This window comes from Aromatoleum diolicum, assembly GCF_012910955.1.
GTDB lineage: Bacteria > Pseudomonadota > Gammaproteobacteria > Burkholderiales > Rhodocyclaceae > Aromatoleum > Aromatoleum diolicum.
Map to the genome: position 1 here is coordinate 114,565 of NZ_WTVQ01000005.1, position 56,494 is coordinate 171,058.

At 63.2% G+C, this 56,494-nt stretch carries 51 protein-coding genes, 2 tRNA genes and 2 pseudogenes (2 of these 55 running past the window's edge); 17 read left to right on the top strand and 38 right to left on the bottom strand.

Annotated features, from left to right (window positions below; translation table 11 throughout):
* The 4 genes from GPA25_RS04685 to GPA25_RS04700 all read right to left on the bottom strand — a co-directional run.
* Positions 1-666: the 5' portion of a beta-ketoacyl-ACP synthase III gene (locus GPA25_RS04685; RefSeq protein ID WP_169259200.1), read on the bottom strand. It extends 300 nt beyond the left edge of the window; only the first 666 of its 966 coding nucleotides appear in the window; it begins with the start codon at positions 664-666; its stop codon lies off the left edge, out of view.
* On the bottom strand, positions 663-1,676 hold the full coding sequence (gene plsX, locus GPA25_RS04690; RefSeq protein ID WP_169259201.1) for a phosphate acyltransferase PlsX: 1,014 nt from the start codon (positions 1,674-1,676) through the stop codon (positions 663-665). Before plsX ends, GPA25_RS04685 begins: the two co-directional genes overlap by 4 nt.
* 85 nt (positions 1,677-1,761) lie before the next feature.
* Complete coding sequence (gene rpmF, locus GPA25_RS04695) at positions 1,762-1,941, bottom strand: 50S ribosomal protein L32 (RefSeq protein ID WP_018992335.1); 180 nt, start codon at positions 1,939-1,941, stop codon at positions 1,762-1,764.
* A gap of 27 nt (positions 1,942-1,968) precedes the next feature.
* The gene (locus tag GPA25_RS04700) at positions 1,969-2,472 is read right to left on the bottom strand and encodes a YceD family protein (RefSeq protein WP_169259202.1); all 504 of its coding nucleotides are present in this window, start codon (positions 2,470-2,472) and stop codon (positions 1,969-1,971) included.
* A 148-nt stretch (positions 2,473-2,620) separates the two neighbouring features.
* Here GPA25_RS04700 and GPA25_RS04705 point away from each other — a divergent pair, with 148 nt between their 5' ends.
* Positions 2,621-3,196 carry a Maf family protein gene (locus GPA25_RS04705; protein WP_169259203.1) on the top strand — a complete coding sequence of 192 codons (576 nt, stop codon included), beginning with the start codon at positions 2,621-2,623 and terminating at the stop codon, positions 3,194-3,196.
* Complete coding sequence (locus GPA25_RS04710) at positions 3,193-3,912, top strand: SAM-dependent methyltransferase (RefSeq protein WP_169259204.1); 720 nt, start codon at positions 3,193-3,195, stop codon at positions 3,910-3,912. Before GPA25_RS04705 ends, GPA25_RS04710 begins: the two co-directional genes overlap by 4 nt.
* Before the next feature lie 20 nt (positions 3,913-3,932).
* Here the strand turns inward: GPA25_RS04710 and GPA25_RS04715 are convergent, their stop codons facing one another.
* From GPA25_RS04715 to GPA25_RS04725, 3 genes are read right to left on the bottom strand one after another with little or no spacing between them, the layout of a single operon-like run.
* The gene (locus GPA25_RS04715; RefSeq protein WP_169259205.1) at positions 3,933-4,883 is read right to left on the bottom strand and encodes a S49 family peptidase; all 951 of its coding nucleotides are present in this window, start codon (positions 4,881-4,883) and stop codon (positions 3,933-3,935) included.
* A gap of 18 nt (positions 4,884-4,901) precedes the next feature.
* Entirely contained in the window at positions 4,902-5,558 is a 657-nt protein-coding gene (locus GPA25_RS04720; protein ID WP_169259206.1) for an HAD-IA family hydrolase, read from the bottom strand.
* The gene (locus tag GPA25_RS04725; RefSeq protein WP_169259207.1) at positions 5,551-6,510 is read right to left on the bottom strand and encodes an RluA family pseudouridine synthase; all 960 of its coding nucleotides are present in this window, start codon (positions 6,508-6,510) and stop codon (positions 5,551-5,553) included. The genes GPA25_RS04720 and GPA25_RS04725 overlap by 8 nt, the downstream gene beginning before the upstream one ends.
* 380 nt (positions 6,511-6,890) lie before the next feature.
* On the opposite strand from GPA25_RS04725, the gene GPA25_RS04730 reads away from it, so the two are divergent.
* Complete coding sequence (locus GPA25_RS04730) at positions 6,891-9,809, top strand: Rne/Rng family ribonuclease (protein WP_169259208.1); 2,919 nt, start codon at positions 6,891-6,893, stop codon at positions 9,807-9,809.
* A gap of 91 nt (positions 9,810-9,900) precedes the next feature.
* Here the strand turns inward: GPA25_RS04730 and GPA25_RS04735 are convergent, their stop codons facing one another.
* Entirely contained in the window at positions 9,901-10,368 is a 468-nt protein-coding gene (locus GPA25_RS04735) for an arsenate reductase/protein-tyrosine-phosphatase family protein (RefSeq protein WP_169259209.1), read from the bottom strand.
* 11 nt (positions 10,369-10,379) lie between these two features.
* Positions 10,380-12,437 (bottom strand): excinuclease ABC subunit UvrB, encoded by a 2,058-nt coding sequence (gene uvrB, locus GPA25_RS04740; protein ID WP_281357687.1) that lies wholly within the window; start codon positions 12,435-12,437, stop codon positions 10,380-10,382.
* Between the two features lie 175 nt (positions 12,438-12,612).
* Between uvrB and GPA25_RS04745 the strand changes: the two genes are divergently transcribed.
* The 3 genes from GPA25_RS04745 to GPA25_RS04755 all read left to right on the top strand — a co-directional run bounded on the left by GPA25_RS04745 (position 12,613) and on the right by GPA25_RS04755 (position 14,076).
* The gene (locus GPA25_RS04745) at positions 12,613-13,821 is read left to right on the top strand and encodes an amino acid aminotransferase (RefSeq protein WP_169259210.1); all 1,209 of its coding nucleotides are present in this window, start codon (positions 12,613-12,615) and stop codon (positions 13,819-13,821) included.
* A gap of 60 nt (positions 13,822-13,881) precedes the next feature.
* A tRNA-Asn gene (locus GPA25_RS04750) sits at positions 13,882-13,957 on the top strand.
* A gap of 43 nt (positions 13,958-14,000) precedes the next feature.
* Positions 14,001-14,076: transfer RNA gene (locus GPA25_RS04755), tRNA-Asn, on the top strand.
* Between the two features lie 51 nt (positions 14,077-14,127).
* Here GPA25_RS04755 and GPA25_RS04760 read toward each other — a convergent pair.
* Positions 14,128-16,554, bottom strand: a complete 2,427-nt coding sequence (locus GPA25_RS04760) for a Lon protease family protein (protein WP_169259211.1) — start codon at positions 16,552-16,554, stop codon at positions 14,128-14,130.
* 659 nt (positions 16,555-17,213) lie between these two features.
* Here GPA25_RS04760 and moaA point away from each other — a divergent pair.
* The 3 genes from moaA to GPA25_RS04775 all read left to right on the top strand — a co-directional run bounded on the left by moaA (position 17,214) and on the right by GPA25_RS04775 (position 20,981).
* Positions 17,214-18,290, top strand: coding sequence for a GTP 3',8-cyclase MoaA (gene moaA / locus GPA25_RS04765; RefSeq protein WP_169259212.1), 1,077 nt, complete (start codon positions 17,214-17,216; stop codon positions 18,288-18,290).
* A 427-nt stretch (positions 18,291-18,717) separates the two neighbouring features.
* A complete protein-coding gene (locus GPA25_RS04770) occupies positions 18,718-19,800 on the top strand; it encodes an NHL repeat-containing protein (RefSeq protein ID WP_169259213.1) in 1,083 nt (360 codons plus the stop codon).
* 275 nt (positions 19,801-20,075) lie between these two features.
* Positions 20,076-20,981, top strand: a complete 906-nt coding sequence (locus tag GPA25_RS04775) for a cytochrome c3 family protein (protein ID WP_169259214.1) — start codon at positions 20,076-20,078, stop codon at positions 20,979-20,981.
* A 158-nt stretch (positions 20,982-21,139) separates the two neighbouring features.
* On the opposite strand, the gene GPA25_RS04780 is transcribed toward GPA25_RS04775, so the two are convergent.
* Both GPA25_RS04780 and GPA25_RS04785 read right to left on the bottom strand, forming a co-directional pair.
* Entirely contained in the window at positions 21,140-23,635 is a 2,496-nt protein-coding gene (locus GPA25_RS04780; RefSeq protein ID WP_169259215.1) for an ABC transporter permease, read from the bottom strand.
* A gap of 31 nt (positions 23,636-23,666) precedes the next feature.
* Complete coding sequence (locus tag GPA25_RS04785) at positions 23,667-24,833, bottom strand: M20 aminoacylase family protein (protein WP_169259216.1); 1,167 nt, start codon at positions 24,831-24,833, stop codon at positions 23,667-23,669.
* A 138-nt stretch (positions 24,834-24,971) separates the two neighbouring features.
* Here GPA25_RS04785 and GPA25_RS04790 point away from each other — a divergent pair, with 138 nt between their 5' ends.
* Positions 24,972-25,898: an arginase family protein gene (locus GPA25_RS04790; RefSeq protein ID WP_169259217.1), complete on the top strand. Its 927-nt coding sequence runs from the start codon at positions 24,972-24,974 to the stop codon at positions 25,896-25,898.
* 68 nt (positions 25,899-25,966) lie between these two features.
* Here GPA25_RS04790 and GPA25_RS04795 read toward each other — a convergent pair whose 3' ends face one another.
* Genes GPA25_RS04795 through mltG form a run of 6 tightly spaced genes read right to left on the bottom strand, consistent with a single transcriptional unit; the run spans position 25,967 to position 30,471 of the window.
* Positions 25,967-26,659 carry an ankyrin repeat domain-containing protein gene (locus GPA25_RS04795; protein WP_169259218.1) on the bottom strand — a complete coding sequence of 231 codons (693 nt, stop codon included), beginning with the start codon at positions 26,657-26,659 and terminating at the stop codon, positions 25,967-25,969.
* Positions 26,643-27,416, bottom strand: coding sequence for a TatD family hydrolase (locus GPA25_RS04800; RefSeq protein ID WP_169259219.1), 774 nt, complete (start codon positions 27,414-27,416; stop codon positions 26,643-26,645). Before GPA25_RS04800 ends, GPA25_RS04795 begins: the two co-directional genes overlap by 17 nt.
* A gap of 10 nt (positions 27,417-27,426) precedes the next feature.
* Positions 27,427-27,792, bottom strand: a complete 366-nt coding sequence (locus GPA25_RS04805; RefSeq protein ID WP_169259220.1) for a PilZ domain-containing protein — start codon at positions 27,790-27,792, stop codon at positions 27,427-27,429.
* Entirely contained in the window at positions 27,789-28,844 is a 1,056-nt protein-coding gene (gene holB, locus GPA25_RS04810; protein WP_169259221.1) for a DNA polymerase III subunit delta', read from the bottom strand. The genes GPA25_RS04805 and holB overlap by 4 nt, the downstream gene beginning before the upstream one ends.
* Positions 28,841-29,473 carry a dTMP kinase gene (tmk, locus tag GPA25_RS04815; protein WP_169259222.1) on the bottom strand — a complete coding sequence of 211 codons (633 nt, stop codon included), beginning with the start codon at positions 29,471-29,473 and terminating at the stop codon, positions 28,841-28,843. The genes holB and tmk overlap by 4 nt, the downstream gene beginning before the upstream one ends.
* The gene (mltG, locus tag GPA25_RS04820) at positions 29,470-30,471 is read right to left on the bottom strand and encodes an endolytic transglycosylase MltG (protein WP_169259223.1); all 1,002 of its coding nucleotides are present in this window, start codon (positions 30,469-30,471) and stop codon (positions 29,470-29,472) included. The genes tmk and mltG overlap by 4 nt, the downstream gene beginning before the upstream one ends.
* Before the next feature lie 127 nt (positions 30,472-30,598).
* On the opposite strand from mltG, the gene ygfZ reads away from it, so the two are divergent.
* Genes ygfZ through GPA25_RS04835 form a run of 3 tightly spaced genes read left to right on the top strand, consistent with a single transcriptional unit; the run spans position 30,599 to position 32,711 of the window.
* Complete coding sequence (gene ygfZ / locus GPA25_RS04825; protein WP_169259224.1) at positions 30,599-31,636, top strand: CAF17-like 4Fe-4S cluster assembly/insertion protein YgfZ; 1,038 nt, start codon at positions 30,599-30,601, stop codon at positions 31,634-31,636.
* Positions 31,633-31,941 carry a DUF4936 family protein gene (locus tag GPA25_RS04830; RefSeq protein WP_169259225.1) on the top strand — a complete coding sequence of 103 codons (309 nt, stop codon included), beginning with the start codon at positions 31,633-31,635 and terminating at the stop codon, positions 31,939-31,941. The genes ygfZ and GPA25_RS04830 overlap by 4 nt, the downstream gene beginning before the upstream one ends.
* Positions 31,932-32,711 carry an NRDE family protein gene (locus tag GPA25_RS04835; protein WP_169259226.1) on the top strand — a complete coding sequence of 260 codons (780 nt, stop codon included), beginning with the start codon at positions 31,932-31,934 and terminating at the stop codon, positions 32,709-32,711. The genes GPA25_RS04830 and GPA25_RS04835 overlap by 10 nt, the downstream gene beginning before the upstream one ends.
* A gap of 6 nt (positions 32,712-32,717) precedes the next feature.
* Here GPA25_RS04835 and GPA25_RS04840 read toward each other — a convergent pair whose 3' ends face one another.
* The 3 genes and pseudogenes from GPA25_RS04840 to tadA form a co-directional block, all read right to left on the bottom strand.
* A complete protein-coding gene (locus GPA25_RS04840) occupies positions 32,718-33,152 on the bottom strand; it encodes a GNAT family N-acetyltransferase (protein WP_169259260.1) in 435 nt (144 codons plus the stop codon).
* Positions 33,153-33,182: 30 nt separating this feature from the next.
* A pseudogene (locus GPA25_RS04845) lies at positions 33,183-33,659 on the bottom strand (L,D-transpeptidase family protein); the annotation flags it as partial.
* Between the two features lie 5 nt (positions 33,660-33,664).
* On the bottom strand, positions 33,665-34,129 hold the full coding sequence (gene tadA, locus GPA25_RS04850; RefSeq protein WP_211162945.1) for a tRNA adenosine(34) deaminase TadA: 465 nt from the start codon (positions 34,127-34,129) through the stop codon (positions 33,665-33,667).
* Positions 34,130-34,432: 303 nt separating this feature from the next.
* Between tadA and trhA the strand changes: the two genes are divergently transcribed.
* Positions 34,433-35,050 (top strand): PAQR family membrane homeostasis protein TrhA, encoded by a 618-nt coding sequence (trhA, locus tag GPA25_RS04855; protein ID WP_169259227.1) that lies wholly within the window; start codon positions 34,433-34,435, stop codon positions 35,048-35,050.
* A gap of 91 nt (positions 35,051-35,141) precedes the next feature.
* On the opposite strand, the gene GPA25_RS04860 is transcribed toward trhA, so the two are convergent.
* The 12 genes from GPA25_RS04860 to fdhD all read right to left on the bottom strand — a co-directional run bounded on the left by GPA25_RS04860 (position 35,142) and on the right by fdhD (position 49,089).
* The gene (locus GPA25_RS04860) at positions 35,142-35,549 is read right to left on the bottom strand and encodes a thioesterase family protein (protein WP_169259228.1); all 408 of its coding nucleotides are present in this window, start codon (positions 35,547-35,549) and stop codon (positions 35,142-35,144) included.
* A gap of 61 nt (positions 35,550-35,610) precedes the next feature.
* Entirely contained in the window at positions 35,611-37,695 is a 2,085-nt protein-coding gene (locus GPA25_RS04865) for a CoA-binding protein (RefSeq protein WP_169259229.1), read from the bottom strand.
* A gap of 67 nt (positions 37,696-37,762) precedes the next feature.
* Positions 37,763-39,118 carry a phenylacetate--CoA ligase PaaK gene (gene paaK, locus GPA25_RS04870; protein WP_211162947.1) on the bottom strand — a complete coding sequence of 452 codons (1,356 nt, stop codon included), beginning with the start codon at positions 39,116-39,118 and terminating at the stop codon, positions 37,763-37,765.
* Entirely contained in the window at positions 39,108-40,454 is a 1,347-nt protein-coding gene (gene padI, locus GPA25_RS04875) for an NADH-dependent phenylglyoxylate dehydrogenase subunit beta (protein WP_169259263.1), read from the bottom strand. Before padI ends, paaK begins: the two co-directional genes overlap by 11 nt.
* A gap of 23 nt (positions 40,455-40,477) precedes the next feature.
* Entirely contained in the window at positions 40,478-41,731 is a 1,254-nt protein-coding gene (padH, locus tag GPA25_RS04880) for an NADH-dependent phenylglyoxylate dehydrogenase subunit epsilon (protein WP_169259230.1), read from the bottom strand.
* A 23-nt stretch (positions 41,732-41,754) separates the two neighbouring features.
* A complete protein-coding gene (gene padG / locus GPA25_RS04885; protein WP_169259231.1) occupies positions 41,755-43,005 on the bottom strand; it encodes an NADH-dependent phenylglyoxylate dehydrogenase subunit alpha in 1,251 nt (416 codons plus the stop codon).
* The gene (gene padF, locus GPA25_RS04890; RefSeq protein ID WP_169259232.1) at positions 43,002-43,301 is read right to left on the bottom strand and encodes an NADH-dependent phenylglyoxylate dehydrogenase subunit delta; all 300 of its coding nucleotides are present in this window, start codon (positions 43,299-43,301) and stop codon (positions 43,002-43,004) included. Before padF ends, padG begins: the two co-directional genes overlap by 4 nt.
* Positions 43,298-43,870 (bottom strand): NADH-dependent phenylglyoxylate dehydrogenase subunit gamma, encoded by a 573-nt coding sequence (padE, locus tag GPA25_RS04895; RefSeq protein WP_169259233.1) that lies wholly within the window; start codon positions 43,868-43,870, stop codon positions 43,298-43,300. The genes padF and padE overlap by 4 nt, the downstream gene beginning before the upstream one ends.
* Positions 43,871-43,960: 90 nt before the next feature.
* Positions 43,961-44,872 carry a DmsC/YnfH family molybdoenzyme membrane anchor subunit gene (locus GPA25_RS04900; protein ID WP_169259234.1) on the bottom strand — a complete coding sequence of 304 codons (912 nt, stop codon included), beginning with the start codon at positions 44,870-44,872 and terminating at the stop codon, positions 43,961-43,963.
* Positions 44,873-44,880: 8 nt separating this feature from the next.
* Entirely contained in the window at positions 44,881-45,528 is a 648-nt protein-coding gene (locus tag GPA25_RS04905; RefSeq protein ID WP_169259235.1) for a 4Fe-4S dicluster domain-containing protein, read from the bottom strand.
* Positions 45,525-48,278 (bottom strand): molybdopterin-dependent oxidoreductase, encoded by a 2,754-nt coding sequence (locus GPA25_RS04910; protein ID WP_169259236.1) that lies wholly within the window; start codon positions 48,276-48,278, stop codon positions 45,525-45,527. The genes GPA25_RS04905 and GPA25_RS04910 overlap by 4 nt, the downstream gene beginning before the upstream one ends.
* A gap of 13 nt (positions 48,279-48,291) precedes the next feature.
* Entirely contained in the window at positions 48,292-49,089 is a 798-nt protein-coding gene (gene fdhD, locus GPA25_RS04915; protein ID WP_343034838.1) for a formate dehydrogenase accessory sulfurtransferase FdhD, read from the bottom strand.
* A gap of 310 nt (positions 49,090-49,399) precedes the next feature.
* On the opposite strand from fdhD, the gene paaX reads away from it, so the two are divergent.
* Positions 49,400-50,356 (top strand): phenylacetic acid degradation operon negative regulatory protein PaaX, encoded by a 957-nt coding sequence (gene paaX, locus GPA25_RS04920; RefSeq protein WP_169259238.1) that lies wholly within the window; start codon positions 49,400-49,402, stop codon positions 50,354-50,356.
* Between the two features lie 46 nt (positions 50,357-50,402).
* On the opposite strand, the pseudogene GPA25_RS04925 reads toward paaX, so the two are convergent.
* The 3 genes and pseudogenes from GPA25_RS04925 to GPA25_RS04935 form a co-directional block, all read right to left on the bottom strand.
* Positions 50,403-50,579: pseudogene (locus tag GPA25_RS04925) on the bottom strand (YfhL family 4Fe-4S dicluster ferredoxin); the annotation flags it as partial.
* Positions 50,580-50,667: 88 nt separating this feature from the next.
* Complete coding sequence (locus GPA25_RS04930) at positions 50,668-51,507, bottom strand: 2-oxoacid:ferredoxin oxidoreductase subunit beta (protein WP_169259240.1); 840 nt, start codon at positions 51,505-51,507, stop codon at positions 50,668-50,670.
* A gap of 2 nt (positions 51,508-51,509) precedes the next feature.
* Positions 51,510-53,237: a 2-oxoacid:acceptor oxidoreductase subunit alpha gene (locus GPA25_RS04935; RefSeq protein ID WP_169259241.1), complete on the bottom strand. Its 1,728-nt coding sequence runs from the start codon at positions 53,235-53,237 to the stop codon at positions 51,510-51,512.
* Between the two features lie 170 nt (positions 53,238-53,407).
* On the opposite strand from GPA25_RS04935, the gene GPA25_RS04940 reads away from it, so the two are divergent.
* Together GPA25_RS04940 and GPA25_RS04945 are read left to right on the top strand one after the other, a co-directional pair.
* Complete coding sequence (locus GPA25_RS04940; RefSeq protein WP_169259242.1) at positions 53,408-53,869, top strand: MarR family winged helix-turn-helix transcriptional regulator; 462 nt, start codon at positions 53,408-53,410, stop codon at positions 53,867-53,869.
* Positions 53,870-53,974: 105 nt separating this feature from the next.
* Complete coding sequence (locus GPA25_RS04945; RefSeq protein WP_169259243.1) at positions 53,975-54,427, top strand: OsmC family protein; 453 nt, start codon at positions 53,975-53,977, stop codon at positions 54,425-54,427.
* Between the two features lie 48 nt (positions 54,428-54,475).
* Here the strand turns inward: GPA25_RS04945 and GPA25_RS04950 are convergent, their stop codons facing one another.
* Positions 54,476-55,405, bottom strand: a complete 930-nt coding sequence (locus GPA25_RS04950; RefSeq protein ID WP_169259244.1) for a SphA family protein — start codon at positions 55,403-55,405, stop codon at positions 54,476-54,478.
* Between the two features lie 31 nt (positions 55,406-55,436).
* A protein-coding gene (locus GPA25_RS04955; RefSeq protein WP_169259245.1) for an aldehyde dehydrogenase family protein crosses the window boundary here: on the bottom strand, positions 55,437-56,494 show its 3' portion. It continues 385 nt past the right edge of the window; 1,058 of the gene's 1,443 nt are visible here — the last part of the coding sequence; its start codon lies beyond the right edge, outside the window; the stop codon is at positions 55,437-55,439.

The window sequence follows — 56,494 nt, forward strand, 5'->3', positions numbered from 1 at the left end:
CTTTACCGCAAATTTGAACACGGCCTGCCCATCCATGCGCAGGAACGGATCCCCGACGATCTGTCCGGCGGCGACACCGCCCGGCACACAAAGAATCGGGTGATGACTTCCGTCCGCATGCAGGGCACTCGCGAGCACGCCCGGCGTCTCGGCAGCTTCAAGCACCACGGCGCCGGCGCCATCGCCAAACAGCACGCAAGTGCCGCGATCGGACCAGTCAAGAATGCGAGAAAACACCTCCGCCCCGACCACCAATGCGCGTTTGTGACTGCCGGACCGGATGAATTTTTCGGCGATGGTCAGACCATAGACGAATCCGGAACACACCGCCTGCACGTCGAATGCGGCCGCGCCATTGCGGATACCCAGCTTTGACTGCAGCAGTGCCGCGGTGCTCGGAAAGATGCAATCCGGCGTGGACGTCGCAACAATGATCAGGTCGATATCGTCGGGGGCAACGCCCGCCGCATCGAGCGCGCGGAGACTTGCCGCATGGGCGAGATCGCTTGCCGACATGTCAGCCGACGCGAGATGCCGGCTGCGGATCCCGGTACGCTCGACGATCCATTGGTCCGAGGTATCGATCCCGCGCGCAACGAGATCGTCGTTGCTCACCGGTTCACCCGGCAGGAAACTGCCAGTGCCGGCAATCCGTGCATAAATCATGCTGCGACCCCCATTGCCGTCATGCGTTCAGAAATACGTTCGATGAGGCGATTCGACGCGGCCTCGGCGGCGCGATGAATGGCTTGCTCGAAGGCAAACGCATCGGCAGAACCATGACTCTTCACCACAACGCCGCGCAAGCCAAGCAGGGCGGCACCGTTGTAGCGACGATGATCGACGCGATGCTTGAACCGCTTGAGTGCGGGCATTGCGATCACCGCCATGATCTTCGTAAGCAGGTTGCGACTGAACTCTTCCCGAAGGAACGCTGCAAGCATCTGCGCCAACCCTTCGGAAGATTTCAAGGCGACGTTACCGACGAACCCATCACACACGACAACATCCGTCGTGCCCCTGTAAATGTCGTCGCCTTCCACGTTACCGTAAAAATTCAAACCGCTGGTCTTGAGCAATTCGCCTGCGCGCTTGACCACCTCGTTGCCCTTGATCGCTTCTTCGCCGATATTCAGCAAACCGACCGAGGGGCGCTCGACGTGCTCGACCGCAGACACCAGCATCGCGCCCATGATGCCAAACTGAAGCAAGTGCTCCGGCGAGCAGTCGACATTCGCACCGAGGTCGAGTACATACACTTGGCCTTTACGGGTCGGCAGAATGGTGGCAATCGCCGGCCGGTCAATACCTTCCAGCGTTTTAAGGACAAATCGGGAGATCGCCATCAGCGCCCCGGTATTACCCGCCGACACAGCGGCCTGCGCCTTGCCGGCCTTGACGAGATCGATGGCGACACGCATCGACGAGTCCTTCTTGCTCCGCATCGCAATGGCGGGCGGATCGTCCATCTCCACCACCTCGGACGCGGCCTGCACGGACAAACGATCACCAAAACGGTTTCCGATCGCGGCGACCGCCTGCTCGAGCGCATCCGGCTTACCGACAAGGATGACCTTAGCTTCGGGATGGTTTTTCAAGAAAGCTTGCGCGGCTGGCACCGTCACTGACGGACCATGATCGCCACCCATGCAATCTATCGCAACGGTGACACCCATCGGGCTCTCGCGTAGCTCAGACAAAGTTGGGAAAGAAAAAACGGCGCAGACGCACGAGGCGCCGCGCCGTCTTCAGAGGCAGGACTTACTCGCCCTTGGTCTTGACGACTTTCTTGCCACGATAGACACCGCTCGGGCTGATGTGATGACGCAGATGAACCTCACCAGTGGTCGCCTCGACGGCGAGCGGCGGGTTGGTCAGAAAATCGTGCGCACGATGCATGCCACGCTTGGAGGGGGACTTTTTGTTCTGCTGAACGGCCATGAAAAACTCCTAATACAAATATCGCGGCTAATCCGCGCTGTCAGTCCTGCGTAACTTCACAAGCGCCGCAAAAGGCGATTCCTCTGCGGCCCCGCCTTCGGGGTGCGGCGCATCACAACTGCCATGCCGCGGTGCGATGGGCACCGCAAGCACGATTTCGTCCTCGACCAGCGCCAGCACATCCATATCCGGCGTCGCCTCGATCGCATCGAACGCGTCTTCCTCCAGCTCTTCTTCGGGAATTGGCTGCCCGGGGCGAACCAGCTCGAACAGCGCATCAATCTGCAGCGGCCATTCCATCGACCCGAGACAACGCTGACAGCGCGTTCCGAGCACACCAGAAATAGCAAGCCTCAGGCGCGCCTTGCGATCGATACCCTGCTCACCACGCAGACTGAAGAACACCTCGCCGGATTGTTCCTGCAAGGCGTCCATCAGACGCGGCATGTCAGCCAGGGCAATTTTTCCCGACAAACTGCGGCCTTCGGCAGCGAACTTGAACGGATCTGGAATAACGCTTCGTTGCGGCATAAGGGGCGCATGATATTATTTTCGGCTGACCCTGTCAAAGCACTGAAAGCCCTGTTTTCAAGGATTTGCACTGCGGGGTGCGTCTTGAGCTCTGGCGCCGACAGGTCGAAGCGACTCCCACATACGAAAGACATAACCACTGACACGCATGAAACTTGTTCTCGCCTCCACCTCAAGCTACCGGCGCATGCTGCTCGAACGCTTCCAGCTATCCTTCGAGACAGCCAGCCCGCAGATCGACGAAACCCCGTTGTCGGACGAAGCGCCCCCCGCCACAGCGAATCGGCTTGCAATCGAAAAAGCCCGCGCCGTTGCGGTGAAGTTCCCCGAGGCACTGATCATTGGCAGCGATCAGGTGGCACACATGGGAAACGAAATTTTCGGCAAACCGGGCACAAGCGAACGCGCCATCGCGCAGCTTCGCCGCATGAGCGGACAAACGGTGATATTTCATACGGCACTCGCAGTGCTCAATACGCGCAGCGGAGTCGTACAGAGCGAGAGCGTTCCCACACGCGTAAAATTCCGTGACCTGAGCGACGAGGAAATCGCGCGCTACGTGAACAAGGAGCAGCCGCTGGATTGTGCGGGCAGCGCCAAATCCGAAGGGCTAGGCATCACCCTGCTCGACTCCCTGTCCGGAGACGACCCCACCGCACTGATCGGACTGCCGCTCATCGCGCTGTCCCGCATGCTCCGTGCGGAAGGACTGCAACTACCATGACGCCGACGCCCGGAACGCTGTTCCTGGTACCCGTGAGTCTCGGCGATACGCCTTGGTCGCACTTTCTTCCGCGCGAGGTGCAGCGGATTGCTGCCACCATCCGGCACTTCGTCGTGGAAAACGCAAAGACCGCACGCGCCGAACTCAAGCGACTCGAGCACCCAACCCCGCTGCGCGAAATTGATATCCGCGTTCTGCCAGAGCAAGACAACGCCCCCGCGCTCGACGCGTTACTGGCGCCCGCCCTGGCGGGAGACAATATCGGACTGATGTCGGAAGCCGGCTGCCCGGCGGTCGCAGACCCGGGGGCAAGACTCGTCGCACGCGCCCATGCACTGGGAGTGCCTGTACACCCCTTGGTCGGACCGTCGTCGATTTTGCTGGCGTTGATGGCATCCGGCCTCAACGGACAGAGTTTCGCCTTCAATGGTTATCTGCCCGTAAACGATACCGAGCGCGACGCGCGCATCCGGCAACTGGAAGATGAATCGCGACGCCTGCGGCGAACGCAGATTTTCATCGAAACCCCTTACCGCAACGAGCGCCTCTACGAGGCTCTGCTCGCTGTCTGTCGCCCCGCGACCAGGTTATGCGTCGCACGCGACCTGACAACCGGCGACGAATGGATTCACAGCCGATCCGTCGCCGAGTGGCATAACACATCGAAACCCGAACTTGGCAGGCGGCCCGCGCTGTTCCTGATCCTGGCTACCTGATCCGATAAAAACCGACCGGATCAGCGCAGACTGATGCGCGCTAGCGCACCCATCATGCTTTCCGCAACGTCGGCACCAAAGCGTTGCGCAAATCGCTCCGCGAGGTTACGCCGGTGCGTAAAATCGCGAACCTCCTCCACCTGGAATACGTCGCGCGCCACCGACTCGACGGTGCCATAGTCGTCGGCCAGTCCCAACGCAATGCTGCGCTCCCCGGTCCACACAAGTCCGGAGAACATTTCCGGCACCTCCTTGAGGCGAGCCCCGCGCCCCTTGCGGACGACCTCGATGAACTGCTGGTGGATCTCGCCCAGCAGGCCACGTGCGTGCGCAAGGTGATCGGGACGTTGCGGCGAAAACGGGTCAAGAAATCCCTTGCTTTCCCCCGCAGACAGCAGACGGCGCTCCACACCGAGTTTTTCCATCGTGCCTACAAAGCCGAAGCTGTCCATCAACACGCCGATGGACCCCACCAGACTTGCCTTGTCGACATAGATGTTGTCAGCTGCTACCGCAACGTAGTACCCCCCGGACGCACAGACATCCTCGATCACCGCAACCACCTTCAAGTCCGGGCGCTTGAGGCGCAAGCGGGCAACTTCGTCGTTGATCATGCCGGCCTGCACCGGACTCCCCCCCGGGCTATTCACGCGCAGCACGACACCCCGTGCGGAGCGGTCGGCGAACGCACTCTGCAATGACGCAATCACCTGCTCCGCGCCTGCTTCGCCCCCCGCCTCGATGACCCCGTCGATCGACACCATCGCCGCGTAGCCCTTTCCGTCCGAAAGTTTTTCCGATGGATCGGACCAATCGCCGGCCAGGTAAATCAGGAAGCTCAGATACGCAAACCCGAGCAGTTTGAAAAAAATACCCCAGCGCCGACGGCGCCTTTGCTCAGCCAGCGACTCGAACGCCAGACGCTCCAGCACGCTACGCTCCCAATTTTCTTCACGTTTACCGCTTTCCATGATTCCGTCCCAAGCCCCTCAGGCGTTTTCCCGCAACCAAACGACGAGATCAGCCGGTATCGCGATGACACCGACTGAAGGCTCGCTTTCCAGCACCGCACGCGGATGAGCCCCGAAAGCCACCGCGAGGGCGTCAACACCTGCATTCCGGGCCATCTGCAGATCGTGTGTCGTATCTCCGACCATCAAGGTGCGATCGGGCGCGACACCCAGCTCACACATGATTTCTTCGAGCATCTCCGGATGCGGTTTCGAAAAACACTCGTCCGCACAGCGCGTGCTATGAAAAAATCCGGTGAGCCCACTATGCTCGAGGGCACGATTGAGCCCAAGGCGACTCTTCCCGGTTGCGACGGCCAGCATGCGACCGGCTGCGGCGAGCTCCTCGATCATCTCGTACACACCCGGGAACAGGGTCAGTTCGTGGTCCTTTGACAGGTAATGATGGCGGTAGCGCTCGACCATCTTCGGATAGTCGTGCTCCGGCAGTTCCGGCACCGCATGGCGCAGTGCATCACTCAAGCCGAGACCGATCACGTGCCTAGCGCGGGATTCCGGCGGCGCCGGCAGGTTCAGGTCGCGCGATGCCGCGATGATCGCATTTACGATCGCAGCCGCTGAATCCATCAGCGTGCCATCCCAGTCAAAAACAATCAGGTCGTAGCGATCAGCCATGTTTGCGCGGCTCGGTGGCATCCAGATGGTCAATGAAGGATTGAAGTTCGTCAGGCAATTGCGACTGCAGCACGATTGACTCGCCCGTTAGCGGGTGCACGAAGGACAGGTGCGCCGCATGCAAGAACATCCTTTTCAGCCCCTCCTGCTCCAACGCCTTGTTGTGCGGAAAATTGCCGTACTTGTCGTCGCCACACAACGGGAATCCGAGATGCGCGAGATGAACACGAATCTGATGCGTGCGACCGGTCTTCAGTTCCACCTCCAGCAGACTGAAACGTTGCCAGCGTCGCACCAGGCGTACGACGCTGTGCGCAACCTTGCCGTCGCTGCTTACACGTACACGCCGCTCACCTTCCGGCGTCAGGTACTTGAACAGCGGCTCCTTTACGTGCTGCAGCGGATTGGCCCAGCGTCCGGGCACCAGTGTCAGATAGCGCTTCTCGATCCGCCCCTCGCGCATCATGTCGTGTAGCGCAGTGAGCGCAGACCGCTTTTTCGCGATGATGAGCAATCCCGAGGTTTCGCGGTCGATCCGGTGCGCAAGTTCCAGCAGGCGCGCCTCCGGACGCTGGCTGCGCAACTGCTCGATGACACCGAAGCTCACACCACTCCCACCATGGACCGCCTTACCCGAGGGCTTGTCGATCACGATCAGGGCGTCGTCCTCGTACACCACCGGCAGCGGCTTGCCGGCGGGCGCGGCAGCGGTCGCCGTTGGCGCGGCAACCCGCACCGGCGGAATGCGAATCTCGTCGCCTTCCACGAGCCGGTATGTCGGCCCGACACGCCCGCCATTCACGCGCACCTCACCGCTGCGCAGGATGCGATAGACGTGGCTCTTCGGCACCCCTTTGCACACCCGCATGAGGTAGTTATCAATGCGCTGACCGGCAACAGAATCGTCCGCCCGCTCGCGCCGCACCGCAATCGCTTTGCCTTGCGCCATCATCCTGAAATATACTTGCCGCCGGTTGGACCCGGTTTTCGGTCGGCGCCCCCTCGCGCACTGATGCGGAGGAGGACGGACGACAATGAGCCCAGAAGAGCTCCCGGACAACCAAAACGTGCTGTCGTTGCCAAAAAAGGTACCGATGGTAACGCAATCGACAAACTTCGATCCATTTGATTGAATTTAGACGCGTAACGCACACGCAGGATCAAGCGTTCCGGCCCATGGCGGGAATGCATGAAATTCGACCAGCCGACCCATCAATGCCCATTACCGACCGGAAAAAAGTAGGCCTAACTACCCGCTCCTGATCTCGTAACAAGCGCGATGGTGCGCGCCGTTCGTCCTGCCCGTGGGTTTCGCGCGGGGGAACGACACTAATGAAGCGCATGCTTTTCAATGCGACGCAGGCGGAAGAACTTCGCGTCGCGATCGTGGACGGTCAGAAACTGATCGACCTCGATATCGAATCGGCCGCCAAGGAACAACGCAAGAGCAATATCTACAAAGCCGTGATCACGCGCATCGAGCCGAGCCTCGAAGCGGCGTTCGTCGACTACGGCTCCGAGCGGCACGGTTTCCTGCCATTCAAGGAGATTTCCCGCTCCTACTTCGCCCCTGGCGTCGACGCCGGCAAGGCGCGCATCCAGGACGCACTGAAGGAAGGCCAGGAACTCATCGTCCAGGTTGAAAAGGACGAACGCGGCAACAAGGGTGCGGCGCTCACGACGTATATTTCCCTAGCCGGGCGTTACCTCGTCCTGATGCCGAACAACCCGCGCGGCGGTGGCGTTTCGCGCCGTGTCGAGGGCGACGAACGCAGCGAGTTGCGCGAGGTGATGGATCAGCTCGAAGTCCCCGCCGGCATGAGCCTGATCGCCCGCACCGCCGCAATCGGCCGCAATGCCGAGGAGCTCCAGTGGGATCTCAACTACCTTCTGCAGCTGTGGCGAGCCATTGACGGTGCTGCGCAGTCGCAGTCAGGGGCCTTCCTGATCTACCAGGAAGGCAGCCTGGTAATCCGCGCGATCCGCGATTACTTTCAGCCCGACATCGGCGAGATCCTGATCGACACCGACGACGTGTACGACCAGGCACGCCAGTTCATGGCCCATGTCATGCCGGCCAACGTCAATCGTGTGAAGCGCTACAGCGATGACGTACCGCTTTTCTCCCGTTTCCAGATCGAACATCAAATCGAATCCGCGTACTCGCGCCAGGTCAGCCTGCCAAGCGGCGGTGCGGTCGTGATCGACCATACGGAGGCGCTGGTATCGGTCGACGTCAACTCGGGACGTTCCACCAAGGGTGCGGATATCGAGGAAACCGCGTTCCGCACCAATCTCGAAGCCGCCGAAGAAATCGCCCGTCAGTTGCGCCTGCGCGATCTTGGCGGCCTGATTGTGATCGACTTCATCGACATGGAGTCGCAGAAAAATCAGCGCGAGGTCGAAAACCGGCTGCGCGACGCGCTGCGCCACGACCGCGCACGCGTGCAGACCGGCAAAATCAGCCGTTTTGGCCTGCTCGAACTGTCGCGCCAACGCTTGCGTCCGGCACTCGCGGAAACCAGCTACATTCCCTGCCCGCGCTGCAACGGCACGGGCCATATCCGTAGCACCGAGTCGTCGGCACTGCACATCCTGCGCATCCTCGAAGAGGAAGCGATGAAGGAAAACACTGGCGCGGTGCACCTGCAGGTTCCGGTGGATGTCGCCACCTTCCTGCTCAACGAGAAGCGCGTTGACATCGCGCATATTGAGGTGCGTCACAAGATTCAGATGGTCATCATCCCGAATCGGCACCTCGAAACGCCGCACCACGAAATCATCCGCCTGCGGCACGACCAACTCAACCAGGAAGAATTGGGCCTCGCGAGCTATCAGATGGTTGGCAAGCCCGTTGAAGTCGACCTGCGCCTGCCCTCCAAGGACGACAAGAAGCCGGCGCGTGCCGAAGCGGTGGTCAAGGGCATCGCGCCCGGACAGCCTGCCCCGGTTGTTGAACCCAAGGCTGAGTCCGCGTCAGCAACTTCTGCCCCGAAGGTCGGCCTGATTGAGCGCCTGTTTGCCTGGCTGCGCGGTGAAAAGCCTGTCGCAAGCCCACAACCTGCTGCTGAAACCGCGCAGAAACGCGAAGCTCGCCCGCGCGGCGAACGCGGTGACAACCGCCGCGGAAACAATCGCAATCGCCGCGACGGCCAACGCAGCGACCGACCGGAACGCGAAGAGTCAGCACAGGCGCCTCGCAGCGGCGGCCGCAATGAGCGTGGCGAGCGCCCGGAGCGGACTGAACGGCCGGAGCGCACGGAGCGCACGGAACGGCCGGAAGCTGTCGAACGCGACAAGGCCGAGCGCAGCGAGCGTAGTGAAGGCTCGGGTCGCAATCGTCAGGGACGCGGTCCGCGCAATCCGCAAAAAGCACCGGAAAACCTCGAAATCGCGCCGGAACTGGAAGCAGTTGAAACCGCAGTGGCAACAAATGCTGTCACTATCGACTCCACTGCGGCTCCGGCACCTAACGCAGAAGAGGGAACCCCCGAGAAGCGCCGCCGCCGTAGCCGCGGCCGTCGCGACCGTCGCGGCAGCGAAGAGCAGAGCGGCATCGTCGCAGGCGCCGGGGACGAACTCGTGGTAACCGCAGCGCCTGGCAATACAGAAACTGCCGAGCAAGCTGAACCGATGCAGGTTGCGTCAGTTGTCGATAGCGCCATCGAGTTGCCTGCTGCTGCGGAAACCGCGGCGCCGATGCCAGTGGTCGCAAGCGCCGCGGAAGCGGTGCCGACTGGGATCGAGGAAGCCCCGATGCCGATGCCGGTGCTGGCGCAACCTACTGTCCGCGAACCGGTCGAATCGACAATCGTGAAGCCGGTCGTGACTGAAGGTTTCGTCGTCGAGACCGTCGAGGTACAGGCCGCAGTCAGCGCGGAACCCGAGTCGGCGCCTGCGGAAACCATCACCTCACCGGAGACCGAGTCGCCGCAAATTGTCACGAGCGAACTTGTCCAGCCGCCGACGATCGCAACGGAGGCAGCCGCACCCGCTGAGGAAATTGCCGTTGCGAGCGTAGCCGATATCTCCGAGGTGCCCTCGCGCGCACCATCCGCGCCCATTGATCTGGGGGCGGTGCTGACCGAAAGTGGACTGGTGATGATCGAAACGAGTCACGATAAGGTGCAAGCCTTCACAAGCGGCGCACCTCAAGAGGCCTCAACGAAGCCGCTCGGACGCCGTCCGCGCCCGGCGCCGGCGATCGTTGATGAACCGCTCCAGCAGGTAGAAACCCACAAGTCGAGCTAAGCGGACCGGCAAGAACCCGTCATGCGAAGAAGGGGCGCTCCATGTGGAGCGCCCCTTCTTGTTTTCTCAGCCGCATTTCGCTCCAGCAAGGTCAGCGCTTCGTCACAGCCTCAATCAAACCGCAGACGGCATCCTCACAGTAGTCGAGCACCACTTCGAAACCTTTCTCCCCACCGTAGTATGGGTCGGGAACCTCATCCACGGCGAATTTGTCCGCATACTGCATGAACAGTCCGAGCTTCGGGCGATAAACCTCAGGACAAGCTCGCCACATGATGTCGAAGTGAGCGGCATCCATCGCCAGAAGCAGATCGAACTCCTGAAAATCGCGCGACTCCAGCTTGCGCGCCCGTAATCCCGACAAATCATAACCGCGCTTCCCTGCCGCCTTTAGTGCGCGAGGGTCCGGCGCTTCGCCAATGTGATGACCATGAGTGGCCGCCGAATCGACGTCGATCAGCCCCTGCAACCCCGCTGACTGTATTGCATGCCGGGCAACCCCTTCAGCCGTCGGGGACCGGCAAATATTTCCCGTACATACAAACAGAACTCTCGTCACGCCTGTCCCTCTCACGATGTCCCATGCTGATCTGCGCCGAACGCACGCTGCCGCAGACGGAACAGTTCGTCACGTGCAGCCGCGGCCTTTTCAAACTCAAGGTTGCGGGCGTGCTCCTGCATTTCCTTTTCCAGTTTCTTGATCATCTTCGCAAGCGCCTTCTCGTCAATCGAGAAATATTCGACACGGGCCTCGGTCGCCGTATGCCCCAGGCGTTCGTCGTTACTCGCATAGACACCGTCGATGATGTCCTTGATCCGCTTGGTCACCGTTTTGGGCACAATGCCATGCGCCTGGTTGAAGGCAATCTGTTTGGCGCGGCGACGGTCGGTCTCGCTCATCGCGGCGCGCATCGAACGCGTCATCACGTCAGCGTACAGGATCGCCCGGCCATTGATGTGGCGCGCTGCGCGACCGATAGTCTGGATGAGCGAACGCTCCGATCGCAGGAACCCCTCCTTGTCGGCATCGAGAATCGCCACCAGTGACACTTCCGGAATATCCAGGCCCTCGCGAAGCAGGTTGATCCCCACCAGCACGTCGAACTTCCCCAGGCGCAGGTCGCGAATGATTTCGACACGCTCGACCGTATCGATATCCGAATGCAGGTAGCGCACCCGAATGCCGTTTTCCGCCAGGTAATCAGTCAGATCCTCCGCCATGCGTTTCGTCAGAGTCGTCACAAGCACCCGCTCACCAACGGCTATCCGGCGCTTGGCCTCCGACAGCAGATCATCCACCTGCGTCGTAGCTGGTCGCACCTCAACCGCCGGATCGATCAGCCCCGTAGGGCGCACCACCTGCTCAACCACCTGCCCCTGATGCTCCGCCTCGTAGGTCGAAGGCGTCGCCGAGACGAATATTGTCTGCGGCATCAAGCGCTCAAACTCTTCGAACTTCAACGGCCGGTTATCCAGTGCCGACGGTAGCCGGAAACCGTAGTCAACAAGATTTTCCTTGCGCGAACGATCACCCTTGTACATCCCGCCAACCTGCGGAATCGACACATGCGATTCGTCCACGAACAGCAGCGCGTCGGACGGCAAGTAATCGATCAGCGTCGGCGGTGGCTCACCAGGACCTCGCCCGGACAAGTGGCGCGAATAATTCTCGATTCCCTTGCAGAAGCCCATTTCATTGAGCATTTCCAGATCGAACCGGGTACGTTGCTCGATGCGCTGCGCCTCGACCAGCTTCCCGGTTTCATGAAAGGAGCGCGTGCGCTGCCGCAACTCCTCCTTGATCGCCTCGATCGCCTGCAGCACAGTCGCCCGCGGCGTCACGTAGTGACTCGACGGATACACCGTGAAGCGCATGAGCCTCTGCTTCAAATGGCCAGTCAGCGGATCAAACAACGTTAGATTCTCGATCTCGTCATCGAACATCTCGATGCGCACGGCCAGTTCGGCGTTTTCGGCAGGAAATACGTCAATGACGTCACCACGCACACGGAACGTGCCGCGCCGGAAATCGATGTCCGAGCGCGTGTACTGCATCGCGACGAGACGTTGCACCAGGTCACGGTGGGCAATGCGTTCGCCTTCGCGCAAATGCAGGATCATCGCGTGATAGTCGACCGGGTCGCCAATACCGTAGATGCACGACACCGTCGCCACAATCACGACATCACGTCGCTCCATCAGGCTCTTGGTCGCAGACAGCCTCATCTGTTCGATGTGCTCGTTGATGCTTGAGTCCTTCTCGATGAACAGGTCACGTGACGGGACATAGGCTTCCGGCTGGTAATAGTCGTAATACGAAACGAAATACTCAACCGCGTTCTCCGGAAAGAATTCGCGGAACTCCGCATACAATTGCGCCGCCAAAGTCTTGTTCGGTGCCAGCACGAGTGCCGGTCTGCCGCAACGGGCGATCACGTTGGCCATCGTGTAGGTCTTGCCGGACCCGGTGACACCCAGCAGCGTCTGGAACATCAGCCCGTCGCTGATCCCTTCCATCAACAAACCGATCGCAGTGGGCTGATCACCCGCCGGAGGAAACGGCTGGTGGAGACGAAACGGACTGCCTTCGAAAGTCATCACCGGAACGCTGTCCGTGGAATTCGTCATGCTAAAATTTCCGGCTGTTTCACGCCATTGCCAGATCGTCGCAACAACAGGGACGATCACGGCCAGACGCCCATTATTTCGCAAAATGCGGCCCAAAGCACGGCAGCATGGACCAGAACTGCAATAGCAGCTCCATCCCCCAACCGTGCATCCGCCCAACCCTGGAGTTGTTGACATGTCCGCTTCGATCTTCGCCGCCGTCGAGATGGCGCCCCGTGACCCGATCCTCGGCCTGAACGAGGCCTTCAACGCGGACACCCGCGGCGACAAAGTAAACCTCGGGGTCGGTGTTTATTACGACGACAACGGCAAGATTCCGCTGCTGGCCGCCGTCAAGAACGCCGAAAAGGCGCGCCTCGAAACGATGCCGCCGCGCGGCTACCAGCCGATCGAAGGAGCCGCCGCCTATAACAACGCGGTGCAGAACCTGCTGTTCGGCAAGGATTCCGCTCTCATCGCCAATGGCCAGGTCGTTACCATCCAGGCCCTCGGTGGCACAGGTGCGCTGAAGGTTGGCGCGGACTACCTGAAGCGTCTGATTCCTGGCGCAACCGTTTATATTTCCGACCCGAGCTGGGAAAATCACCGCGCACTGTTCGAGTCCGCGGGCTTCCCGGTCGAGAACTACCCGTACTACGATCCCGCCACCCGCGGGGTGAACTTCACCGGCATGAAGGCCAAGCTCGACCAGCTTGCCCCCGGCTCGGTCATCGTGCTGCACGCCTGCTGCCACAACCCGACCGGTGCCGACCTGACTGAAGCCCAATGGGGCGAAGTGGTCGAGGCGTGCCGCGAACGCAGCCTGGTGCCCTTCCTGGACATGGCCTATCAGGGCTTCGCCGACGGGATCGAACCGGACGCCGTCGCCGTGCGCCTGTTCTGCGCCAGCGGCCTGCAGTTCTTCGTCTCCAGTTCGTTCTCCAAATCCTTCTCGCTTTACGGCGAGCGCGTCGGCGCCCTGTCAATCGTCACGGCGAACAAGGACGAAGCCGGCCGCGTGCTGTCGCAGGTCAAGCGCGTGATCCGCACCAACTACTCGAACCCCCCCATTCATGGCGGTGCAGTCGTCGCTGCAGTGCTCAACTCCGCCGAGCTGCGCCAGATGTGGGAAGACGAACTGGCCGGCATGCGCGACCGCATCCGCGCCATGCGCGTCGGCCTGGTCGAAAACCTCAAGGCAGCTGGCGTTGCCCAGGATTTCTCGTTCGTCATCCAGCAGCGCGGCATGTTCTCCTACACTGGACTGTCGGTCGCGCAGGTTGAACAGCTCAAGAACGAGTTCGGCATCTACGCGGTGTCGACCGGTCGTATCTGCCTGGCAGCATTGAATTCGCGCAATATTGGCTATGTAGCCAAGGCAATTGCGAGCGTCTTGAAGGCCTGAAAAATACCTTAAGCAAATATTGACGCGGGCCGGCGCGGTAACTATACTGCGCGGCTCAATTCCCCGATAGCTCAGTTGGTAGAGCAACGGACTGTTAATCCGTGTGTCCCTGGTTCGAGCCCAGGTCGGGGAGCCAAAATTTCAGCTCCTGCATTTTTTGCATGAGCAGACGATACCGATCCCCGATAGCTCAGTCGGTAGAGCAACGGACTGTTAATCCGTGTGTCCCTGGTTCGAGCCCAGGTCGGGGAGCCAGACTTGAGAGGGGCGCAGGATGCTGCGCCCCTTTTTTTATCGGAGGCGGACTTATCCTCCATCGTGTCGCCGTCGATGCCGGATGTGACGTGCCGGCCCCTGATCGAACGCGTGCTTCGCCGCGGTCATACCGGCAAGCGCCGCAGCGACCTTGTGATTGACGCTCTCCTTGGGCATGACACCCTTCACGTCCGGAACCCCCGCGGGGAATCCCGTCAGCACCTCCATCGCGTCATCGACCGTATTCACCGTAAAGACGTGGAAGCGACCATTACGTGCCGCCTCCACAACATCCTCCCGCAGCATCAGGTGACGCACACTCGCGGCAGGGATCACGACGCCCTGTTCGCCGGTAAGTCCGCGCACTGCGCATAGATCGAAGAACCCCTCGATTTTTTCGTTTACCCCCCCGATCACCTGAACTTCGCCAAACTGGTTTACCGACCCGGTGACCGCAAAAGACTGGCGAATCGGGACTTGCGCCAACGCCGAGAGAAGTGCGCAGATTTCGGCAAGCGAGGCCGAATCCCCTTCGACCGGTGCATATGATTGCTCGAACACCAGACTCGCCGACAGCGACAAGGGTTGATGGCGCGCATAGCGTGCTGCCAGGAAAGCCGAAAGGATCAGCACGCCCTTCGAGTGGATCGCACCACCAAGTTCCGTTTCGCGCTCGATATCGACAACATCGCCCTCCCCAAGCCTGGCTGTCGCGGTAATACGCATCGGATGACCAAAGCGCTCCCCTGCCATTTCGACTACCACCAGACCGTTGATCTGGCCACAACGCTCACCACTGGTCGAAATCAGCGTCGTGCCTTCGACCATCGACTCCAGCACCCGCTCGGAATACCGACCGAAACGGCGCGCTCGCGATGCTATGGCCGCATCGATGTGCGCACCTCCCACCGAGCCCCCCCCTGCTCCCCTCGCGTGGAAATCCGCTTCGCGCAACAAGTCCGCCAGCTGACGCGTCTGCAAACTCAAACGCCCCCCATCTTCGGCAAGGCGCGCCCCTTGCTCCACCAGTCGTGCAACGCCGCTGCGATCGATCGGCAGGAGGCCCGAAGCACGCGCCAGCGTAGCTAATAGCCCCGCGTAGCGCATGATATTTTCGTCGGTACGCGGCATGTCGTCGTCGAAATCGGCCGCGACCTTGAAAAGCTCGGGGAAGTCAGGATCATGCTCTGTCAACAGATAAAACATCTCGCGATCACCAACCAGAACCACCTTCAAGTCGCATGGCACCGCTTCCGGTTCCAGTGTCAGCACATTGCTCCACCCCTGCGCTTCGGCCGGCGGCTCGATGCGAATCTCGCGCGCCCGCAACGCCCGCTTCAGACCTTCCCAGGCGAAGGGTTGTGTCAGCAGCCGTTCGGCATCAAGGACCAGGTAGCCGCCACGTGCGCGATGCAAGGCCCCGGCGCGTATCAGGTTGAAATGGGTCACCAGCGTTCCCATTTGCGCTATGTGCTCGATGCGTCCGATCAGATTTCCAAACACGGGATTGTCTTCACACACCACCGGTGCGCCGCGGGTCGTCGAATGGTCCACCAAAAGCTTTACCTGGTAGCGATGGAAACGCGCCCCCGCATCGGCTTCCGAAACCTCCTCCTCGTCCTCGCCGGGACTTGCCCACTCCTCGCCGCTCTCCAGCACATCGTGGGTAATTGCATCGAAGAAGACCAGCACCTGCGGAAGATCGGCATAGCGTTCGCGCAAGCCCCGCATCAAGTGGGTGATAGCCGGACTCAATGCGTCGCGCACCGCACGCTTGGTCGCCTCTTGAAGCTCCTTGCGCCAGCCTGGGAACTGCTCCAGCAGATCCGCGAGACGATCACTCCACGCGCCCACTTTTGCCTCGATCGTCTCACGCGCCTCCGGCGCCAAAGCGTCGAAGTCCTCGGGTGACATTGTCTGGCCATCCTTGATCGGGGCAAACACGAATCCCTCAGGCGTCCGCATCAGCGACACCCCCTCAGCCGCGCAGGCCTGACTCAGCTCACGCAGCACGCCCTCCTCGCGCGACTTGTGGGTCTCCTGCAAGGATTCAACCCGACTGCTATGGGTATCGCTGTCGAGCGCAGCCTCGATTGCCGGCCCGAGATCGGCAATGAAGGCCTGCATGTCCGCGCGGAGTATCGCTCCGCGGCCAGCCGGGAGGGTCAGCAAACGTGGTCGCGGCGGATCGTCGAAGTTGTGCAGATAACACAGATCGGGCGGCACCTCGCCTCCCTCCGACAGCTCCCGCAACAAGCGGAACACCGCGGCATGCCTACCGGTACCGGGCTCCCCCAGCACGAAAACATGGTACCCGGGCTGCCCCATCGCAAGCCCGAAGCGAAGCGCCTCCTCGGCACGCGCCTGACCGAGGCCACCCGCCAGATCTTCGAGACTTGCCGTAGTTTCAAAATCGAATACGTCGGGCGCACAACGGACACGCAGTTGTTTCGCAGGAAGGGGCTGTAGGTCGGCCATGTTCTTGTTCTCCTGACGCCGATAATGAAACGGGGGCATTCCCGCTTAGCCGGAAGCCCCCATCATCATCACCTTCCCTCTTGCTCACAGGCAAGCGACTCCCTAGCGATGCCCCCTACGCGAGATATCGCCCCAGCGCGTATCGTGATGCGCGACGTCGTTCTCAAACTGGGGAAACCGGCGATCATGCTCCATGAGCAGGGACATGATGGTCCCTGCGTGCTCCTTCGGGAAACCCTGCCGGGTACCGCCCCGAGTATCAGTCATCAGCAGGAAGAGGAATCTCCTACACTCTGCGGTCCCCCACAGCGCGTCGATCCTGCGCAAATGCGGAAAACGCTCATAGAGATTTTCGGTTGAAGTTTCTGTAACTCGCGCAGTCATTGGCAAATCCCTGTCCAGCGTCATCGAGGACCGATACAACTCTATTACTTTGGTGCTATATCGAGCAAACTGGTTCCGCAACACTCGGGAAACTACTGATCATTGTAGCCACAAGCGCCGCGGTCGCGCGCACACTGGCGAGACGGCCCGCACGGCAGAGACCTTGCGCACGTCACCGGCGCTGCCGATAATTGTCCATGGAGCCACCGCACGCATCAGATCCGATGGACCTCCGGCCACTCCAACCGTCACCGGTTAATCCTGTCAAACACTCAATGAAATTCATACCGATCCATCCCGCACCCGTGATTCCTCCCAAGCAAACGCCTGCTGTCCTGGCGCCTGCCGGGGCTCCTCTGCGGGATCTGCGCGGTCGCACGGTCCACGACCTGCGAATCTCGGTCACCGACCGCTGCAATTTCCGTTGCGTGTATTGCATGCCGCGGGCGGTATTCGACGCAGATTACCCCTTCCTGCCGCGCAAGGAACTGCTGTCGTTTGAGGAAATCACCCGTATCGCCAACCTCTTCGCGGCCCGCGGCGTGCGCAAGATCCGGATTACTGGCGGCGAGCCGCTGCTTCGCAAGCATGTCGAGAATCTGATTGCCCAATTGGCGCAGATTCCCGAAATCGAACTGACGCTCACCACCAATGGCGTACTGTTACCGAGGATGGCACAGACCCTGCGCGATGCCGGCCTGCACCGGGTTACTGTCAGCCTTGATGCCATCGACGATGCAACCTTCCGCGCCATGAATGACGCGGACTACCCGGTCTCCGCAGTGCTCAAGGGTATCGACGCAGCGGCGGCAGCCGGCCTCGGACCAATCAAGGTCAATATGGTCGTCAAGCGCGGTGTCAACGATCAGGGCGTGCTTGACATGGCCCGTCACTTCCGCGGCTCGGGCCATATCCTGCGGTTTATCGAATTCATGGATGTGGGCAGTTCCAACGGCTGGGAGATGGGCGCAGTTGTACCCTCGCGCGAGATCATCGAACGCATCGACCGCGTTTTCCCCCTCGAGCAGATTGACCCCAATTACTCAGGTGAAGTCGCCGAACGCTGGCGCTATCGTGACGGCAGCGGCGAGATCGGAGTGATCTCATCGGTCACCCAGGCCTTCTGCTCCACCTGCACACGTATCCGGCTCTCCACCGAAGGCAAGCTGTACACCTGCCTGTTCGCCCAAAGCGGTCACGACCTGCGTGAACTTCTGCGCACGGGGGCAAGCGACGCAGAAGTGGATCACGCCATTGCTGCCGTCTGGCAGGGGCGAGACGACCGCTATTCGGAAATTCGTACCGCCAATACTGGCCTACGCAAGATTGAAATGTCGTATATCGGCGGGTAAGCATTCGACACGCCCTGCACATTCTTGGCCGCGTCAGCCATTTGCCCAGCGTAGCAATCTACGCACATCCCTCCACCGAGAACCACGGCGCGCAGACGCTGCTGCAGGCGACTCGGCGAATCGGTACATCCACAGCCCGCCCCCTGCTCGATTGAAATTATTCCAGTCGAGCGGGTGCGCGAGTGATTCCTTTTGGATTTCACGATCCACATATCTCGCACGCCGGGGCTGACAAGATTACCGACACATTCATCCCGAAAACGAAGTTACAGTCGGCATCAAATTTGCTTACATTCGATGACTCTCGCCGAATGAGTTCTGATTCTCGCTGACTGCAGCACATCTTGGCTTCACCGGTCCCAAAAACGAGAACAACGCATCCGCATACACAATGACATTAGCGGCAATTCTCCGATCGAGCGTACCGATGCTGCGCACGCTCGTCACCAGCATAATGGTCGCGACAACCGTCGCCCTTCTCAGTGGCTGCGCCACCGAGAAGGGCTCTGTATCGGAGAAAGAGCACGTCATCCAGTTGCAGTGGCCCGCGCCTCCAGACCCTGCACGCTACGCATATGAAATCACGCTGCGTGCCGCTGCCGATATTGAGAAAGAAACAGAAGACCAGCGCCTCAAGCGAATGCTGACAGGTGGTTCGTCGTCCGGCGAACCCCTCTACAAAAAGCCATCAGCCATCGCTGCGCGCAAGGGGCGCGTCTACGTAGCCGACCCCCCTACCGCTTCAATCGTCGTTTTTGATGCTGCGCGCAGAAAGACGTTTCGCATCGGGGTACGTGAACCGAACAACAGCCCACGGCCTGTGTCGCTCTCGGTGGACGACAAGAGCAACGTCTACGTGCTTGATTCAAAGCTCAAAAAGGTCATGGTCTATGACTCGCTGGGCCTCTTCCAGTTTTCGGTTGGCGATCCCAAGGCGTTTGCCAAACCAGTGGGGGTCGCTGTTAGCGGCGACGGCCAAAAGATTTTCATCGTAGACCGGGGAAGCATCGAAGAAGACGATCACAAGGTCATCGCGTACGCACCCGATGGATCGGAACTCTACCGCATCGGCCCCCGGGGGCATGGTGAAGGGCAATTAAACGTGCCGCTCGCGGCAACAGTGGCACCGGACGGCTCCTTGCTCGTTCTCGATTCCGGGAATTTTCGGATTCAGTCATTTGATACGGAAGGTCGGTATCGGTTCTCCTTTGGCGAAGCCGGCGCTGGATTGGGCCAGTTCTCAAGACCAAGAAGCATTGCCACCGATAGGGAAGGAAAAATCTTCGTGTCGGACGCGTCCTTCAACAACGTTCAGATTTTTGATCCGACCGGCCGGCTCCTTATGTGGATTGGCAATTCGGGCCTCCGCAACAACCCGGGAGAATTCGGACTCCTCGCCGGAGTCGCCGCAGACGAAACAGGGCGCCTTTACATCGCAGACCACTTTCATAACAAGGTGGAAGTTTACCGGCCAGTTCTCACAGCAGAGCCGGGAAAAACGGGTAAATAGACAAGTGCACCAAAAAACTTCTTTGTCATGCTAGAGTCTGCCGAATAGCATAATTAATGAAAAAGACATGTCGATCTCTCACATACGGTCACATCAATAACAATGAACAATCCACACCTGGACACCAATAAACCGCTGCCCGCGCATGCGTTCGGGGCACACGATCAACTAGTGACGCTGCGCACATCTCGTTCCACCGGCTCATATCAGGCAAAAACCCGCTTCTGCGCAAACGCCGTCCCGACTTTGGACGCTTCATTTGGAGTGACCCAAGCATGAACGCAACAATAAGAAAAGTCGCTATCGGACTGTCCGTCGTCACGTTTGCCGCAGTCGCCTGGGCAGGCTCGGACACTGGAAGAACAAAGTTCTCGAACACCGGCGGCATCACCAACACGCGGCATAACCTGACACAACGGCCGATCGGCACCGGTTCGGCGTTCATGGATGGGTCACGGAACGACTACGGCCAAGTCTGCGTTTACTGCCACACTCCGCACGGCGCAAACACAAAGATCCAAGTTCCGCTGTGGAACCGCACGATTCGCGGAAATGTGACGTTTAACACCTACAACGAACTCAATACTAGTTCGCTCACGCAGGCGGTTACCCGCCCAGGGGCAAATTCCCTGTCCTGTCTATCGTGTCACGATGGACAGACGGCAGTTGACTCAATCATCAACATGCCAGGTTCGGGACTGTACAAGGCCAGCCAGGAAGACGCCGCAACCACCGATAACGGATTCCTCAACCTCTGGACGAAGGGCGGGGATGGCGCCGGATCACCCACTGAGCATACCGGTCTGAATAACAGCGGAGCCGGATGTCTGGCATGTCATGCGCCGGGCGCTTTTGTCAACGCCACGGACTTCCGGGCCTTCGTCATCGGCACCGACTTGCGCAACGATCATCCAGTAGGGATCACATTTCCGACAAACAACACGGACTTCAAGGCAACCACGGGAGCCAAGGGGCCAACCAGATTCTTTGATGTCGAGGGCAACGGCAACCTGGACTCCAAAGACATTCGCCTTTATGACACAGGGGATGGCCCAGAGGTCGAATGCGCCTCCTGCCATGATCCTCATGGAGTCGATAGCGGCGCGGGAACGTTCAATGCGTCGTTCCTGCGCGTCTCAAACGACGGCAGCGCTGTCTGCCTGACCTGCCACACGAAGTAGCACATCTGGCGGGGAAGTGGGGCTCGATTATGTCGAGCCCCATTTTTTTGTTTGCACTTTTATTCAGCCCTTGCTGAAACGATTTTTCCGGCGGATCCGGCATTCGGCTGCAAGCAGAGTGGCAAAGCCAGTGCGCGGAGGCGCCCACAAACAAGCAATCAGGCGAGTGAACGTAACGTCGCCAGTGGCGAGCGTTTCAGCAGCGTGCGCGTTCCCAGCCAGCCGCCGGCGACGACGGCGACACCCCCTGCAAGCATCGCCAGCATGAGTGGCCAGATTTCGGGCATGTAGTCGATCTTGAACGCGTAGCGTGCGAGCAGCCATCCGATCGCACTCGCTCCAGCGGCTGCCAGCACGGACGCAACGCCACCCAGCACCGCGAACTCGGCGATGAGTGCCTGGCGCATCTGACGATTTCGGGCCCCGAGGGTCCGCAACACGGCAAGTTCATAATCACGCTCGTCGTGTGTCGATTGCAGCGCGGCAAATAGCACGACAAACCCTGCCAGCAGGGCAAATCCGAACACGAACTGCACGATCAGAATGAGTTTGTCTGTCATCGACTGGACCTGGGCGAGCACGGCTTCAACATCGATGACCGAAAGATTTGGAAAACGGCTGACGAGTTCCGTCGTCAGCCCCGGATCCCCCGGCGCAAGGCGGAAGCTCGTGATCAGGCTGGCGGGGTCCGCTTCGAGCATCCCTTCTGCGGCAATGAAGAAGAAATTCACCCGCATCGAATCCCAGCTCAGTTTGCGCACGCTGCTGATTGGGGCCTCCACTGTCCGCCCTGCAACATCGAAACGCACCTGATCACCGATCTTCAGGGCGAAGGTTTCGGCCAGCCCTTGTTCCACCGAGAATTGTGGCGCTGATCCGCTACCGTGCCAGCGTCCGTCGACGACCTGGTTCCCATCGGGCAATGCGCTGCCGTAGCTGAGGTTGAATTCCCGTTCGGCGAGACGACGAGTGCGTTGGTCGACGTAATCATCGGGACGCACCTCGCGACCGTTGATCGCAACGAGACGCCCGCGAATCATCGGCCGGATCGCAGGGGCGTCGAGATTGCGCGCCTTAAAGAAGTCAGCGAGTGGTTCTCGCTGGTCGGGCTGGATGTTGATGATGAAACGGTTAGGAGCATCGGGCGGCGACATGCGGCGCCAGTTGTCGAGCAGGTCCGCACGAATCAGGGTGAGCAGCAGCAAGGCGGTCATCCCCAGTCCGAGGGCGCTCACTTGAATCACGCTGGCCCCCATGCGGCGCACCAGCGATGCCAGACCGTAGCGCCATCCGCTCCCTCCCAGGGCCCCCTGCCCCCGCAGACGCGCCAGCAGGCGCAATACCCACCAAGCCGCTCCAGCAAATACGGCAAGCGCAACGGCAAACCCGGCGGCCACGAAAACGCCGAGACGGAAATCGCCGGCGATCCAGAAGACGATTGCAAGTAGTGCAGTGGCCCCCGTGGCCCACGCGATGCCGCTACGCGATTCGACCGTGGTGATCTCGCGACGCAAGACGCGCAAGGTCGATACGCGACCGAGACGCAACAATTGAGGCAACACAAACCCGATGAGCAGGACCAGGCCCACCGCGAGGCCATGTGCAAGCGGGATCAGCGACGGCGCGGGCAACTCCGTCGCCATCACTTGGACGAGAATGACCGCAAGCCCCTGCTGAACACCCCAGCCGAGCCCGGAGCCCATCGCAGCTGCGACCACGCCGAAAAGGATGAATTCGCCGATGACAATGCGCAATACTTGAGTCTGCCTGGCGCCGAGGCAGCGCATCACGGCGCAACCGTCAAGATGGCGGCGCATGAAGCGGTGCGCGGAAAGTCCGACGGCGACGGCAGCAAGAATGACGGCCAACAGTGCGGCGAGGCGGAGGAAACGCTGCGCCTGATCCAGCGCATTGCGGACCTCGGGTCGCGCATTGTCGATGTTTTCGACGGACTCGCCACGTCCCATGCGTTGCCGCGCCCAGCGCTCGAACGCGGCCACCGCATCGGCATCGCCAGCAAGGTGAAGGCGCCAGCTCGCACGACTGCCTTCGATGAGCAGACCGGTGTCGGGCAGATCGACGGCGTTGAAGATGGCACGCGGCAGGAGGCTGAAAAAATTCGCCCCGCGGTCGGACTCGAAAGTGAGCATGCCACCGACGCGGAACTCCAGTCGCCCGAGACCGACGCGATCCCCGACCGACACGCCCAGTGCGACAAACAATCGTTCGTCGAGCCACACTTCGCCGCGATCCGGCATGCCTTTGGCGAGCGCGTCAGGCTGATTGGGGCCGGGCGCGATCCGCACGCTGCCACGCAATGGATAGGCAGGATCGACGACCTTGACACCGGCGAGTTGCGCTGACGCTTCCGTGCTGACCATGCTGGTAAACAGGACGGTATTGGCGCTGCGCAGACCTCGCCGCGCAGCCTCCGCCACGAAGGCGCCATCCCACGGGTGATCGGCACGCAGAAGAAGGTCGCCACCGAGCAGCTGGTTCGCCTCGCGGTCGAGGCCCCGTGCGACACGGTCGGCGAGGAATCCGACGCTGGTAAGGCTGGCGACGGCGATCACGATGGCAAGCCCCAGCAGATGGAGCTCGCCGGCGCGCAGATCGCGCAACATCATGCGCAGGGCGAGGCGAAAGGTATTCATGCGCTGGTGGACGGCGGATACCGCCAGAGGTTCAGGCTTTCGGCAAGAGTCGTCGCACGAGTTCGATCCAATAGTTCACCCCGGCGGGAATGATCTGGTCATTGAAGTCGTAATGCGGATTGTGCAGGGTACAGCCACCCTCCCCCGGACCGTTGCCGATCCAGACATAGCAACCGGGTTTATGCCGCAGGAAGAACGCGAAATCCTCGGCCCCCATGCTCGGCCGCGCATCGGCCAACACACTGCAGCCGGGCAGCGCGGCCGCCACCTCGGCGCACAGGGCGGCTTCGGTGGCCGTATTGATGGTCGGCGGGTAACCACGCCGGTACTCGATGTTCACGCGCACGCCATGGCTCGCGGCAATGCCGGCGCAGAGGCGTGAAAGTGCGGCCTCGACCTGGTCCTGCACGGCCTCGCTGAATGCGCGCACGGTGCCGCAGAGCTGTGCCCGGTCGGGAATCACGTTGTACGCTTCACCAGCATGGAATTGCGTAACCGACACTACCGCGGCGTCGAGCGGGTCCAGCGTCCGGCTGACGATGGACTGGATCGCCTGAACCAGAGCGGCGCCGGCGACGATCGAATCGGTTCCGAGATTGGGCATTGCGGCGTGCGCGCCCTGCCCGAGGATCTCGATATCGAAACGGTCGGCGCTGGCCATCACGGGACCCGCATGCACGGCAAATTGCCCGGCGGGCTGACCCGGCCAGTTGTGCATGCCGAAGATGGACTCCATCGGGAAGCGATCAAACAAGCCGTCGTCGACCATCGCATCCGCGCCGCCTTCACCTTCTTCGGCGGGCTGGAACACGAAGTACACAGTGCCGTCGAAATCCGGGTGCGCGGCCAGCACTTCGGCGGCGCCTAACAGCATGGTGGTGTGTCCGTCGTGTCCGCAGGCGTGCATGCAGCCCTGATGCCGGGAATGGTGGGCAAAGTCGTTGCGCTCCTGGATCGGCAGCGCGTCCATGTCAGCGCGCAGGCCGACGGCGCGCAGGCTGCGACCGGAGCGCAGTACGCCGACCACGCCGGTACGGCCGACACCGCGATGTGCTTCGATACCTAGCGACTCGAGGTGGCGGGCAACCAGATCCGCGGTGCGATGTTCTGCGAACGCGAGTTCCGGGTGGGCATGGATGTCACGGCGAATTTTAATGAGTTTGGGGTGGCACTGCCGGATCGTTTCGATGACGCTCATGTCTTCACCTGTTCAGGCAGGTTTGGAGGGAATTGTCTGTGGGGGTGCCTTCGAGTTTAATGGGCATCGCCGCTTGCGTCGATCGCCCGGATGAGGACATTCGCGCCCCCGAGCGCAGGCCCTAAAGGAAAACCTGCCGTGAAACTTTTTTACGCCGATCACTTCGTGTTGCCATTGCCGCAGGGACATCGCTTTCCCATGGAAAAATACTCGCGCCTGCGCGAGCGGCTCGCCAAGTGCGGGGCGTTTTCCACCGGGGACTTCGTTGTGCCGGAGGCCGCCACGGACGAGGAAATCTTGCGCGCACATCACCCCGACTACCTGCAGCGCATGGTTACGGGGACGCTGGAACCGGTGGAGCAGCGCAGTATCGGATTCCCGTGGTCGCCACAGATGGTCGAGCGCTCACGCCGTTCGGCTGGTGCCACGCTGCAGGCCTGCCGTCACGCGCTGGCACAAGGTTGCTCGGCCAATCTGGCGGGCGGCACGCACCATGCTCACCATGATTTCGGTTCCGGCTTCTGCGTATTCAACGATGCGGCGATCGCGGCGCTGACGATGCGCGCCGAAGGACGGGTGCGCAAGGTGGCGATCGTCGACTGCGATGTTCACCAGGGTGATGGCACCGCCACGATTCTGTCGGGAGAGCCTGACTTCTTCACCTTCAGCCTGCACGGCGAGAAGAACTTCCCGTTCCGCAAGGCCGCATCGGATCTCGACATCGAACTGCCGGACGGAACCGGCGACGAGGCTTACCTGGAGGCGCTCCGCCATGGATTGATGAGCGTCTTTGGGCGCATCGCGCCGGATCTCGTGATCTATCTGGCCGGAGCGGACCCGTACCACGGTGATCGTCTCGGACGCCTGGCGCTGAGTTTCGAGGGGCTGGCTGCGCGCGACGAACTGGTACTGCAGACCTGTATTGCGCACGGCACGCCGGTGGCCCTTGCGATGGCCGGCGGTTACGCGCATGACATCGACGATACGGTGGCAATTCACGCCAACACGGTGATCACCGCGGCACGCCTCGCCGAGCACTTGCGCTGCGGGAGCAGCCGGCACTGAGCGCCCGGCGAGATTGGGCGCGGGGAGGAATCCGGCGACAGCCCCCTTCTGCTGCCTGGCGGTCCCGCTTATTGAGTACCGGGAGCTCCACCCGCCGGAAGTGCCGGACGACGGCCGCGCTCGGCGCGAAGCAGAGCGGCGATATCGGTGTTGCCGTTCTCCAGTGCCCAGCTCTCGGCCGTAAAGCCGGCATCATTTTTCTGATCGAGGCTGATCCCGGTTTTGAGCAGGCGCCGAACGACCTCGATATGCCCGTTGCGCGCCGCGAGCATGAGTGAATTGGACTGATTCGGCGCCAGCGCCTGAACGTCTGCGCTACGTGCAAGCAGACGTTCAACGAGTTCGAGGCGCCCTTCAAAAGCGGCGTACATCAGTGGCGTCCAGCCGTCATGGTTCACCTGTGCGCCGGCATCGAGCAACAGGTCGACCACCGCGGTTTCGCCCTTCAACACCGCAAGCATCAGGGCGGAATCGCCCGCGGGATTGCGCCGCGAAACCTTTGGTCGGTACTTGAGCAGCGCTTCCACCGTCTGGGCGTTGCCATCTCGCGCAGCAAGCATCAGCAGGGTATTGCCCTGCGCGTCCACGGTGTCAGGGTCGAGGCCACGATTGAGGAGTTGCACGAGTTGCTGTGTATCACCGCGGCGTGCGGCGCTGAGCGAATCCTCATAGCTGTCCGCATGCACGAGACCGCTGCCGAGCGATACGGCAACGAGGGCGGCGGCGGCGAGGCGCCTCACGGATTCAGTGTGCTTGGGCATGGTGAAAGAGCCGGAAAAAGTTTTCGGTGGTCGCCGTTTCAATACGCTCGAGTGTTTCGTTGCGCAGGCGGGCGATTTCTTCGGCCACGTGGACGACCCACGCGGGCTCATTGGTCCTGCCGCGGTGCGGGACCGGCGCGAGATAAGGCGCATCGGTCTCGATCAGCAGGCGATCAAGCGGCACATACTGTGCAACCGCCTTGAGCTCAGTGGCGTTCTTGAAGGTGACGATGCCGGAGAAGGAAATGTAGAAGCCGAGGTCCAGCGCGGCTTCCGCGACGTCGCGTGATTCGGTGAAGCAGTGCATCACGCCACCAGCTTCTCCCGCACGTTCCTCGCGCATCAGGCGCAGGGTGTCTTCGGCTGCTGAACGGGTATGCACGATGAGCGGCTTGCCACAGACCCGCGCGGCACGGATGTGAGTGCGGAAGCGATTGCGCTGCCATTCGGGCGCGTCCTTCTGCCAATAGTAGTCGAGTCCGGTTTCGCCGATCGCGACGACCTTGGGATGGTCGGCGAGCGCGAGCAGGCGGGCTTCGTCCGGCTCTTCGACGCCGTCGTTGTCCGGATGCACGCCGACCGACGCGGAAAGCTGCGGGTGTCGCTCGGCCAGTGCGAGGACGCGCGGAAAGTCTTCCAGTTTGACGCTGACGCACAGGGCGTGGCCGACGCGATTGGCGGCCATCGCTGCAAGCACCGCCTCTTCGCGGCTTGCCAGGTCAGGAAAGTCCAGATGGCAGTGGGAATCGACGAACATCAGGCGGAAATCAAAGCGTATGGGTCGGGCGATTGGAGCCGAGGTGGCCGGCGAGGATCTGCTCGATGCGGCCGCGCAGTGCCTTGCCGGATTCGTCAGCGCTGAAGTGCACCCCGATCCCCTGCGTCTTGCCACCCTGCGCACCGTGGGGCGTGACCCACGCCACGGTCGCTGCCACCGGATGCTTGGTGGGATCGTCCATGAGCTGCAGCAGCATGAACACCTCGTCGCCGAGCGCATGCACGCGCGGCGTGGGCACGAAGATGCCGCCGTTGGCGAGGAAGGGCATGTAGGCCGCGTACAGCGCGGACTTGGAGTTGATGTTCAGCGACAGCACGCTGGGGCGTGCCACGCTCGGTTTGGCAGCTTCGCTCATCGGCGGGATCCGGTTACGGCGCGCGCATAGCGCAAGAGCATGTCTTCGAGCATCAGTCTGGCATTGAGGGGATGCTGGGCTACCCGGCGAATCCGGGCCAGTTCATTGTAGCAGTTCACCACCATTGCCACGTTGGTGCGCGAAGCCAGCGCGGACAGCACGCCTTCCTCTGCAGGAAAGAAGCGCAGCCGTCCGCCGAGCCGCAGGGAGGCAAGGTCAGTGACCCAGCGCTGCATCCATTCGACGAGCTGAACCATGCCGAAGCCGGCAGCGAGCGCCTCCTTCGACTTGAGCCAGCTTTCCCACTGCCCCGCAAGCCTGAGCGGATCTCCCGCAGGAAGCTGCCCGAGATCCTTGACGAAGCGCTTGAGCAGTAAGTCCGAACCGTTCTGCGCCAGACGCTGCGCTGCCAGCGGCATGCCCCCGGTGAGGGCGAGCAGATCGCCGGCAACGGCATCCTGGGTGCTCAGCCAGTGCGCGACGGCGTCGCCCGTCGGACGCGAAAAAGTCCATTGCTGGCAGCGGCTGCGGATGGTCGGCAACAGGCGGCGCGGCGCGGACGAGATCAACAGGAATATGCAGCCTTCGGGCGGCTCTTCGAGGAGCTTGAGCAAAGCGTTGGCGGTGAAGGCGTTCATCGCCTCGGCGGGATCGACGATGACGACACGGCGGCTGCTCTGGTGGCCGGTGACCGCGAGCGATTCCTGCAGGTCGCGGATCTGCTCGATGACGATCTGCGACGATTTCTTCTTCGCTGCTCCGCCGTCAGCGGCGTCCTCGGCCCCGTCGCCGTCCGCCGCAACGGTGTCGGCGGCCGGGACAACCGGCAAGAGATCCGGGTGGTTGCCGGAAATCCTGAGTTGGCAGGGCGTGCAGTGGCCGCAGGCATGTCCGTCCGGGCCGGGCGTCGCACACAGCAGTCGCGCCGCCAGGGCGTCGGCGAGGTCGCGTTTGCCCAGACCGGCCGGCCCGACAAACAGCAGTGCATGCGGCAGGCGTTCGCCAAGACCGATCAGACGCTGCCAGGTTTCCTGCAGCCACGGGTGGATCATCGGAACCAGCGCTCCGTGACGATGGCTTCGAGCTCGGCGCGAATCTGTTGCGGTGGTCGATCGGCGGCGATGACCCGGATCCGTTCAGGCGCCATGCGTGCGCGCTCAAGATAGGCAGCACGCACCCGTTCGAAGAAGTCGCGTTGTTCGCGCTCGAAACGGTCGGGATTGACACCCGTGCTGGCAACCCGCGCCGCGGCGATTTCCGGCGCGAGGTCGAAAACCAGGGTCAGTTCGGGCTGGAATCCGGGGTGAACCCAGTTTTCCAGCGCGGCAAACTTGGCGGCATCCAGCCCGCGCCCGCCGACCTGGTAGGCGTAGGTTGCATCGGTGAAACGATCGGACACCACCCATCTGCCGGCTTCCAGCGCCGGCTTGATGCGCGCGGCAAGGTGTTCGCGACGCGCGGCGAACATCAGCATCGCCTCGGTTTCAAGGTGCATCGGCTCGTGCAGCAGCAGGTCCCGCAGCTTTTCTCCCAGCGCAGTACCGCCAGGTTCGCGTGTCTGGTCGACGCTCAGCCCGCGTGATTCGAGCAGCGCGACGAGTGCCGCGATCTGGCTGCTCTTGCCGGCACCGTCGATCCCCTCGAAGGTGATGAAGCGCCCCGGGGCGCGCGTGTCGGTCAACTTCCTGGTCCCCGCTGATAACGATTGACGGCCTTGTTGTGGTCGTTGAGGTTGCTTGAAAACTCGCTGCTCCCGTCGCCGCGGGAGACGAAATAGAGATAGTCGCTTGGCGCCGGGCGCACTGCGGCATTCAGCGCGTCGCTGCCTGGCATTGCGATGGGCGTCGGTGGCAGTCCCGCACGCGTGTACGTGTTGTATGGGTGATCGGTCTCGAGATGCCACTTGCGCAGGCGCCCGTCGAAACCGTCACCGTATCCGTAAATGACCGTCGGATCCGTTTGCAGGCGCATGCCGATACGCAGGCGATTGGCAAATACCGAGGCAACCAGTCCGCGGTCTTCAGGGCGGCCGGTTTCTTTTTCGATGATCGACGCTAGGATCAGTGCCTCGTAGGGCGAAGCGAGCGGCAGGAGCGGATCACGCGCCTCCCAGGCCTGCGCAAGTCGTTGCTTCATCGCTGCGTACGCACGCCGCAGCACGGCGAGCGAACTCGATTGTTTGTCGAAGAGATAGGTATCCGGGAAGAACAGGCCCTCGGGGTGCTGTTCGCTGGCGCCGATCGCGCGCAGGATGTCAGCCTCCGACAAGCTTGCGGTGTCGCGCAGGAGATCGGGATGCGTTTCGAGCGCGGCGCGTACCTGGCGGAAGTTCCACCCCTCGAGCAGACGCAGTTCCGCCTGTGACACGTCTCCACTCGACAACTTGAGAATGAGCAACCACGGCGTCACGCCCTCGTGGACTTCGTAGCTGCCGGCGAGAATCCGCTCGGCCTTGCCGGTAACGCGTGCCAGCCAGTACAAGGCGCGTGGGCTGACGTCGACGCCGGCAGCGGAAATCGCAGCGGCCGCCTGACGCATCGTGAACCCGCGTTGAACGGTGAAATCCACCACCGGCTGCACAAGTTTCAGCGGTCGCTGCGCATACCACCACGCCGCAGCGGAGAGCGCCGCGACGGCGAGCGCGAGTACGATCAACAAACGGAGGATCAGGGCCTTCATCAGGGCGGAAATTGTGAACCGGATGCCGGGCACGCGAGTACCGGCCCGGAAATGTTTGACGTGCAACCATCGCGTCTGCGGGGCCCTATAATACTTCATCCCCTTTCCCTGCTCCCGACAAACAGACATGAACACACCCTGGACCGACTTTCTCGCCCGCGCGGGTGCCACGCTTGAAAATTCCACTATCCGTTTTGACTCGCCGGAGGCCGAAGTTCGCGCCGCGGCGTCCGGCACGGTGGTCGTGCCGCTGGTGCATCTCGGCCTGATTCGCAGCGCCGGGGACGATTCGGTCGGTTTTCTGCACAACCTGCTCTCCAACGACGTGAAAAAGCTCGGCGCGGACGGCGCGCAGTGGTCGAGCTTCAACACCCCGAAGGGGCGCATGCTGGCGAGCCTGCTGATGTGGAATGACGCCGCTGGCCAGATGATTGCAGCGTCCGCGGACGTTCAGCCGATGCTGCTCAAGAAGTTGTCGATGTACGTGCTGCGCAGCAAGGTGCAGCTCGGCGACGCAGGTGCGGACACCGTACTGATCGGCGTCAGTGGCGGCGACACCAGCGCCGTGCTGGCGCGCGCCGGCATCGCGGCACCCGTCGCGCCGATGACACAGGCGGTCGCGGGCGAGGTGCGTTGCATTCGCCTCGATGAACGGAATCTGGTTCTTGCCCTGTCCTCGACGTCGGCACCGGAGATCTTCGACAAGCTGGTCGCGAGTGGTGCCCACAAGGCCGGCACCGCCGCCTGGCAGCTGGCGATGATCCGCGCCGGCCTGCCGCTGATTACGGCCGCGACGCAGGAGGAGTTTGTCGCGCAAATGCTGAACTTCGAGGTCATCGGCGGCGTGAGTTTCAGCAAGGGTTGCTACCCCGGCCAGGAAATCGTCGCGCGCACACAGTACTTGGGCAAGCTGAAAAAACGCATGTACCGCATTCACGTGAACACCGACACGGCACCCGCCGCGGGTGCCGACGTATTCACGCCGGATTTCGGCGAACAGTCGGCAGGAAAGCTGGTCAATGTAGTACCTGCACCGGATGGCGGTTTCGAGGCGCTGGTAGTGATGCAGACGAGTTCTGCGGCGGCCGGTGAAGCGCATCTTGGAAGTCTGCAGGGGCCTCGTCTAGAGTTTCTCGATCTGCCTTACTCGCTGCCCGAAAAATGACGAACGATACCGCCGTACCAGTCGCTTATTACATCTACTACAGGGTCCGTGCCGACGCGGAGCGCGAGGATGCGCATGCGACCGTCCGTACAATGCAGGCCGCCCTGGCGGCGCGCACCGGCGTCCAGGGGCGCCTGCTCGAACGCTGCGGGGATGATGTGACGTGGATGGAAATCTACGAGTCGGTGGCCGATTCGGCCGCGTTTGAAGCCGCCTTGCGCGTCGAGACCGAAGCTCACCAGGTTACGGATCTGGTCGAACCGGGGTCCGGACGGCACCTGGAACGTTTTGTCGAATGTGCCTGATTGTCGTCGGCTGGCAGGCTCACCCGGATTACCCGCTGGTCGTTGCCGCCAATCGCGATGAATTTCTCGCCCGTCCGGCTGTGCCGGCCCACTGGTGGACCGATGCGCCGGAGCTGCTCGCGGGTCGCGATCTGGAAGCCGGCGGCACGTGGATGGGGATCAGCCGCAATGGTCGCTTTGCGGCACTGACCAATTATCGCGATCCGACGCTGCACCGAGCGGGCGCGCCGTCACGCGGCACGCTCGTGCGCGATTGCCTGACTGCCAGCGACAATGCTCAATCCCGTCTGGACGTGGTGGCCGCCGTCAGTGCCGAGTACGCCGCCTTCAACCTGCTGGTGAGCGACGGCAAGCAACTTGGCATTCACGAGAGCACCACCGGCGTCGTGCGCATGCTGGAGCCGGGCGTATACGGCCTGTCGAACCATGTGCTCGACACGCCGTGGCCGAAGGTACGGCTCGCACGGGAACACTTCGCTGCGGCGCTCGCGCAGTTGCCAGCCCATGACGCTTTCCTGTCAATGCTGCGCGACGACACGCCTGCCCCGGATCATCACCTGCCGGAAACCGGTGTCAGCACGGACTGGGAACGCTGGCTGTCGCCAGCCTTCATTCGCGCCCCCGGCTACGGCACGCGCTGTTCGACTCTGATTGCGGTGCATCGCGATGGCAGGGTGACGTTCCGCGAATGGACCTGGGACGCGAAAGGCGAATTCGCCAGCGAGGCGCTCCACCGTTTTGTCGGTGCGGCCAGCGGACCGCGTTCCTAGCCGGACTCAGGAAACGAGTCGGCGACGCATTGTCTGGTGTTCGATACCGGCTTCGATGAAGATATCGCCTTCCGGCGCGAAGCCGTGACGCAGGTAGAAATCGACTGCGGCAATCTGGGCGTTCAGTGCCACTTCCGCAAAGCCTCGCCGTGCGGCCTCTTCGACCAGCGCTTCAAGGATCAGCCCGCCGATACCGCGATCGCGCGACTGGGCGGCGACCGCCATGCGCCCGATATGTCCGTCCGGCAGCAGGCGCCCGGTGCCGATGACGCAGCCGTCCGCGCTCGCGGCTACCGCATGGCGGCACAGCGGGTCGTTGGCATCGCGTTCCAGCGCCGCCGGCACCCCCTGCTCGACGACGAACACCTGTTCACGCAAGGGCATGACCAGCGGGGCCGCTTCCGTCCAGTCGAGAATGCGGATGGTCGGGGCCAGAGGCATGTGCAGCCCTTCGGTTTGCCTGCAGCGTGCTTCGTCAATGTCGACACGGGTGCCCACCGGCACCAGGTCAAACAGCTCGATCACGTCGCGGTTGCGCATGCGGATGCAACCGTGCGAACGCGGTACGCCCATCGGCTGGTCGTCCGGCGTGCCGTGGATGTAGATGTAGCGGCGCATCGAATCGACGTTGCGGAGCCGGTTGCGTCCGGGCTCACAGCCGCACAGCCACAGGATGCGCGACAGGATCCAGTCGCGCGCGGGATGTTGCTCGGCCAGTTCCGGGGTCCAGATCTCGCCGGTCGGGCGCCGCCCGCGGAACACCGTGCCAGCCGGCGCACCCGCGCCGATGCGTGCTCGCACGCGATGCCGTCCGCGCGGGGTGCAGTTGCTGTCCTGCAGTTCGCCTGCGCCGTTCAGTGCCGTCGACACCGCGTAACGGCGGATGCACGCCCCGTCCGGTCCGTACAGGCTCAGGCGCTGTTCAGCGAGGCTGACGTGAATGCGCACGACGATCAGGCCACGAGCGTACGGCCACGCCGTGCGGCAAAAAAATTCGACAGCATGCTGCCGCACTCATCGGCAAGAACGCCACCGGTGACGCTCGCATGATGATTCAGGCGCGGCTCGGCGAACAGGTCGATGACGCTGCCGGCCACGCCGGTCTTCGGATCGCGCGCGCCGAACACCACCCGCGCAATACGCGAGTGCATGATCGCGCCACTGCACATCGCACACGGTTCCAGCGTCACATAAAGTTCGCAGCCCGGCAGGCGGTAATTGCCCAGGCGTGCCGCTGCGTCGCGCAGCGCCATCACCTCGGCGTGCGCGGTCGGGTCGTGTTGACGGATCGGCTGGTTGAAGCCACGCCCCACGATCTCGCCGTCCAGCACCACCACGGCCCCGACCGGCACTTCCTCGCAGGCCCCAGCCATCCGCGCCTGCTCCAGCGCGGCAAGCATGAATTCTTCGTCGGTCATTGAATTGCTCTCCAGAACGCGCAGTTTACTGGAGCGGACGCGAGTCGTGCGAGACCTGCGGTCCCACCTGGCGTGACGGACCATGCATAGCCCGATAGGTACGACAACGTGCGTCATGCGGCCTGTTACGGTGTGAGGGATCGATTTCGGCCATGAGCAACGATTTCAGGTCGTTACAAGGGAAGCCGCGAGAGCCGCTTCTGCGCGCTATGATTGGCCCGAGAGGGATCCCAGTCCGCCGAACGACCGCTGCAGGGCCTGCTCTTGGTGGACCGGGCGATCGACGGAGGTACGCCCAAGCCAATGTATTACGGAGAGAAGTTCAACGCGCTGACGCATCTCGTCGGGGCCATGCTGGCGCTAGCTGGCACCGTCGTGCTCATCGTACTCGCCGCGCAGGATGGCGACCCGTGGAAGGTCGTGAGCGTCTCGGTCTACGGCGCGACGCTGGTATTGCTCTACAGTTTCTCCGCGGCGTACCACAGCCTGCGCGGGCGGGCCAAAGACATCCTGCGCGAGCTGGACCATCACAGCATCTATCTGCTCATCGCCGGGACGTACACCCCGTTCTGCCTGGTGACACTGCGTGGCCCGTGGGGCTGGTCGCTGCTTGGAGCGGTGTGGGGACTCGCAGTGCTCGGCAGCCTGCAGGAGCTGAGGCCGAGGGGCGGAGCGCGAATACTGTCGGTCGTGATCTACGTGGTAATGGGCTGGGTAGCCCTGGCCGCCCTGGTCCCGCTACTGCGGGTGCTGGGGCCGGCGGGTTTCGCCTGGGTCGTGGCCGGCGGGCTGTTCTATACGCTCGGCATCGTTTTCTATGCACTCGACACGCGCCTCAGGCACGCTCATGGCATCTGGCACCTGTTCGTGATCGCGGGTAGTGCGGCCCACTACGTTGCGATCCTGCGTTACGTGCTGTAAGCCGCGCAGGGCGTCGAGATGCCGGAGGAGCCGCCTTGCAGTCGTGCCGGCAGCCCGTGAAAGCTGCCGGCTTGGCCACAGATACGGTAACTCAGGCGCTTGCCAGCGCCTTTTCCAGCTTCGCCTTCAGCCGCTGAGCGGTTTTTTCCGCGCCGACGACGAAGCGGCTGTGTTTGCCGCGGGCGACTTCTTCGAGGGCGTCGCGAGCGCTGAATTCGAAGGTGACGGCGGGCCCGTTAACCTCGGTGACGGTGACGGTAATCTCGATCCACATGCCCAGCAAGGTGGCGCCGACGTGGTCGAGTTCGACGCGGGTGCCGACGGAGTCCTTGCCGGCTTCGATGTGTTCCAGCAGCAGGTCGCGGCACACGACTTCGATGTCGTAGAGCAGCGAAGGCGTCGAATAGACGCGGCAGTCGTCGCCCATGAAGCCGATGGTGCGGCCCTTGTCGATGTCGTAGCGGCGGGTCGATGTCAGGCCGGCCTTGAGTTCGCTCATGTTGCAGTCTCCTTGGTTTTGGCGCCGGACTGGGCCGGCGCCGGGTTCGTGTCGATTTCGCTTATTTGGCGCGCTGGCGGATTGCGTCGGCGTTGAGGCGAGCCTCGACGTAGCGTGCGAGCGCGCGAGTGCCGCGGCCGCAGTTGCGGAATACGCACACGCCCTGGTCCATCAGGCGCGCGGCCATCGCATCGTAGAGCACGCCGCCGTCGACGATGCCGATGACCGGCTTGTCGCTCTTCGCGGCGAGCGGCGGGTAGATGTGCACGGTGCCCTTCGGGTCCGACAAGTCGTAGCCGGGGCGCAATTTGCTCGCTTCGAGTCCGCGGATTGACGGTGCGGTCGGGTCGAGGCCGACGACGACGGCGTCGATGTTCGGATCGTCGAGGAAGGCTTCGGTGATCTGCAGGTGCGCTTCGTCGTCCGCGCCGGGGTTGATGTCGATGGGGTTGCGCACTTCGACCAGCGCATCGAGGCGCTTGGCGGCGAGGATTTCCTGCACGCGCTGGACGGTGGCGGGTTCAAGTTCGCCCATTTCCAGCGAGAACGTTTCCGACACGATCGAATCGGCCATGCCGACGGCTTCGAAGCCGGCGCCACTGATCGCGCCGAGGCGTTTTCCTACTTGCTTGTGATGCAACGCGCCGGCGATGTAGAAGAGATCGTCGAAGCTGTTGAAGTCTTCGGCGACGATCGCGCCGGCCTGGCGCAGCACGGCGTCGAACAGCACGGGGTCGCCGGCGATCGACGCGGTGTGACCCATCACGCCACCGGCGCCGGCCTCGGTGCGACCGGATTTGTAGACGACGACCTGCTTGCCATTGAGCACGGCCTTGCGCACCGCTTTGGCGAAATCGAGGCCGTCGCCGTCCTTGAAGCCTTCGATGTAGACGCCGAGCGTTTCGATCTCGGGGAGCTCACCGAAATAGGCGAGCATGTCGCCATGTGTGAGGTCGGTCTGATTGCCGAGCGCGAGCATGTAACGCGGGTCGAGCCACGGATTCTGGGAGAGGCGCGTGATCATGAAGGCGCCGCTCTGGCTCAGCATCACCGAATTGCGTTCGACCTTCTTCTGCGGCTTGGGCAGGCGTTCGAGCGGGATGAACCAGGAGTCGTAGCCGCCCGGATGCGACACGACGCCGAGGCAGTTCGCGCCGAGGAAGACCGGCCCGCCGCCGGGTCTGCCGTGCGCGGCGTTGATGCGGGCGGCGAGCGCTGCGGCGGGTTCGCGGCTCTTCTGCGTTTCGCCGAGGCTGCCGGGGATCAGCATCACGGATTCGACGGCGTCGGTTTCGATGATCTCGTCGACGAGGTCGTACACCGCATCGGCGGCGACCGCGACGATCAGCAGGTCGAGATTGTGGTCGAGTGCCTTGAGGCCGTCCACGCAGCGCACGCCGTCGATTTCGCTCTCGCCGGGGCGCAGGATCGTCAGCTTTTCCTTCGGGTAACCGCTGCCCATCAGGTTCTTCAGGATGATGCGGCCGAAGTTCATGCTGGTGGCGGACACGCCGATGATGCCGATCGAGCGGGGGTGGATCAGTTTGTCGATCTTGTGCACGGGGCGCGGCAGGCGGCCGGCGACCGGAACGCCGAACTCGCAGCGCGCGGCGCCGACGGTGGGCTTCTTGGCGAACTGCACCGCGTCGAGTTGGAGACTGCGCAGCACGAATTCGGCCTGCGGATTCTGCGCCGAGTATTCGTGGCCGAGGCCGAGCATCACGCCAAAGCAGAATTCCAGCACCTGATCGGGTGGCCGACGGCCGTCGCGTTGGGCAATGGCCGCCATCTTCTGGTACGCAAGCGTGCGACGGAACAGCCCGAGGAAGTCGGCGGCGTCGGTCAGTTCGACGGCCGCGGTAACGCTTGCGCGGTCCTTGCGGAAATTGGCGCGATCGAGCGCCGCGTCGAGGCCGCCGAGGCCGGCGCTGAGCACCATGCCGAATTCGCGGGTGTTGTTCAGCTCGATGCGCAGGTCGACGCCGCCGGGTACGCCGTCGGTCAATGCCGCGCCGAAACTCGCAACGAAGCGTTCGAGTTCCGCCTGATTGAGACTGTCGCGCCCCTCCGCCACGGCCTGCTTGAACAACTCGCCGGTGACGGCATTCACCGCCGCCCCCGGATTGATGGTCGATCGATCGTTCACTGCACTGTCTCCGATTGCGCCACACACGTTGCGCGGTGGCCGGTTAGTTGTTTTCCGACGTGGCGCGTCAGGATGCCGGCGCGCCCTTCGGGCGCTTGTCGATGACCCGTTTCGCCTTGCCGACCTGGGTACGTTCGATACGCCCGGTCTCCAGCACATACACGTCGGCACTGACGCCGACACCGCTCTTGATCTCGTGGCGCACCGTGGTCGCGATCGCCGCACGCTGGCTTTCGTTGAGGACGTCCGACAGATCGCTGCGCAACTCCGCGAGCACCGTGAGTTCGTCCATGTGATTCGGCCGCGTGATGTGCAGCTGATAGTGGCCGCACAGGCTTTCGTGGCGCAGGATGATTTCCTCGATCTGCGTCGGGAAGACGTTGACGCCACGGATGATGAGCATGTCGTCGCTGCGGCCGGTGATCTTGCCGATGCGCCGCATCGTGCGCGCGGTGCCCGGCAGCAGCACGGTGAGGTCGCGCGTGCGGTAGCGCACGATCGGCAGCGCCTCCTTGGTCAGCGAGGTGAATACCAGTTCGCCGGGCGTGCCGTCAGGCAGCACTTCGCCGGTCACCGGGTCGATGATCTCGGGGTAGAAGTGGTCTTCCCAGATGTGCGGGCCGTCCTTGGTTTCGATGCATTCGCAGGCGACACCCGGGCCGATGACCTCCGACAGGCCGTAGATGTCGATGGCGTCGATGCCGAGGCGTGTCTCGATTTCGCGGCGCATTTCGTTGGTCCACGGCTCGGCGCCGAACACACCGACGCGCAGCGACGTGGACGCCGGGTCGATGCCCATGTTCTGCAGTTCGTCGGCGATCGTCAGCATGTAGGATGGCGTGGCCATGATCATCGTCGGCTGGAATTCACGGATCAGCTGCACCTGCTTCTCGGTGTTGCCGCCGCCCATCGGGATCATCGTCGCACCGAGGTGCTCGCCGCCGTAGTGTGCGCCGAGGCCGCCGGTAAACAGGCCGTAGCCGTAGGAGTTGAGGATGATGTCGTTGCGCGTGCCGCCGGCCGCACGCAGCGAACGGCCCATCACGCCCGCCCACATCGCGATGTCGTTCTTCGTATAGCCCACGACCGTCGGCAGGCCGGTGGTGCCGGACGAGGCGTGGATGCGCACGATCTCGCTCATCGGCACCGCGAACATCCCGTAGGGGTAGTTGTCGCGCAGTTCCTTCTTGCTGGTGAAGGGGAAACGCGCGAGATCGGACAGTTCCTTGACGTCCGATGGATGGACGCCGGCCGCATCGAAAGCGGCGCGGTAATGCGCGACGTTGTCGTAGGCGTGTTGCAGCGACCACTTGAGGCGTTCGAGCTGGAGCGCCGCGAGTTCGTCGCGGCTGGCCTTCTCGATCGGTTCCAGCATATCACCCGCCGGGGCCTGCCCCGCTTCCCAACCCTGTCTAGCCGCCATGCGCCTGCTCCGAAAAACGTTGAACGAACTTCGCGTTCTCCACGACCTTGCCCTGGATATGCGTGATCTGATCCTCGCTGAGGTGACGGAAACGCCCCATCACCTTGAGGTACTCGGTAACCGGCAACGGATCGTCGACCGGCTTCGTGAAGCGCAAGCCTTTCTGGGGCGTGAACTCCCACAGCATCACGAAATTGGTCTCGACCGCCTTGCGCGCGACTTCCATGTTCTGGTGGGTCGGGAAACGCCAGCCGGTGGTACAGGGCGAATACACGTGGAGGTAGGCGAAGCCGGTTTTCGACGCCAGCAGCGCCTTGTCGAGTTTCTCGTAGAGATCCTCCATGTACGCGGTCGAGGCCGTCGCGACGTAGGCGCAGCGGTGGTTGACCATGATCAGCGGCAGGTTCTTCGCGTCCTGCGTCTTGCCCTGCGACGGCATGCCCGCCGAGCAGCCCGCGCCGACTGGCGTCGTCGAGGTCCAGGCGCCGTAGGGCGTGCAGCTGGAACGCTGCATGCCGGTGTTCATGTAGCCCTCGTTATCGACGACCATGAAGAGCATCTGTTCGCCGCGCTCGGCCGCGCCGGACAGCGACTGGAAGCCGACGTCGGAGGCGCCGCCGTCACCGGCGATCGCCAACGCGTTGATCTCCCGCCCGACGCGCTTGTACTGGCGCTTGATGCCGGCGAGCATCGCGGCGGTGTTGGTCAGCAGCGGGTGGAACACCGGCACCTTGGTGCCGGTCGTGCCGTTGAAGCCGACCGAGCCCATGCCCGGCACACAGCCCGGCGGCGTTGCGAGCACCGTGTCCGGGCCGACGCGACGCAGCGTGTGGCGCATCAGCAACTCGGTGTTGCAGCCTTGGCAGCCGGCGAGGCCCGGCGCGAAGAGGTCTTCCCAGTCGCCGACCTCGTTGTAGATGTTCGCGGTGGTGATGTATTTCAGCGCGCCGTGCGGACAGGCCGGCACGCAGGCGGGGTTGCCGTCGCAGGTGTCGCACTTCGACACGTGGCCGGAGACCTCGTCGAGCGCGATGCCGGCGTAGGCACAGCCGACCGTGCACAACAGGCAGTCGACGCACTTGCTGGCGTCCCAGCCGATCACGCCGGTCTCGCCGTCCTTGCCCAGTGCGCCCGCCGGGCACACGGTGACGCATTTCGGATCGGCGCACTGGCGGCACAGCGCCAGTTCGAAATCCTTTTCACGACCGACGATCTGGATGCGCGAACGCGCAATGTCGTCGGTGCCGGTCTTGGCCTGCGCACAGGCGACCATGCAATCGCCGCAGCCGTCGCACTTGGCGGCGTCGAAGGCAATGGTGTTGAAAGCTCGTACCATCATCTGCTCCTTGGTCCGGGCGCTTAACGCCAGGTCTTCGACATGATTTCGCGGCCGACCGCCAGCGGATTCGCCAGCAGGCGTTCCTTGACGTCGGTGAGGTCGATGCGCCGCAGGATCAGCTGGCACATCACGCCGCCGTCGAAGAACTCATTGACGCCGAAAATGCCGGTGAGACGGCCATCCTGGAAAATCGCCTTGAGGTAGCGGCCGGTTTTTTCATCGAAGCGCGTGACGACCTCGCCACCTTCGGGAACCTTGCTGCTGCCGACCGAAATCGCGTGGCGACCGAAGAAGTGGTAGGTGTTGAGCGGCACGCCGCCGGGGTATTCCTTGATGCCCGGATCGCCTGCCATCGCCATGCCGGCGACGCGGCCCTGCACCGTCGCATCGGGCAGGATCGCGTTCATCACTTGGGTATCGGTGAAGAAACCGCGTGCCTGCGCGCAGTCGCCCGCGGCCCAGACGTTGGCAACGCTGGTCTGCATGCGGTCATCGACGAGGATGCCCTGCCCGTGCTCGACGCCGCTGCCGTTAAGGTAGGCCATTTCGGGCTTCACGCCGGTGGCGACGAGCAACAGGTCGGCTTCGAGCGTGGTGCCGTTTTCCAGCGTCAGTTTCGCGCCGACCGGCGACGGCTCGAGGCGCACGACGCGGTTGCCGGTCATGATCTTCGCGCCGTTGTCGATGAAGGCCTGCTCGATCATCTGCGCGGCGACCTTGTCGAAATAGCCGGCGGTGAGCTGGTCGCTCATCTCGACGATGGTCACGCTGGCGCCGGCTTTCACGAGATTTTCCGCCGCGTGCATACCGACGAGGCCGGCACCGAGCACGACCGCCTGTTTCGATTTGGCGATCGCGTCGCGCAGCTTCAGCGCGTCGTCGAGGGTGCGCAGCACGTGGTAGGAGACGGTGTCGATGCCGGGGATCGGCGGGATCGCCGGCGAGGCACCGGTGGCGAGCAGCAGCTTTTCATACGCCAGGTGCGAGCCGTCGGCGAGTTCGGCGGTGTTCGAGTCGGCGTGCAGCGCGGCGAGCGCGGCCTTGGGCCGGTAGCTCACCTTGTTGCGCGCGAAAAAATCGTCATCACGCAGGAAGATGCGCTCGGGCGCGGACTTGCCGGATACGACGTAGGGCAGCACGGTCGGCGAATACGGCAGATGCGCGTCGCGCGTGACGACGGTGAGGCTGCCCTCGGGGTCGTGCATGCGGATCGCGGACACCGCTTCGAGCGCCGCGTGGCTGCTGCCGACGATCAGGTATTTGGTTTGTTCCATTGCTTGATCCATGGTCGCGGCCCTCAATCCTTCTCGTTCAACCAGACAGGTTCTGAAGGCATCGGCCCCGTGAGCAGCGCTTCCGTCTCCTCGATGACGCGGTGGAAATGCGGAATCGTCAGATCCGCGCCGGCCAGCCCGCCGATGAAGCTCATCGACGGTAGCTGGCGCCCGAGTCGGTACAGCACGCCCATCGTTTCCTGGTACATCGGCCCGCAGTTCCAGCGGAAACCCACCGAACGGTCGACGACGCCGAGCGCGCGGATCTTGCGGAATGCCTGCAGCAGCGCGTCGATCGGGAAGGGGCTGAAGGTCTTGATCTTGATGAGGCCGACCTTCTTGCCGGCCTCACGGGCCTCGTCGACCGCATCCTTCGCGGCGCCGGTCATACTGCCGAGGGTCATGATCGCGAAGTCGGCGTCGTCGAGGCGGTATTCCTCGACCAGCGGCGCATAGCTGCGACCGATGCGTTGCGCCCATTCCTCGTGCACTTTTGTTATCACGCTCAGCGCGTTCTGCATGCCGCGACACTGGCTCTTGCGATAGCGCACGAAGGTCGACGGCCCTTTTCCTCCGGAGCCACCGGTCAGCGGATCGACCGCCATCGGGCGCAGCGGATCGAGCGCGACGTGCCAGTTGACGTCCTTCGGCCCCATGAAGGCATCCACATCGGCCTGGTCGGGCAGCTCGACGCGCGACGTACCGTAGGAAAGATAGTTTCCGTCGAGGCAGATATTCACCGGCAGCATCACGTCGTGGTCTTCGGCGATGCGGAAGGCCATCACGGTGGTGTCGAGCACTTCCTGCACGGATTCGCAGTAGATCTGCACCCAGCCGACTTCGCGCACCGTCATCGCATCCTGATGCCCGCCCCACACGCACTGCGGCGTGATGCCGTCGCGCGTGACGATCGACATCACGATCGGCAGCCGCATGCCCGTGGTGCGGAAATACGGCTCGAACATGAAGGCGAGGCCGGGGCCGCAGGTCGCGGTGTAGGTACGTGCACCGGCGAGTGCTCCACCCTGCAGCACGGATAGCACCGAATGCTCGCCCTCCGCGTCGACGATGTCGGCATCCATGCGGCCGTCGGCGATCAGCTTGGCGACGTGTTCGACAAGCGAGGACTGCGGCGTGATCGGATAGACCGCGACCATGTCGGGGCGCGCCAACGCGACACCCAGCGCGGCGGCCTCGTTGCCTTCGCAGAGAATGACTTTCGGCTTGCGTGCGGCGTCCGCGGTCGCCGGCTTTTCCAGGGTCGCGGTGCTCATTGGGCTTCCTCTATCATCGTGATCGCCCGTTGCGGGCATTCGTTGGCGCAGATGCCGCAGCCCTTGCAGGTCTTGAGGTTGAAGTCGAACCACGCGGCGTGTTCCTCGACGCACTGCACCGGGCAGTACAGCCAGCACACCGCGCATTTGACGCATTTGTCGCGATCGACCACCGGCCGCATGCTGCGCCAGTCGCCCGGCAGCATCGGGCTGACGACGGTGGCGACCGGACAGAGATCGTCCGGGACGTTCGCCTGCTCGAGGTTGAACAGCGGATAGCTGTGATGCCGGCTCATGCCGCGGCCCTCCTTTCGATCTGATGCACGACGGTTTCGGCGTAGCCGCGTTCGAGCGCGGTCATGTTCTGCACAAGACCGGCATCGCGGAATTCGGAGTCTTCGAGTGCGCGCTTCAGCGCATCGAGCGACACGATACCGGTCGTGCGCGCGAAAGCGCCGAGCATCAGCGTGTTGGTGATCGGCCGCTTGAAGATGTCCAGCGCGATGCGCACCGCATCGCACAGGCCGACGGTGGCGACGGTGTCGGGAAGCGCCAGCTCCTCGAGGGACCGGTGCGTCGCCTGCACCAGCGCGCCGCCGGGCTTGAGGCCGGCAAAGATGTCGACCGACTTGGTCAGCGTCGGGTCGACGCAGATGATGCAGTCGGGGTGATAGATATTGGTGAGCTGGCGGATTTCACGGTCGCTTGCGCGCAGAAAGGAGACGACCGGCGCGCCACGACGTTCGAACCCGAATGACGGGATCGACACCGCGTACTTGCCCTCCTCGACCAGCGCCGCCGCAAGAATGCCGGACGCCATCACCGAACCCTGGCCGCCCCGGCCATGGAATCGCACTTCGTACATCTCGTCTCCTCCTGCGTCGCAGGGACGGGGCTGCCTGGCCCCGCCTTGTTGTTTGCTTCGGGTGCTATCGGTATTGCTATTCGTGCTGTGTCAGTTGGCCCCGCCCCAGCCGGGCTTCACCGCTGCCCCCGCCGTGCCGCGACCGCGCACCGGCAAATGCTTCAGCGCGAATCCCTGAGTGAAGGCCGCGCGCCGCACCAGCGTGTATTTGAGCAACCAACCGCCACCGACCGCGATCAATCCGGCCGGAATCAGCGCCACGCCAACCAGCGGAGCGCCGAGCGCCGCAAGCAGCAGCAATGCAGCCGGAAGCAGGTTGCCAAACATCAGGAACTGCCCGTCGACCACCGCCAGCGCGCGCAGGCTACCGTCCGGCGCCCCGTCGGCGCGCAGGCCGGCGAGGTAGCTGCGCCACAGCAGGACGCGAATCAGCAGCAGCAGGAGCGTCACGGCGGCGACCCCGATCTGGCCCGCCGCGCTCGTGATCACGAACGGCGACGCCACTGCCACCAGCGCCGCGCCTTCCGCGAAGCCGGTCGCAACCAGCATCGGCAGGCAGCGCGGATGGCGCCAGGCCGGGATCCCCTTGTCGGCAGACAGAATGCGTGCCTGTGCGTAGACGAAGGCGGCGCCGAACAAGCCTGTCAGCAGCACGAATATGCTGTGCCCGGTGAGCAGTGCGAGCCCGCCACAGATAAACACCAGCGGCGCAACCGCCGCTTCGCGCGTCATCCACGACGTCGCGAGGTGGCGATAGACATTCAGCGCACGCCACGGCCGGCCGATCTCGAACCACACGCAGGTCAGCCCCGCACCGATCAGCGCCATGCCGCCGAGCAGCAGTGCGCGAACGTCGGTGCCCCACAGGCTCGCGAATGCGGCGCAGAACAGCAGTCCGCCGCCTGCCCCGCCAGCAATGAAGTTCGACGCCGCGCGCCAGTCCCAGTTGTGTTGCTGCCGGGGAGCCAAACGGTCACCGGGCTTGAGGTTTTTGGCTTTCATGTCCGCTTTCACCCCTTGTCCCAGATGTAATACACGCTCGGTTCGGTGCCGAGTTCCTCGTGCATGCGGAAATGCTGCGTCTCTGCGAGCAGCCGGCTGACCTTGCTGTCCGGGTCGTCGATGTCACCAAAGGCCATCGCACCGGAAATGCAGGAATTGACGCAGGCCGGCGTGACTTCCGGGTCGCGGCCGGGGATCTGGCCCGTCTGCGCCGCGAGGTCGATGCGCTCGACACAGAAAGTACATTTCATCGATACCGCAATACGTGCCGGGTCGAAGCGCACCGCTTCGGACGCGATCGGCTTGTCGCCGTAGGCGAAACGCACGTCGTGCACGATCGAGCGCGCCTCGTAGGGGCAGGCCATCACGCAGTTCGCACAGCCGATACAGACGTCGTAGTCGATGGTCACCAGGCCGTCGGCGCGCTTCTTCGTCGCGCTCGTCGGGCACACTTCCTCGCACGGCGGGTTGTTGCAATGCATGCAGGCGACCGGCACGAAACTGCGGCGCACGTCCGGAAATTCGCCGGTTTCCATGTCCAGCACACGGCGCCACTGCACGCCCGGGGGCGTCGCGTTGGCGTTCTTGCATGCAGCGGTACAAGTCTGGCAGCCGACGCAGCGGCGCAGATCGATCGCCATCACGTAGCGGGTCATACAGCCTCCTTGCGAGCGACCTTGCGTACCGCGACGCGGACGATATCCGAGCCCGAACCGGTCGCATCGGTGAGCTCCATCGACATCGGCGCAATGGTATTCAGGCTCGGCATGCCGAAGTCCTTGGCGAACGGCGTCGCCCAGTGATCGAACTGCCCGAGGATCACCAGCGTGTCCGGGCGCACGCCCTGTGCCAGCACCGCGTCACCGTAGGTCGCGCCAATGTGCGAGCGCACCTCGATGCGGTCGCCGTCGGCGATGCCGAGGCTCTTCGCGGTCTTCGCGTTGATGATCACGCCGGTGTGGCCGCGCACGTTCTGCGCGACTTCGCGCATCAGCGCGATGCTCGCGTTGCCGCCGGTGTGGTACTGCATGCTCTTGGTCGCCAGCAGCCACAGCGGGAAATCCTCGGGCTTGGCGCCGGCATTGACGAGTTGCTGCGTCCAGCGGCCCGGCACATCGTGCCATTCAGGCAGCGCGGCGTATTCGGAGAGCTGCTCGTCCCACCAGTGCATCTTCTGCTCGTGCAGGCGGTTGCCGAGTTCGCGACCGATGCGCAGCAGGCGCTCCTGGTAGGGCATCTCGTAGCGCAGACCCTGTTTTTCCAGCGTCGGCGTCAGATACCAGTCGAGCTTCGACATCGGTACGGTGTAGAAACCGTGCTCCTTGAACCATTCCAGGTCGTGGGTTTCCCGCCCGTCCGACAGGTGTGCCGACGACGCGCGGCACACCGCGTCCCAGATCTCCTCGACACCATGCTCCTGCGCCGGATCGAGGCTGTAATCGTAGTTTGCCGCCTTCAGCGGCGAGCCGCCGCCGGCACCCCGGTTCAGCGCGTTGTTATAGGCTTCGAGCAAGCCGGTGCGCTTGGCGAGCTGGGTGCTGATCCACGTGAAGTCGCGCGTATCGCCCTGCGGCTCGACCGCCGGCTGACGCAGCACGACGCCGCGGTGCTCCCAGAACTGTTCGACGAACTTGGTACCGCCAACCTTGATCATCTGCACCGATTCGAGATCGGTCGCCTCGGGCAGCAACAGGTCGGCGAGGTAGTTGGTCTCGTCGACCGTGTAGGCGAAGCACACGGTGAAGGGGAAGGTCGCAATCGTCTTGACCAGTGCCCCGGTTTCCCAGAACGAGATCGCCGGGTTCGAGCGATAGACGAACCACACGTCCGGCAGCGTCGGCGCCGGCATCGACCAGTCGCTCGGCAGTTCGCGCTGGAACATCCACGCCAATTGCGTCGGGCCGAGCGCCTGGCTCCATGCGCTGTTGCCGACGATCGGCACGAGGGTCTTGTGGATGTTGCGCCCCGTCGGCTGGGCCGCCCAGTGCGCCTTGTCGGTCGCGTTGAAGTGCTGCGACATGAAACCGTCTTCGCCGGCCTTCACGCTCTGGTGGCGGTCGTCGTGCGGACGGTTCAGGCGCACCGTCGTGCCGAGCGTGCCGCCCGGGTTTTCGAGCGCGCCCACCAGCACCGCGAGCAGCGTGCGCGCCCAGCAGCATTCGAACGCGCCCCAGCCGTTGTTGACCGACTTGCCCAGGGTCACCGCGACCGGACGCAGCGCCAGCGTCTGGCCGTCGATCTCGATGGTCTCGCCGATACCGGCGTTTTCCAGGTATTCGTTGGCAATGCGGCGGATCGTCTCGGCCGGTACATCACAGATCCCCGCGGCCCATTCCGGCGTGTACTTGCGAATGTGGTCGACGAGCTTGGTGTAAGCGGTCACCGCCTCGACCTCGCCCAGCGTCTGACGCGCGTCATCGGCATCGATGCTGATCGCGCCGCTGACGCGGAAGCGCCCCGCCACCGCCGGCACCGCGCCCGGGGTGTCGAAGGGCACCGCGCGGCCACTCGCCTCGTCCCACAGCAGCGGCTTGGCGCTTTCGGCGTCGCGCAGGTACAACCCGTCCGGCCCGACCAGATACGGCGACGAGCTGCGGTCGCGCAGGAAGGGCACGTCGAGCTTGTCCAGCCCCTGTTCGCACACCAGCACGTGGATCAGCGCAAACATGAAGGCGGGGTCGGTCTTGGGCCGGATCGGCACCCATTCGGCCGAACAGGCACCGGTGACCGACAGATGCGGCTCGACCTGCACACGCTTGTAACCGCGAACGCGCGCGTCGGCGTGACGCGTCACCGCACACGGGCCGCCGGAGGCTTCAACGTTGGAGCCGATCGAGATCACATAGCGCGCATTCGGCGTATCCGCGGCGACGGTGAAAGCGCGGTGCCAGAATTCACCGTACAAGTGCTCGGAATGCACGCACTTGACGCCCTGACCGGAGCCGAAGCTGTAATCGATCGCCCCCCACGCGGCAAGGAAAGCCGGGAAGGTGCCCATATACATGCCGGGCGTGCCACCGTGGCCGAAGGTCGCCGCGACGCGCGGCAGGCCCGATTCGTCCAGCAAGCCCTTCGCACGCGTTGCGGCAAGCTTCTCCGCCAGCATGTCCAGCGCCTCGTCCCAAGAAATCGGCACGAACCCCGGATCCTCATCGCGCCCCTTCTTCGGATTGGTGCGCTTCATCGGCTGCAGCACGCGGTGCGGGTTGTAGGTCTTCTGCACCAGACCATAGGCCTTCACGCACACGCGGCCGCGCGCCGGATGCATATCCTCGGCGGCGAAATTCGGCTCGACTTCCGTCGCGACGCCATCGACGACCTTGACGGTCATGAAGTCCGGACCGGCAACGCAGTTGTAACAGTAGGTCGGAATTTTCTTGACGGTTTGCGGCTTGGTAACTGACATGTTCTCCCCTGCCTCAATGAACACGTTCGGGGTGCGAATACACGCTGTGCCGTTCGCCGCGCGTGAAACCGATCAGCGTGACACCGGCCGCCTGCGCCACCCGCACCGCCATGCCGGTCGGCGCGGAGACTGCGGCAACGACCGCGATACCGACCGCGGCCGCCTTCTGCACGATTTCGTAGCTCGCGCGACTGGTCATCAACACGAAGCCGTCGCCGAAGGATTTGCGCTGTGCGGCGACTGCACCGATCAGCTTGTCGAGTGCGTTGTGCCGGCCGACGTCCTCACGTACCAGTTCGACCGCGCCGTCAAAACGGCACCAGGCCGCTGCATGGACCGCGCCCGTCAGGTGGAACAGGTGCTGCATGGTCTGAAGTTCGGACTGTGCACGCAGCAGCGCGCCCGCCTCGAGTGCGCCGGAGACGCCGATCGTCGCGATCGGCCGACAAGCCATCTGATCGAGACTCTCGACACCACAGATGCCACAGCCGGTGCGCCCCGTCATCGCGCGGCGCCGCTCACGCATCCCGGCGAAACGCTCGCCGGCGAGGTGCATCTGCACTTCCCTGCCGTGGGCATGCTCGACCACTTCGATGTCGTAGATCTCGCGCGCATCCCCGACGATGCCTTCGCTCAGGCTGAAGCCGACCGCGAAGTCTTCCAGATCCTGCGGGGTGCTCATCATCACCGCGTGCGAGAAGCCGTTGTACACCAAGGCCACCGGGACCTCTTCGGCCACCATGTCCTCGGTGTGGGTGGTGCCGCTACCCACCCATCGATCCACGCCGTACCTGCCGTGTGCATCTGCCACTGAAGCCGCACCGTGTTGCATCGCCCACCTCGCCAACCGGTTTCATCGGGTCCGCCGGAGTCCGGCACGCCAACCACGATGTCTTGGACTAACGATACAAATTACTAGGTCAATAGTCAATGTTTTTGTATCACATTTAATTCAATTGTTTGACCTACATCAATCTTCACGCGAGTACCATGCCGGAACTCCGCGCCTGCGCCGGCCGGCATCGTTTCGCAAGCTTGGGACATGGCGTTAGAATCGGATCACAACCCCTCTCCAACACAAACGCCGGCTTGCCCGGGCGCACAAAAACGGTGTCAGAACAATGAAAAGCCGTTTCATCGAGCAGTGGATCAGCGACTACCTGGCCGAGCATCGGGTCCGTGCCAACTCGCTCATCATCACGATTTATGGTGACTTCATCGCGCCGCACGGCGGCACGGTGTGGCTCGGCAGCTTCATCCGGCTGGTCGAGCCGCTGGGGCTCAACGAGCGCATGGTGCGCACCAGCGTGTATCGCCTGTCGCAGGACACCTGGCTGCAGTCGGAACAGATCGGGCGCAAGAGCTATTACAGCCTGACGGCATCCGGCCGGCGGCGCTTCGAGCACGCCTACCGACGCATCTACGACGCGCCGCAGGACACCTGGAACGGTGAATGGCAGATGGTGCTGCTGCCCTCGACACTCTCCTCGCCGCAACGCGACACGCTGCGCAAGGAGCTCTCATGGGCAGGCTATGGCAGTGTCGCGCCGGGCGTGCTGGCGCACCCCTCGTCCGACACCGCAACGCTGATCGAAATCCTTCAGGACACCGAAACGCAGGACAAGGTGGTGTCGATGAGCGCCCGCAACATCGGCGTACTGTCGAACCAGCCACTACAGGATTTCGCGCGCGAATGCTGGAACCTCGAAGCCATCGAGGCCGCATATCGCGAATTTTCCGAGCGCATGCGCCCGGTGTTGCGCTCCTTGCGCGGCACGCGCAACCTCGATCCCGAGCAATGTTTTCTCGTGCAGACGCTGACCATGCACGAGTTCCGCCGTGCGCTGCTGCACGACCCCAAGCTGCCGACGCAACTCATGCCGAGCGACTGGAGCGGCGCCGCGGCACGCGCGCTGTGCGGCGATATCTACCGACTCACCTATCGCCTGTCGCAACAGCACCTGATGGCAGTCTGCGAGACGCCGAGCGGCGCGTTGCCCGCCGCGGCGCCGTATTTCTACCAGCGCTTCGGCGGACTCGAGCGCGAATCCGCCGCGCCGGAACTGACTGCGGGCTGAACCGCAAGGTCTGCACTACAGCGGTGACTCAGGCCGCCCGCGGCACGATGGCATCGACCGGACAGACCTCCTTGCACTGCGGCGTGTCGTAGTGGCCTTCGCATTCCGTGCATTTGCCGGCGTCGATGATGAACATCTCGTCCCCCGACGCAATCGCATCGTTCGGGCATTCCGGCACGCACACGTCACAGCTGATGCAGTCGTCGATGATTTGCAGCGCCATTACTTGATCTCCTCTTTGTTTTAGGAATGATTGACTCTGATGGGGTTGGGGGTGCGCCCGACGGAGCCGCACCCCGCGCTGATCGCCGTCACAGCGCGAAATCGGCTTCCAGTTCGGCCACCGGCACATTGCCCTTGGCTTCGGGCCGGTACGGTGCGCGACTGCCCTTGTAAAGCACCTTGCCGACGTTGAAGCCGTCGTCGGTCATCAAGCGACGTGCGGCGCGGGCGGGGTCATCGGTCACATCCACCACCGCGGTACGCACCTGATGCTTCCACTCGGCCTGTTCGGGGCGGAAGGTCACGCATGGGCTCAGCACATGCACCAGCGAGAAGCCCGGGTGCCGGATCGCCTGCGCGATCATGTCGGCGACGTTGTTCGGATCGCTGCTCGAACAACGCGCGATGAAGTTTGCACCGGCCGCGAGCGCCACCACCAGCGGGTGGAAGGGGTTGATGCCGGCGCCGTCAGGCGTCAGCTTGCTGCCGTCCCAGTCCGGCGACGTGGTCGGCGACGCCTGCCCCTTGGTCATCCCGTACACCTGGTTGTCCATGACGATATAGGTCAGGTCGACGTTGCGCCGGCAGGCGTGCAGAAAGTGATTCCCGCCAATCGAGAAGCCGTCGCCGTCGCCGCCGGTGACCAGCACCGTCAGGTCGGGGCGCGCGATCTTGAGCCCGGTCGCCACCGGCAGCGCGCGTCCATGCACGCCATGGAAGCCATACACGCTGGTGTAGGCCGGGATACGCGACGAGCAGCCGATGCCGGACACCACCGCCACGTCCTCCGGCGGCAGGTTCATCGTTGCCAGCGCCCGCGTGATCGCCGCGAGCACCGAAAAATCGCCACATCCGGGGCACCAGATCGGCTTCACGTCCGACTTGTAGTCCTTTGCGGTGTATTCCCGCTGCTTTACACAGGTGTCCATGATCAGCTCCACTGGGTGATTTGTTCGACGATGGCGCCGGGACGAACCGACAGCGGTCCGGGTTGATGCAGTGCCTTGACCTGGCGCGGCAGGTCGTACTGCGCACGCAGATAGCGATAAAACTGCCCGCTGTGCGACTGCTCGACGACCAGGATCCGACTCACGCCAGCCAGTGCACGTTCGAACTTCTCGGGCTGCACCGGCGAGATCAGCCGCACGGCGACGAGCTTCACGGCACGCCCTTCGCTGCGCAGGCGCTCCAGCGCTTCGCGCGCCGGTCCCGCACTCGACCCCCAGGTCACGATCGCGGTATCCGCATCCTCGTCGCCACTGATGTCGGCCCAGTGGTCGCCGTAGTTGTAGCCGGTGAGCTTGCGCAGCCGCTTGTCGAGTTGCGCCTGGTGGTCGGACGCCTGCGACGACGGCGTGCCGGTCTCGTTGTGCTCCAGTCCATCCGCCGTATACGTAAACCCCGCCATGCCGGGCACCGCCATCGGCGACACCCCCGACGGCGTGTTCGCGTAGCGCTTGTACTGCACACCCGCCTCCAGCGCCGCCGGCTTCTCGCGCTGGCCCATGAAGGCGATCGCGGCCGAGCGCGAAATCACCGCGCGCGCCTGCCCCATCGCCTGGTCGGTCAGCACGATTGCCGGTGTCTGCAGCATCTCCGCGAGATGCACCGCCCACTGGGTCGTAAACAGGCAGTCGGCAACCGAGGTCGGCGCCAGCACCAGGTGCGGCGCATCGCCGTGCAGGCCATATACCGCGATATTCAGGTCGCTTTGCTCGGACTTGGTCGCAATGCCGGTCGAAGGCCCGACGCGCATCACATCCACCACCACGATCGGCACTTCCGCCGCCACTGCGAGACCGAGCGACTCCGTCATCAGCGCCAGACCCGGGCCCGAGGTCGCCGTCAGCGACGGCACACCACCGTACGAGCCGCCGATGATCTGGTTGATCGACGCCAATTCGTCCTCGGCCTGCACCAGCACGCCACCGACTTTCGGCAACGCCGGCGCCAGCCATTCCAGCACCTCGGTTGCCGGCGTGATCGGATAGGCCGCGACGAAACGCACGCCGCCACGCAGCGCACCCATGCCGGTTGCCTCGTTGCCGGTGATGCTCCAGCGCTCGCTGCTACCGGCCTTCGTCGCCGCCAGCCTCGGCACCGCCGGGAAAGTCGCCGCCGCCTCGACACCGGCGCGGAAGGCCGCGATGCTTGCAGCGATCGCGTCCTCGCCCTTGCGCTTGAGGTTATCGCGCAGCACTTCCAGCACCACGTCTTCGGTCAGACCGATCATCGCCGCGATCGCACCGAACGCGATCATGTTCGGACGTCCACCCGGAACACCCTTGGCGAGCGCCTTCATCGGCAGATCGACACGCTGCGCACCCATGCGCACGATGGATTCGGGCGCCTCGCCCTCGCCCGGGTCGCCGATCAGCAAGCTGTCGGGGCCCAGCGGGATTTCCGCCGCGAAGCGATTGAGGTTCTGCCAATCGATGGCGACAAGGAAATGGAAACGGTCGTCATGCGACGAAACCGGCTCGGTCCCCAGGCGGATCATCACTGCCGCCTCGCCGCCGCGAATCTGCGGCCCCGACGAGCGGGTCATGTACGCGTACCAGCCCGACTTGGCCGCAGCCTCCAGCAACAGACTGCCGGCGGTCACTACCCCCGCTCCGCCGTTGCCCGCAATCACCAGTGAAACCGTTTGCCCGCTCATCCGCCCCTCCGTCTTTACCGACTGGAATTGGCGCGCATCTCACGCGCCTCGATGGACGAAATCTAGCAACGCATTTGCTTCCTGTCAAATGATTTGTCTTCCACTATTTTTATCATCGTTTGACCGGCATACTTGGGACACCCAACGTTTTGTATTACCGCAGATATTCCATGACGCAAAAAAAATCGACTGAAAAGAAAGGCCTCGACTACGGCATGCTTCCGGGGCTGGCCGGCTACCAGCTGCGACTGGCGCAGATCGCGATCTTTCGCGACTTCTCCGAAGCGCTTGGCGAGTACGACGTCACGCCCGGCCTGTTCGGCATCCTCGTCATCATCGAAGCCAACGCCGGCCTCAAGCAGACCGAACTCGCGCGCGCCGCACACCTCGACCGCTCGACGGTAGTTTCCGTGATCGACAACCTGGAACGCCGCAGCCTGGTCGAACGCCGCGCCGCCGAGAACGACCGGCGCTCCAATTCGCTGGTGCTGACCGCCGACGGCGCAGCGCTGCTCAAGAAGCTCAAGCGCCGCGTCGTCGATCACGAGAAGCGTCTGGTGGAGCACCTGACGGAAGAAGAGCGCGGCACGCTCGTGACGCTGTTGCAGAAGATATTTCCCGAACACCGCTGAGCGCCCGCGCCGCCCGCGGCCTGCCACGTCATGGCGTGGTGACTTCGTCAATGCACCGGCCGGCAAAATCCACCGGCTAAAACCTCATTTCCGGGAGAACCCGAGATGTCAGCACATGCATCAACCATCGAGTGGACACGCGCAGTCAATCCTGGCGATGCGACCACCTATTCGCGCAATCACGTCGCCACCCTGGGCGCCGGGCAGAAAATCGCCATGTCGGCGTCGGCCGATTTCAAGGGCGACCCGCAATGCGCTGATCCCGAACAGATGGTGGTCAGCGCGCTGGCAAGTTGCCACATGCTGTTCTTCCTGGCGATCGCCGAGCTGAAGGGCTTCCCCGTCGAGCACTACACCGATCACCCGGTAGGGCATCTCGAGAAGACCGACAAGGGCCTCGCCATCACGCGCATCGTGCTCGCGCCGCGCGTCACCTTCGGCCAGGGCAAGCAGCCCGATGCCGATACCCTCGCGCAGATTCACGCCAGCGCGCACAAACGCTGTTTCATCGCCAATTCGCTGACGGCCGAAGTCAGCCTCGACCTCGGAACGGCCTGACTCAGCGAGCACTCCCGGCGCGCAGCGTTGCCGCGCCGGGACTGTCGTTCAGAACGGCAACACCAGCTTGAACCACGCCTTGTCGCCACGGAAACGGTTCTCGGCTTCCGTTTCGTGGTGCCACTGCGCGATGAACATCGTGCCGTTCTTGTTCGTATAGCTCAGACTCGGGCCGATCGCGAACACCTCGCCCTTGCGCCCCCTTGACCACAGCCCGTCGATCGCCGGCAGCGTGTCGCCTTCGAGCTTGTCGTTGGTCGTCTGCTTAAGGTAATAACCCGCGAGGCCCACTGCCCACGGCCCGAAGTGCTTGCCGACCACGTAGTCCATGTGGAAGTCGTCACCGGACTCGTAGTCCATCTTCGGCATGCCCGGCGCCAGGCGGAAGTCCTTGTTCTTGCGCTTGATGTTGTACATGAACTTGCCCGACACCTCCCAACCGGAGTCGGACATCCAGGTCATCGCGAAGATCGGCTCGACGCTCCAGTAGTTCGTGCCGATGCTCTGGCGCGGGTCGCCGGACTTGTACTTGCCGGTCGGCAGATTGAAGTCGAGCGCGACGGTCCAGTGCAGGTTCGGCGTGTGCCACGCGATGATGACCGGGTTGAAGGTGATGTCGCCAAGGCCGGTCACGGTCTTGCTGTCGCCGCCGAGCTTCACCTTCTGATGCACCACCGGCACGATCAGGTGCATGCCCCAGTCGCCCCCGAGGATCTTGGTGTCCGTCATCTTGATGAAGCGCATCGCGTCGAACCATGCATCAACCTCGGCGCCCGGCACCTTGTCGCCATCGCCGTCGCGCAGCTTGCCGCCGTAGTGGCCGAAGTAGTTCAGAAAGTAGTTGCCCGGCGGCGGTACCGCACCGGCGAGCCAGCTTTCCGCGCCGTTCGGGTACTGGTCGCCGCCCTCTTTCGCCAGCGCATTGCCGGCGAGCAGCCCCGCCAGCGCCACGGCAACGGTGATCCGTCTGATTTTCATAGGTGCTCCCTGATATTCAATTCGTCGCGCTTCAGAACGGGAATTGCCGCTGACCCAGCTGCACGGTGATCCACTTCAGTTCGGTCATCTCGTCCATCGAGTGATGCCCGCCCTCGCGCCCGACGCCGCTGTCCTTGACGCCACCAAAGGGCACATGCGGCTCGTCCATGATCGACGAGTCATTGACGTGCACCATCCCGGCCTCGAGTCGCAGCGAGAGGTCGAAGGCCTTCTGCAGGTCGTTGGTGATGAGGCCCGACGACAGGCCGTAACACGAGTCGTTCGCGAGCCTGAGCGCGGCCTCGCTGTCCGCCGCACGGATCACCGACACCGCCGGACCGAAGCTTTCCTCGCGGAACACCAGCATGTCGGGCGTCACCCCGCCGAGGATCGTCGGCTGGTAGAAGGCGCCGTCACTCTTGCCGCCGGTCAGCAGCTTCGCGCCCTTTGCGACCGCGTCGGCAACGTGGCGGTCGAGCACGCCGCACTGCTTGCGGTCGATCAGCGGGCCGATTACGGTTTTCGGGTCGCGCGGGTTGCCGACCTGGAAGCTACGGACCTTCGTAACGAGCTTGTCGCAGAACGCGTCGAAAATCGGCGCCTCCACGATCAGGCGCGAGTTGGCCATGCACACCTGCCCCTGGTGCAGGAAGATGCCGAAGGCCGCCGCATTCACCGCGTAATCGACATCGGCATCCTTCAGCACGATCAGCGGGCTTTTTCCCCCGAGTTCCAGCGTGATGCGCTTGAAGTGCTTGCCGGCTTCGGCCGACAGTTCCCTGCCGACCTCGGTCGAACCGGTGAAGGTGATCATGCGGATGCGCGGGTCGGCGACGAAGGTGTTGCCGAGCACCGAGCCCTGCACCGGCACGACGTTGAGCACGCCTTTCGGCAGGCCCGCGGCCTCGAAGATCTCGGCGATCTTGAGTCCGGTGACCGGCGTATAGCTCGCCGGCTTCAGGATGAAGGTGTTGCCGGCGGCGAGTGCCAGCGCGACCTTCTTCATCGCCAGCAGGAAGGGGAAGTTGAACGGCGCGATACCCGCGATCACGCCCAGCGGCCGGCGCACGCTCATCGAGAACACGCCGG

Excerpts from the sequence above, each read along its gene's own strand:
- ygfZ (WP_169259224.1), top strand. The coding sequence starts at position 30,599 with ATGAACACACCCTGGACCGACTTTCTCGCCCGCGCGGGTGCCACGCTT.
- GPA25_RS04800 (WP_169259219.1), bottom strand. The coding sequence starts at position 27,416 with ATGTTCGTCGATTCCCACTGCCATCTGGACTTTCCTGACCTGGCAAGC.
- trhA (WP_169259227.1), top strand. The coding sequence starts at position 34,433 with ATGTATTACGGAGAGAAGTTCAACGCGCTGACGCATCTCGTCGGGGCC.
- plsX (WP_169259201.1), bottom strand. The coding sequence starts at position 1,676 with ATGGGTGTCACCGTTGCGATAGATTGCATGGGTGGCGATCATGGTCCG.
- GPA25_RS04725 (WP_169259207.1), bottom strand. The coding sequence starts at position 6,510 with ATGATGGCGCAAGGCAAAGCGATTGCGGTGCGGCGCGAGCGGGCGGAC.
- GPA25_RS04930 (WP_169259240.1), bottom strand. The coding sequence starts at position 51,507 with ATGGACACCTGTGTAAAGCAGCGGGAATACACCGCAAAGGACTACAAG.
- moaA (WP_169259212.1), top strand. The coding sequence starts at position 17,214 with ATGAAATTCATACCGATCCATCCCGCACCCGTGATTCCTCCCAAGCAA.
- GPA25_RS04760 (WP_169259211.1), bottom strand. The coding sequence starts at position 16,554 with ATGGCCGACCTACAGCCCCTTCCTGCGAAACAACTGCGTGTCCGTTGT.
- GPA25_RS04860 (WP_169259228.1), bottom strand. The coding sequence starts at position 35,549 with ATGAGCGAACTCAAGGCCGGCCTGACATCGACCCGCCGCTACGACATC.
- GPA25_RS04840 (WP_169259260.1), bottom strand. The coding sequence starts at position 33,152 with ATGCCTCTGGCCCCGACCATCCGCATTCTCGACTGGACGGAAGCGGCC.
- GPA25_RS04705 (WP_169259203.1), top strand. The coding sequence starts at position 2,621 with ATGAAACTTGTTCTCGCCTCCACCTCAAGCTACCGGCGCATGCTGCTC.
- holB (WP_169259221.1), bottom strand. The coding sequence starts at position 28,844 with ATGATCCACCCGTGGCTGCAGGAAACCTGGCAGCGTCTGATCGGTCTT.
- GPA25_RS04720 (WP_169259206.1), bottom strand. The coding sequence starts at position 5,558 with ATGGCTGATCGCTACGACCTGATTGTTTTTGACTGGGATGGCACGCTG.
- uvrB (WP_281357687.1), bottom strand. The coding sequence starts at position 12,437 with ATGACGAATTCCACGGACAGCGTTCCGGTGATGACTTTCGAAGGCAGT.
- tadA (WP_211162945.1), bottom strand. The coding sequence starts at position 34,129 with ATGACCGACGAAGAATTCATGCTTGCCGCGCTGGAGCAGGCGCGGATG.
- GPA25_RS04715 (WP_169259205.1), bottom strand. The coding sequence starts at position 4,883 with ATGGAAAGCGGTAAACGTGAAGAAAATTGGGAGCGTAGCGTGCTGGAG.
- GPA25_RS04745 (WP_169259210.1), top strand. The coding sequence starts at position 12,613 with ATGTCCGCTTCGATCTTCGCCGCCGTCGAGATGGCGCCCCGTGACCCG.
- padF (WP_169259232.1), bottom strand. The coding sequence starts at position 43,301 with ATGAGCCGGCATCACAGCTATCCGCTGTTCAACCTCGAGCAGGCGAAC.
- paaX (WP_169259238.1), top strand. The coding sequence starts at position 49,400 with ATGAAAAGCCGTTTCATCGAGCAGTGGATCAGCGACTACCTGGCCGAG.
- GPA25_RS04900 (WP_169259234.1), bottom strand. The coding sequence starts at position 44,872 with ATGAAAGCCAAAAACCTCAAGCCCGGTGACCGTTTGGCTCCCCGGCAG.
- GPA25_RS04795 (WP_169259218.1), bottom strand. The coding sequence starts at position 26,659 with ATGCCCAAGCACACTGAATCCGTGAGGCGCCTCGCCGCCGCCGCCCTC.
- GPA25_RS04770 (WP_169259213.1), top strand. The coding sequence starts at position 18,718 with ATGCTGCGCACGCTCGTCACCAGCATAATGGTCGCGACAACCGTCGCC.
- GPA25_RS04910 (WP_169259236.1), bottom strand. The coding sequence starts at position 48,278 with ATGTCAGTTACCAAGCCGCAAACCGTCAAGAAAATTCCGACCTACTGT.
- padG (WP_169259231.1), bottom strand. The coding sequence starts at position 43,005 with ATGAGCACCGCGACCCTGGAAAAGCCGGCGACCGCGGACGCCGCACGC.
- GPA25_RS04710 (WP_169259204.1), top strand. The coding sequence starts at position 3,193 with ATGACGCCGACGCCCGGAACGCTGTTCCTGGTACCCGTGAGTCTCGGC.
- mltG (WP_169259223.1), bottom strand. The coding sequence starts at position 30,471 with ATGAAGGCCCTGATCCTCCGTTTGTTGATCGTACTCGCGCTCGCCGTC.
- GPA25_RS04775 (WP_169259214.1), top strand. The coding sequence starts at position 20,076 with ATGAACGCAACAATAAGAAAAGTCGCTATCGGACTGTCCGTCGTCACG.
- GPA25_RS04805 (WP_169259220.1), bottom strand. The coding sequence starts at position 27,792 with ATGAGCGAAGCTGCCAAACCGAGCGTGGCACGCCCCAGCGTGCTGTCG.
- GPA25_RS04700 (WP_169259202.1), bottom strand. The coding sequence starts at position 2,472 with ATGCCGCAACGAAGCGTTATTCCAGATCCGTTCAAGTTCGCTGCCGAA.
- GPA25_RS04785 (WP_169259216.1), bottom strand. The coding sequence starts at position 24,833 with ATGAGCGTCATCGAAACGATCCGGCAGTGCCACCCCAAACTCATTAAA.
- GPA25_RS04830 (WP_169259225.1), top strand. The coding sequence starts at position 31,633 with ATGACGAACGATACCGCCGTACCAGTCGCTTATTACATCTACTACAGG.
- GPA25_RS04950 (WP_169259244.1), bottom strand. The coding sequence starts at position 55,405 with ATGAAAATCAGACGGATCACCGTTGCCGTGGCGCTGGCGGGGCTGCTC.
- rpmF (WP_018992335.1), bottom strand. The coding sequence starts at position 1,941 with ATGGCCGTTCAGCAGAACAAAAAGTCCCCCTCCAAGCGTGGCATGCAT.
- GPA25_RS04905 (WP_169259235.1), bottom strand. The coding sequence starts at position 45,528 with ATGACCCGCTACGTGATGGCGATCGATCTGCGCCGCTGCGTCGGCTGC.
- GPA25_RS04935 (WP_169259241.1), bottom strand. The coding sequence starts at position 53,237 with ATGAGCGGGCAAACGGTTTCACTGGTGATTGCGGGCAACGGCGGAGCG.
- padE (WP_169259233.1), bottom strand. The coding sequence starts at position 43,870 with ATGTACGAAGTGCGATTCCATGGCCGGGGCGGCCAGGGTTCGGTGATG.
- GPA25_RS04835 (WP_169259226.1), top strand. The coding sequence starts at position 31,932 with ATGTGCCTGATTGTCGTCGGCTGGCAGGCTCACCCGGATTACCCGCTG.
- GPA25_RS04730 (WP_169259208.1), top strand. The coding sequence starts at position 6,891 with ATGAAGCGCATGCTTTTCAATGCGACGCAGGCGGAAGAACTTCGCGTC.
- paaK (WP_211162947.1), bottom strand. The coding sequence starts at position 39,118 with ATGGCGGCTAGACAGGGTTGGGAAGCGGGGCAGGCCCCGGCGGGTGAT.
- padH (WP_169259230.1), bottom strand. The coding sequence starts at position 41,731 with ATGGAACAAACCAAATACCTGATCGTCGGCAGCAGCCACGCGGCGCTC.
- GPA25_RS04940 (WP_169259242.1), top strand. The coding sequence starts at position 53,408 with ATGACGCAAAAAAAATCGACTGAAAAGAAAGGCCTCGACTACGGCATG.
- padI (WP_169259263.1), bottom strand. The coding sequence starts at position 40,454 with ATGGTACGAGCTTTCAACACCATTGCCTTCGACGCCGCCAAGTGCGAC.
- GPA25_RS04780 (WP_169259215.1), bottom strand. The coding sequence starts at position 23,635 with ATGAATACCTTTCGCCTCGCCCTGCGCATGATGTTGCGCGATCTGCGC.
- GPA25_RS04945 (WP_169259243.1), top strand. The coding sequence starts at position 53,975 with ATGTCAGCACATGCATCAACCATCGAGTGGACACGCGCAGTCAATCCT.